At 68.8% G+C, this 57,070-nt stretch carries 51 protein-coding genes and 1 pseudogene (1 of these 52 only partly in view); 9 read left to right on the forward strand and 43 right to left on the reverse strand.

Annotated features, from left to right (window positions below; all coding sequences use genetic code 11):
- Nucleotides 1-1,027, forward strand: a 1,027-nt coding sequence (locus ACFFJG_RS01415; protein ID WP_378516829.1) for a cytochrome d ubiquinol oxidase subunit II, incomplete at its 5' end; no start/stop codon positions are given.
- 219 nt (nucleotides 1,028-1,246) lie between these two features.
- Entirely contained in the window at nucleotides 1,247-2,011 is a 765-nt protein-coding gene (locus ACFFJG_RS01420; RefSeq protein ID WP_378516830.1) for a phosphotransferase enzyme family protein, read from the forward strand.
- Between the two features lie 58 nt (nucleotides 2,012-2,069).
- On the opposite strand, the gene ACFFJG_RS01425 is transcribed toward ACFFJG_RS01420, so the two are convergent.
- Complete coding sequence (locus ACFFJG_RS01425) at nucleotides 2,070-2,672, reverse strand: HNH endonuclease signature motif containing protein (RefSeq protein ID WP_378516831.1); 603 nt, start codon at nucleotides 2,670-2,672, stop codon at nucleotides 2,070-2,072.
- Between the two features lie 17 nt (nucleotides 2,673-2,689).
- Between ACFFJG_RS01425 and ACFFJG_RS01430 the strand changes: the two genes are divergently transcribed.
- Entirely contained in the window at nucleotides 2,690-3,586 is an 897-nt protein-coding gene (locus tag ACFFJG_RS01430) for a hypothetical protein (RefSeq protein ID WP_378516832.1), read from the forward strand.
- 24 nt (nucleotides 3,587-3,610) lie between these two features.
- On the opposite strand, the gene ACFFJG_RS01435 is transcribed toward ACFFJG_RS01430, so the two are convergent.
- Nucleotides 3,611-4,477, reverse strand: coding sequence for an LLM class F420-dependent oxidoreductase (locus tag ACFFJG_RS01435; RefSeq protein ID WP_378516833.1), 867 nt, complete (start codon nucleotides 4,475-4,477; stop codon nucleotides 3,611-3,613).
- A gap of 109 nt (nucleotides 4,478-4,586) precedes the next feature.
- On the opposite strand from ACFFJG_RS01435, the gene ACFFJG_RS01440 reads away from it, so the two are divergent.
- Nucleotides 4,587-5,246: a hypothetical protein gene (locus tag ACFFJG_RS01440; protein WP_378516834.1), complete on the forward strand. Its 660-nt coding sequence runs from the start codon at nucleotides 4,587-4,589 to the stop codon at nucleotides 5,244-5,246.
- A gap of 16 nt (nucleotides 5,247-5,262) precedes the next feature.
- Here ACFFJG_RS01440 and ACFFJG_RS01445 read toward each other — a convergent pair whose 3' ends face one another.
- From ACFFJG_RS01445 to ACFFJG_RS01460, 4 genes are all read right to left on the reverse strand, one after another.
- Nucleotides 5,263-6,432, reverse strand: coding sequence for a MalY/PatB family protein (locus ACFFJG_RS01445; RefSeq protein ID WP_378516835.1), 1,170 nt, complete (start codon nucleotides 6,430-6,432; stop codon nucleotides 5,263-5,265).
- Nucleotides 6,433-6,448: 16 nt separating this feature from the next.
- Entirely contained in the window at nucleotides 6,449-8,434 is a 1,986-nt protein-coding gene (gene thrS, locus ACFFJG_RS01450; RefSeq protein WP_378516836.1) for a threonine--tRNA ligase, read from the reverse strand.
- Between the two features lie 112 nt (nucleotides 8,435-8,546).
- A complete protein-coding gene (locus ACFFJG_RS01455; protein ID WP_378516837.1) occupies nucleotides 8,547-10,808 on the reverse strand; it encodes a catalase in 2,262 nt (753 codons plus the stop codon).
- Nucleotides 10,809-10,889: 81 nt separating this feature from the next.
- Nucleotides 10,890-11,963: a YihY/virulence factor BrkB family protein gene (locus ACFFJG_RS01460; protein ID WP_378516838.1), complete on the reverse strand. Its 1,074-nt coding sequence runs from the start codon at nucleotides 11,961-11,963 to the stop codon at nucleotides 10,890-10,892.
- A gap of 322 nt (nucleotides 11,964-12,285) precedes the next feature.
- Between ACFFJG_RS01460 and ACFFJG_RS20675 the strand changes: the two are divergent.
- A pseudogene (locus tag ACFFJG_RS20675) lies at nucleotides 12,286-12,435 on the forward strand (hypothetical protein); the annotation flags it as partial.
- 75 nt (nucleotides 12,436-12,510) lie between these two features.
- On the forward strand, nucleotides 12,511-13,488 hold the full coding sequence (locus ACFFJG_RS01465) for a tyrosine-type recombinase/integrase (protein ID WP_378516839.1): 978 nt from the start codon (nucleotides 12,511-12,513) through the stop codon (nucleotides 13,486-13,488).
- Between the two features lie 4 nt (nucleotides 13,489-13,492).
- Here the strand turns inward: ACFFJG_RS01465 and ACFFJG_RS01470 are convergent, their stop codons facing one another.
- The 16 genes from ACFFJG_RS01470 to ACFFJG_RS01545 form a co-directional block, all read right to left on the reverse strand.
- Nucleotides 13,493-13,837: a hypothetical protein gene (locus tag ACFFJG_RS01470; RefSeq protein ID WP_378516840.1), complete on the reverse strand. Its 345-nt coding sequence runs from the start codon at nucleotides 13,835-13,837 to the stop codon at nucleotides 13,493-13,495.
- A gap of 421 nt (nucleotides 13,838-14,258) precedes the next feature.
- Nucleotides 14,259-15,023, reverse strand: coding sequence for an SDR family NAD(P)-dependent oxidoreductase (locus ACFFJG_RS01475; RefSeq protein ID WP_378516841.1), 765 nt, complete (start codon nucleotides 15,021-15,023; stop codon nucleotides 14,259-14,261).
- 27 nt (nucleotides 15,024-15,050) lie between these two features.
- Entirely contained in the window at nucleotides 15,051-15,869 is an 819-nt protein-coding gene (locus ACFFJG_RS01480; RefSeq protein WP_378516842.1) for an enoyl-CoA hydratase/isomerase family protein, read from the reverse strand.
- A 3-nt stretch (nucleotides 15,870-15,872) separates the two neighbouring features.
- Nucleotides 15,873-17,051: a thiolase family protein gene (locus ACFFJG_RS01485; protein WP_378516843.1), complete on the reverse strand. Its 1,179-nt coding sequence runs from the start codon at nucleotides 17,049-17,051 to the stop codon at nucleotides 15,873-15,875.
- Nucleotides 17,052-17,079: 28 nt separating this feature from the next.
- Complete coding sequence (locus ACFFJG_RS01490) at nucleotides 17,080-18,582, reverse strand: aldehyde dehydrogenase family protein (protein ID WP_378516844.1); 1,503 nt, start codon at nucleotides 18,580-18,582, stop codon at nucleotides 17,080-17,082.
- Between the two features lie 120 nt (nucleotides 18,583-18,702).
- A complete protein-coding gene (locus ACFFJG_RS01495) occupies nucleotides 18,703-19,512 on the reverse strand; it encodes an enoyl-CoA hydratase (protein ID WP_378516845.1) in 810 nt (269 codons plus the stop codon).
- Entirely contained in the window at nucleotides 19,509-20,480 is a 972-nt protein-coding gene (gene mmsB / locus ACFFJG_RS01500) for a 3-hydroxyisobutyrate dehydrogenase (RefSeq protein WP_378516846.1), read from the reverse strand. The genes ACFFJG_RS01495 and mmsB overlap by 4 nt, the downstream gene beginning before the upstream one ends.
- Complete coding sequence (locus ACFFJG_RS01505; protein WP_378516847.1) at nucleotides 20,477-21,619, reverse strand: enoyl-CoA hydratase/isomerase family protein; 1,143 nt, start codon at nucleotides 21,617-21,619, stop codon at nucleotides 20,477-20,479. The genes mmsB and ACFFJG_RS01505 overlap by 4 nt, the downstream gene beginning before the upstream one ends.
- Nucleotides 21,616-22,758 (reverse strand): acyl-CoA dehydrogenase family protein, encoded by a 1,143-nt coding sequence (locus tag ACFFJG_RS01510; protein WP_378516848.1) that lies wholly within the window; start codon nucleotides 22,756-22,758, stop codon nucleotides 21,616-21,618. Before ACFFJG_RS01510 ends, ACFFJG_RS01505 begins: the two co-directional genes overlap by 4 nt.
- Nucleotides 22,755-23,921, reverse strand: coding sequence for a CaiB/BaiF CoA transferase family protein (locus ACFFJG_RS01515; RefSeq protein WP_378516849.1), 1,167 nt, complete (start codon nucleotides 23,919-23,921; stop codon nucleotides 22,755-22,757). The genes ACFFJG_RS01510 and ACFFJG_RS01515 overlap by 4 nt, the downstream gene beginning before the upstream one ends.
- Nucleotides 23,922-24,203: 282 nt before the next feature.
- Nucleotides 24,204-25,073 carry a 3-methyl-2-oxobutanoate hydroxymethyltransferase gene (gene panB / locus ACFFJG_RS01520; RefSeq protein ID WP_378516850.1) on the reverse strand — a complete coding sequence of 290 codons (870 nt, stop codon included), beginning with the start codon at nucleotides 25,071-25,073 and terminating at the stop codon, nucleotides 24,204-24,206.
- Nucleotides 25,074-25,175: 102 nt separating this feature from the next.
- Nucleotides 25,176-25,988 carry an amidohydrolase family protein gene (locus ACFFJG_RS01525; RefSeq protein WP_378516851.1) on the reverse strand — a complete coding sequence of 271 codons (813 nt, stop codon included), beginning with the start codon at nucleotides 25,986-25,988 and terminating at the stop codon, nucleotides 25,176-25,178.
- A gap of 125 nt (nucleotides 25,989-26,113) precedes the next feature.
- Nucleotides 26,114-27,472 (reverse strand): MFS transporter, encoded by a 1,359-nt coding sequence (locus ACFFJG_RS01530; RefSeq protein ID WP_378516852.1) that lies wholly within the window; start codon nucleotides 27,470-27,472, stop codon nucleotides 26,114-26,116.
- 266 nt (nucleotides 27,473-27,738) lie between these two features.
- Nucleotides 27,739-29,379: an AMP-binding protein gene (locus ACFFJG_RS01535; protein ID WP_378516853.1), complete on the reverse strand. Its 1,641-nt coding sequence runs from the start codon at nucleotides 29,377-29,379 to the stop codon at nucleotides 27,739-27,741.
- 130 nt (nucleotides 29,380-29,509) lie between these two features.
- Nucleotides 29,510-30,451 carry an MBL fold metallo-hydrolase gene (locus ACFFJG_RS01540; RefSeq protein WP_378516854.1) on the reverse strand — a complete coding sequence of 314 codons (942 nt, stop codon included), beginning with the start codon at nucleotides 30,449-30,451 and terminating at the stop codon, nucleotides 29,510-29,512.
- 2 nt (nucleotides 30,452-30,453) lie between these two features.
- Nucleotides 30,454-31,236, reverse strand: a complete 783-nt coding sequence (locus ACFFJG_RS01545; RefSeq protein WP_378516855.1) for an enoyl-CoA hydratase/isomerase family protein — start codon at nucleotides 31,234-31,236, stop codon at nucleotides 30,454-30,456.
- Between the two features lie 198 nt (nucleotides 31,237-31,434).
- Here ACFFJG_RS01545 and ACFFJG_RS01550 point away from each other — a divergent pair, with 198 nt between their 5' ends.
- Complete coding sequence (locus tag ACFFJG_RS01550; protein ID WP_378516856.1) at nucleotides 31,435-32,298, forward strand: helix-turn-helix transcriptional regulator; 864 nt, start codon at nucleotides 31,435-31,437, stop codon at nucleotides 32,296-32,298.
- Nucleotides 32,299-32,448: 150 nt separating this feature from the next.
- Here the strand turns inward: ACFFJG_RS01550 and ACFFJG_RS01555 are convergent, their stop codons facing one another.
- Complete coding sequence (locus ACFFJG_RS01555; protein WP_378516857.1) at nucleotides 32,449-33,276, reverse strand: SDR family oxidoreductase; 828 nt, start codon at nucleotides 33,274-33,276, stop codon at nucleotides 32,449-32,451.
- Nucleotides 33,277-33,335: 59 nt separating this feature from the next.
- Nucleotides 33,336-33,800, reverse strand: a complete 465-nt coding sequence (locus ACFFJG_RS01560) for an Lrp/AsnC family transcriptional regulator (protein WP_378516858.1) — start codon at nucleotides 33,798-33,800, stop codon at nucleotides 33,336-33,338.
- Between the two features lie 207 nt (nucleotides 33,801-34,007).
- Here ACFFJG_RS01560 and ACFFJG_RS01565 point away from each other — a divergent pair, with 207 nt between their 5' ends.
- A complete protein-coding gene (locus ACFFJG_RS01565; protein WP_378516859.1) occupies nucleotides 34,008-34,754 on the forward strand; it encodes a LysE family translocator in 747 nt (248 codons plus the stop codon).
- A 231-nt stretch (nucleotides 34,755-34,985) separates the two neighbouring features.
- Here the strand turns inward: ACFFJG_RS01565 and ACFFJG_RS01570 are convergent, their stop codons facing one another.
- From ACFFJG_RS01570 to ACFFJG_RS01590, 5 genes are all read right to left on the reverse strand, one after another.
- Nucleotides 34,986-35,912: a carbohydrate ABC transporter permease gene (locus tag ACFFJG_RS01570; protein ID WP_378516860.1), complete on the reverse strand. Its 927-nt coding sequence runs from the start codon at nucleotides 35,910-35,912 to the stop codon at nucleotides 34,986-34,988.
- A 2-nt stretch (nucleotides 35,913-35,914) separates the two neighbouring features.
- The gene (locus ACFFJG_RS01575; protein ID WP_378516861.1) at nucleotides 35,915-36,913 is read right to left on the reverse strand and encodes a carbohydrate ABC transporter permease; all 999 of its coding nucleotides are present in this window, start codon (nucleotides 36,911-36,913) and stop codon (nucleotides 35,915-35,917) included.
- An 83-nt stretch (nucleotides 36,914-36,996) separates the two neighbouring features.
- Complete coding sequence (locus ACFFJG_RS01580) at nucleotides 36,997-38,289, reverse strand: ABC transporter substrate-binding protein (RefSeq protein ID WP_378516862.1); 1,293 nt, start codon at nucleotides 38,287-38,289, stop codon at nucleotides 36,997-36,999.
- Nucleotides 38,290-38,486: 197 nt separating this feature from the next.
- Nucleotides 38,487-38,801 (reverse strand): Dabb family protein, encoded by a 315-nt coding sequence (locus ACFFJG_RS01585; protein ID WP_378516863.1) that lies wholly within the window; start codon nucleotides 38,799-38,801, stop codon nucleotides 38,487-38,489.
- Nucleotides 38,802-38,817: 16 nt separating this feature from the next.
- Entirely contained in the window at nucleotides 38,818-39,981 is a 1,164-nt protein-coding gene (locus tag ACFFJG_RS01590; RefSeq protein ID WP_378516864.1) for an ROK family transcriptional regulator, read from the reverse strand.
- Nucleotides 39,982-40,100: 119 nt separating this feature from the next.
- Between ACFFJG_RS01590 and ACFFJG_RS01595 the strand changes: the two genes are divergently transcribed.
- A complete protein-coding gene (locus tag ACFFJG_RS01595) occupies nucleotides 40,101-41,357 on the forward strand; it encodes a DUF1479 domain-containing protein (RefSeq protein WP_378516865.1) in 1,257 nt (418 codons plus the stop codon).
- A gap of 49 nt (nucleotides 41,358-41,406) precedes the next feature.
- Here the strand turns inward: ACFFJG_RS01595 and ACFFJG_RS01600 are convergent, their stop codons facing one another.
- The 14 genes from ACFFJG_RS01600 to ACFFJG_RS01665 form a co-directional block, all read right to left on the reverse strand.
- On the reverse strand, nucleotides 41,407-42,021 hold the full coding sequence (locus tag ACFFJG_RS01600; RefSeq protein WP_378516866.1) for an FUSC family protein: 615 nt from the start codon (nucleotides 42,019-42,021) through the stop codon (nucleotides 41,407-41,409).
- 650 nt (nucleotides 42,022-42,671) lie between these two features.
- A complete protein-coding gene (locus ACFFJG_RS01605) occupies nucleotides 42,672-43,409 on the reverse strand; it encodes an SDR family NAD(P)-dependent oxidoreductase (RefSeq protein ID WP_378516867.1) in 738 nt (245 codons plus the stop codon).
- Nucleotides 43,406-45,010, reverse strand: a complete 1,605-nt coding sequence (locus tag ACFFJG_RS01610) for a GMC family oxidoreductase (RefSeq protein WP_378516868.1) — start codon at nucleotides 45,008-45,010, stop codon at nucleotides 43,406-43,408. The genes ACFFJG_RS01605 and ACFFJG_RS01610 overlap by 4 nt, the downstream gene beginning before the upstream one ends.
- Before the next feature lie 5 nt (nucleotides 45,011-45,015).
- A complete protein-coding gene (locus tag ACFFJG_RS01615) occupies nucleotides 45,016-46,023 on the reverse strand; it encodes a glycerate kinase (protein ID WP_378516869.1) in 1,008 nt (335 codons plus the stop codon).
- A gap of 35 nt (nucleotides 46,024-46,058) precedes the next feature.
- Nucleotides 46,059-46,895: a sugar phosphate isomerase/epimerase family protein gene (locus ACFFJG_RS01620; protein WP_378516870.1), complete on the reverse strand. Its 837-nt coding sequence runs from the start codon at nucleotides 46,893-46,895 to the stop codon at nucleotides 46,059-46,061.
- Entirely contained in the window at nucleotides 46,892-48,109 is a 1,218-nt protein-coding gene (locus ACFFJG_RS01625; RefSeq protein WP_378516871.1) for a dihydrodipicolinate synthase family protein, read from the reverse strand. Before ACFFJG_RS01625 ends, ACFFJG_RS01620 begins: the two co-directional genes overlap by 4 nt.
- On the reverse strand, nucleotides 48,106-49,725 hold the full coding sequence (locus ACFFJG_RS01630) for an acyl CoA:acetate/3-ketoacid CoA transferase (protein WP_378516872.1): 1,620 nt from the start codon (nucleotides 49,723-49,725) through the stop codon (nucleotides 48,106-48,108). Before ACFFJG_RS01630 ends, ACFFJG_RS01625 begins: the two co-directional genes overlap by 4 nt.
- 59 nt (nucleotides 49,726-49,784) lie before the next feature.
- Nucleotides 49,785-50,543 (reverse strand): SDR family NAD(P)-dependent oxidoreductase, encoded by a 759-nt coding sequence (locus ACFFJG_RS01635; RefSeq protein WP_378516873.1) that lies wholly within the window; start codon nucleotides 50,541-50,543, stop codon nucleotides 49,785-49,787.
- Nucleotides 50,540-52,066, reverse strand: a complete 1,527-nt coding sequence (locus ACFFJG_RS01640) for an aldehyde dehydrogenase family protein (protein WP_378516874.1) — start codon at nucleotides 52,064-52,066, stop codon at nucleotides 50,540-50,542. The genes ACFFJG_RS01635 and ACFFJG_RS01640 overlap by 4 nt, the downstream gene beginning before the upstream one ends.
- Complete coding sequence (locus tag ACFFJG_RS01645) at nucleotides 52,053-52,856, reverse strand: enoyl-CoA hydratase/isomerase family protein (protein WP_378516875.1); 804 nt, start codon at nucleotides 52,854-52,856, stop codon at nucleotides 52,053-52,055. The genes ACFFJG_RS01640 and ACFFJG_RS01645 overlap by 14 nt, the downstream gene beginning before the upstream one ends.
- 50 nt (nucleotides 52,857-52,906) lie before the next feature.
- Nucleotides 52,907-53,845: an ABC transporter permease gene (locus ACFFJG_RS01650; RefSeq protein WP_378516876.1), complete on the reverse strand. Its 939-nt coding sequence runs from the start codon at nucleotides 53,843-53,845 to the stop codon at nucleotides 52,907-52,909.
- A gap of 145 nt (nucleotides 53,846-53,990) precedes the next feature.
- The gene (locus tag ACFFJG_RS01655) at nucleotides 53,991-55,508 is read right to left on the reverse strand and encodes a sugar ABC transporter ATP-binding protein (protein ID WP_378516877.1); all 1,518 of its coding nucleotides are present in this window, start codon (nucleotides 55,506-55,508) and stop codon (nucleotides 53,991-53,993) included.
- A gap of 38 nt (nucleotides 55,509-55,546) precedes the next feature.
- Nucleotides 55,547-56,617: a sugar ABC transporter substrate-binding protein gene (locus ACFFJG_RS01660; RefSeq protein WP_378516878.1), complete on the reverse strand. Its 1,071-nt coding sequence runs from the start codon at nucleotides 56,615-56,617 to the stop codon at nucleotides 55,547-55,549.
- Between the two features lie 103 nt (nucleotides 56,618-56,720).
- On the reverse strand, nucleotides 56,721-57,070 hold the end of the coding sequence (locus ACFFJG_RS01665; RefSeq protein ID WP_378516879.1) for a LacI family DNA-binding transcriptional regulator. The gene runs 706 nt beyond the window's last position; the window shows 350 of its 1,056 coding nt (coding positions 707-1,056); the start codon falls outside the window, past its right edge; the stop codon is at nucleotides 56,721-56,723.

The raw sequence follows: 57,070 nt of genomic DNA on the forward strand, positions 1-57,070 counted from the left end.
TGCCGTGAGCCTCGCGGTCGCGGTGGCTGCCGCCCTCTTCGTCGGCGTCGTCGCCTACGCCGTGCTCGGCGGCGCCGACTTCGGCTCGGGGTTCTACGACCTGACTGCCGGCGGGGCACGCTCGGGCGCAGCCCTCCGCACGCTGGTCGACCACAGCATCGGTCCGGTGTGGGAGGCCAACCACGTCTGGCTGATCTACGTCCTGGTCACCTGGTGGACCGGCTTCCCCGAGACGTTCGCGGCCGCGATGCGCACCCTGGTCCTCCCGCTCCTCCTCGCACTGCTCGGGATCGTGCTGCGCGGCGCCGCCTTCGCCTTCCGCAAGTACGCCGGCACCCTGGGCCAGGCCCGCCTGTTCGGCGTCGTGTTCGCCGGCTCCTCGCTCATCACCCCCTTCTTCCTGGGCACGGTCGCCGGCGCGGTCGCCTCGGGACGCGTCCCGCTCGAGGAGCGCGGGGACCTCTGGGGCTCCTGGCTCAACCCCACGTCCCTCGTCGGCGGTGTGCTGGCGGTCGGGACCTGCGCGTTCCTCGCCGGCGTCTTCCTCACCGCCGACGCGCGACGGACCGGTCACGACGAGCTGGCCGCGGCCCTGCGGCGCCGCACGCTCGCGGTGGGGGTGCTGACCGGTGTGGTCGTGTTCGCCGGGCTCCTCCCGCTCGAGCGCGACGCCCCGGTGCTGTGGGACGGCCTGACCGGTCGCGCCCTGCCGCTGGTCGTGGTGGCAGCCGTCACGGGGGTGGCGACGCTCGCGCTCGTCCACGCGGGACGCTTCGGCATCGCGCGCGTCACCGCCGTCCTGGCCGTGGCGACCGTGATCAGCGGCTGGGGCCTGGCGCAGTACCCCTGGATGCTGGTCGGCGAGGTCACGATCGCCGAGGCTGCGGGCGCGGAGGCCACGCTCCAGGGACTGCTGGTGGTGGTCGTGCTGGCGGGCGTGATCGTGCTGCCCGCCCTCGCCTACCTGTTCGTCCTGACCCAGTCCGAGCCCTGGTCGAGCGACCACAGGGCGTCAGGCTCCGGGTAGATCCCGATCGCGCAGGACTGCGCAGCAGGCTGCCGTCACCGTGCGTCGCCAGATGTCGGGGTGGGTGGACCAGAAGTCGTGCGGCACGCCCGGCACCACCTCGAACGACCCGTGCGGGACCAGCGCGGCGAGCTGCCGCGGCGGCCACGGCGGGCGGACGACGTGCTGGGCTGCGAAACCCGCTGTCGCGGCTGTCGCCGGGTGGCTAGCGTCGCGTCCGTGGACGAGGACCCGGTGGACGACCCCCGACCCGTCACCATCGAGGACGGCGTGGTCACCCGGCCCGCAGGGCCGTGGTCGCCCACGGTCCACGACTTCCTGCGGCACCTCCGAGCGCGAGGACTCACCTGCGTGCCGGAGCCGCTGGGCGTCGCCGACGGCATGGAGCGGCTCGTCCACATCGAGGGCGACTCCGGCGGCGACGGGTGGCGGCACCAGCACTCCGAGGCCGGCCTGCGCTCGGCGGCGGCCCTGCTGCGACGCATCCACGACGCCTCGCTCGACTGGAGTCCACCTCCGGACGGGGTCCTGCAGGAACCGGTCGCGGTGGTCGGGGAGGGCGAGGCCGTCTGGTGCCACGGCGACGTCGGCCCGTGGAACATGGTGTGGCACGACGGCGAGGCCGTGGCCCTGATCGACTGGGACTTCCTCCACCGGGCACCTCGGGTGGACGACGTGGCCTACGCCCTCCAGTGGTTCGCCCCGGCCCGCGACGACGAGCTCGCGCTCACCTGGCACCACTTCCCCGAAGTGCCCGACCGAGCGGCGCGGGTGCACAGCTTCCTGGACGCGTACGGCGACCTGCCGCCCTTCGATGTGCCCGAGGTGGTCGCGCGACGGATGGAGGCCACGATGGCGCTCGAGCTGCGGATCGCACGCGCCGGCGTCGAGCCGCAGCGGACCTGGGTCGCCGAGGGCAGCCAGGAACGCGCTGCCGCAGGGGTGCGGTGGGTACGCGACCACGCCGAGCTGCTCAGGCCGTAGGCGTCCTGGACGTGCCGGTGGCCCCGTCACCGGGTGGGTGGCGGGGTGCGGGGCGGGGTCATGGTCGGCAGGGCTGCGGGATCCACGGCGGCGCTGTGGTCCGGGGTGGTGCGGGTGGGTCTAGGGCGGTGGTGCCGTCACGGTCGCGGAGGTAGTGGTGCCCATGGGGGCTGGTCCACTCGAAGACGCCCGGTCGCAGGTGCTCGTAGTGCCAGGCCGTGTGGGTCTTCAACCGGTGGTGCGACCGGCACAGCGGGGCGAGGTTGGAAGTCGCGGTGGGGCCGGGTTGTGGTTGGCCGGCGGCTGCTGCGTCGTGGTCGAAGGCCACGATGTGGTCGAGGTCGCAGGCTCGCGCGGGTCGGGTGCACCACGGGAACACGCAGGTCCGGTCGCGCAGGACGACCTGCTCGCGGATCCGGTCGGGGATGGCGTAGGTGTCGGTGGTGAGCTCGGTGTTGAGGTCGAGAACGGGTCGGATGGCGACCTTGGTCCGCGACGCCGTGCACCAGTTCTTGACCTGGTCGAGGAGCGCGAGGCGCTGGCCCTTCTCGAGGCGCGCCGTCGGTCCGAAGACCGTGTCATCACCGACGGTGTTGGCGTCGAGGTGGACGTGGAGCACGACCTCCCGTGCGGCCGGGAGCCCGTCATCGTTGCGAGCCACGGCAACGCCTTGGGTGTGTGGAGGTCGAGGGCGGTCTGGGTGCGGGCGAGGTCCCCGAGCGCGGCGGCACGTCGGGCGCCGAGCGGTGCGGTGGAGCCGAGTGCCTTGAGGAGGCTCGCGCCGTGGGCGATGGCGGCGTCGAGGTCGTAGGCGTCGGCGAGGTCGAGCTCGGCCTCCATCCGCATCAGGCCGTCGTAGTGGACGTGCCGGGTGTCAAACGTGACGTGACGGCGCTCGGTGGTGAGGTACTGGTCGGCCTCGAAGTCCTCGTGGTCCTCGCCCGCCTCGAAGTCGGGTCGCGGGTCGGTGGCGAGGTCATAGCGCTTGATCGCTTCCGCGACGAGCCGGTCGAGCTGCGCGGTCCCGACCTTCCCTGCCACAGCAGCGACCTGGGTGTCGATCCACCCCGCCGCCTCGACCGTCAGCGTCGGGACGGCGTGGATGGTCGTCTCGGCCACCATCCGGGCTCGCCACGCCGGCACGCGGCCGGTGTGGACCTGGTCCCACAGACGGGGGAGGCGGTGCCGCAGCTCGAGAGCGTGGCCGATGAGCTTCTTCGCCGCGGTGGTGGAGATCCCCAGGACGGTGCCGAGCTTGGGGATGCAGTACTCCGTCACCAGCGGGCACCCATCGCCGGCAATGGGTTCCTCGTGGTCGACGCCCGGCACGGTGAACGCGGCAGCGTCGTGGATCGAGCCGGGCGGGTGCAGGTCGGCCCACCGGGCGGCGAGATCGAGCTGACGGGCCGCAGCAGCGTCCTCTGTCCGGCGCTCACGGCGGATGGCAGCGAGCAGGCCGGCGGCCTCGAGGTCGTCGGTGACCTCGCCTGCTCCGCATCCCGTCCGCATGTCGATCATGTGTTCGATTCTAGGCGAAGCATCCGACAGTCGTCGACCAGCGAGGGGTCGCGCTGAGGACAGCCGGAGGAGCGCTGCGAGCTACACCGACGTCAGCCGGGGCAGCACCCGCTCCGCCACCTCGGTGGTCCACGCGACCGGGTCGTCACCGGCCGGGCCGGCGACCACCATGTCGACGCCGAGCGCGGCGTAGGCCTCGGCCGTGGCCAGGAACTCGTCGGTCTGGCCCACCGGGTCGGCGCTGACGATGACGGTCTTCTCGATCGCGTCGTAGTCGGTGCCGACAGCGTCGCAGTGGCCGCGCAGCACCTCGAGCTTGTGCTGGACCACCTCGGGCGGGCCGCCGAACAGGTTGCACGCGTCGGCGTACTGCGCGACCAGGCGCAGCGTCTTCTTCTCGCCGCTCCCGCCGATGAGGATCGGGATCCGCCCGCGCACCGGCGGGGGCACGTTGACCGGCTCCTCGAGCCGCACGTGCGTCCCGGCGTAGGGCGTACGGTCGCCGGCGAACATCTGGCGGGCGACCTGGAGCGTCTCCTCGAGCCACTCGTAGCGCTCCTTGAGCGGCGGGAACGGCACGCCGAGCCCTGCGTGCTCGCGGTCGTACCAGGCCGCGCCGATCCCCAGCATCGCCCGGCCCCCGGAGAGCACGTCCAGCGTCGTGACGGTCTTGGCCAGGAGCCCCGGGTGGCGGTAGGTGACACCGGTGACGAGCAGGCCGAGGCGGAGCCGCTCGGTCACCGCGGCGAGGTAGCCCAGGGTGGTGTAGCCCTCGAGCATGGGCTCCTCGGGTCCGCCGAGCTGCTCCATCTGGAACCAGTGGTCCATGACCGTGAGCTGGGTGATCCCGCCCTGGTCGGCCACCTGCGCGGTCTCGGTGAGCCGTTCGGTGAGCCGCTGCTGCCAGTCGGGGTGGGAGAAGTTCGCGTAGTGGACGCCGAGCTGCATGCCTCGACGCTAGCGCTCGGGTCCAGCCGGGTCGAGGCACTCGTCCGTGCGCGCCGCATCCCACAGATCGGCGATGCGGCCGGGCGCAGGGGACGCCTACCGTCACGTCATGACCTCACCGTCCCGCCGGATCGCCCACCTCGGCGCCGCGACCGCCCTGTCCGCCCTCGTGCTCGTCGGCGGTGCCGGCGCCTCCCAGGCGGACCCGCCGGACGGCTGGACGGGCGGCAGCCAGGCCGACTGGGGGCGGGTGACCTGGGTCCACGACGGCTGGTACGCCGGAGCCAAGGGCAACTGGCACGTCGGCGACCTCACGCTCGGCGAGGACGACGACGGCGTCTACGGCTCGATCGTCGACTGGCGCTGCCCGGACGGCGTCGAGCCGCCCGGTCCGCTCTCGTCGCCTGCGCCGGTGACGACCTGCAAGGTCAAGGGGAGGACCACGATCTACGACCTCTCGGTGCAGGACTTCGCCCGCTACGACCACCAGCGCGACCTGCTCACGATGAAGGGCGACTTCGCCGTCATCGACGACGACCCCAACCAGCCGATCGGACGGGTCCCGATCGACATCACGATCAAGGCGCTCGGCGACCCGTCGGTCTCCTTCTTCCCCAGCGACGACGGCACGAGCCTCTACTACGACGAGTTCTTCCCGGAGGCGAAGGCCTGGGGCCGGGTCGCCGGGCGTCGCGTGAGCGGTCCCGACGTCACCCAGGTGGACTCCTGGGTCGGCTTCGCGATCTACGGCATGACGCCGGCCCCCTGACCCCGCAGGGGCCGGGTCAGGTCCAGGCGAGGGCGAGGCGCTCGACGATGCGCGTGAGCCGCTCGGGAGAGGTGGCGATGTTCAGCCGCACGTGACCGGTGGAGCCAGGGGCGTAGGAGGCGCCGTCGCTGACCATCACCCGGCCGCGCTCCAGGGCGACCGCGGCGGCGTCGTCGTGGCCGAGGGCCGACGCGTCGAGCCAGGCGAGGTACGTCGCCTCGAGCGGCCGCATCCGGACCTCGGGCAGGTGGGTGGAGAGCAGCTCCTGGAGCAGGGTGCGCTGCTCGTCGAGGCGCTCGACGAGCGAGGCGAGCCACGGGTCGCCGTGGTCGTACGCCGCTCGCGCCGCCACGACCCCCAGCGGAGACCAGGAGTCGTTGCGCGCCATCGGCTCGGCGTCGAGCGCCTTGCGCGCCTGCGGGTCCGGGACGACGAGCTGGGCGCACCGCAACCCCGCAATGTTGAACGCCTTCGACGCCGCGACGACCGCGACGGCGTGGTCGTGGGTGCCCTCGATCGCGAGGTAGGAGACGTGCTCGGCGCCCGGCAGCACGAGGGGCGCGTGGATCTCGTCGCTGACCACGCGGGCGCCGTGGCGCACCACCACGTCGCGTATCCCCTCCAGCTCGGTGCGGGTGAACGCCCGGCCCCACGGGTTGTGGGGCTGGGTGAGCAGGAGGGTCTGCGCCCCGCCGGCGAGCAGCGCGTCGAGGCGGTCGAGGTCGATCTCGGCCGTGGTTGCGGACGCGGGGAGCTCGAGGAGGTGCTCGGCGCGCCCGGTGATGCCGGCGAGGCCGTGCTGGGCGTTGTAGCCCGGCGTCGGGAAGACCACTCCCCCGGGCCCGCTCAGCACCTCGATGGCCACCCGCACCCCGGCGGTCACGTCGACCACCGCGCGCACGGCCTCGGGGTCGGGCGCCCAGCCGAAGTGCCGCCCCGCCCACCCGGCGTACGCCTCACCGAGCGCGGGGTCGTGCTCGAGGGGGTACCCGGTGACGCCGTCGGCGAGCGCGCGCTGCACCGCCTCCATCACCACCGGGTCGACGGCGTAGTCCATCTCCGCGACCCACGCCGGGATCACGTCCTTGGGCACCGTGCCCCACTTCAGCGGCAGGGCGCGGCGCGCCTGCTCGTCGGTGAGGTCGACGACAGGTCGACGGGGCCTCGAGGCTCGCTCCGCTCGCACCTCGACCATCGAAGCCTCAGACCTGCTCGCGCGCCGCCACCGCCGAGGCCACCCGCTGGATCGCCTCGTCGAGCGGTACGCCGTTGTCCTGGCGGCCGTCGCGGTAGCGGAAGGAGACCGCGCCCGCCTCGATGTCGTCGTTGCCGGCGATCATCATGAACGGCACCTTCTGCAGCTGCGCGTTGCGGATCTTCTTCTGCATCCGGTCGTCGGAGTCGTCGACCTCCACGCGCAGGCCCTGGGCCTTCATCCGGCGCGCGACGTCGTGGAGGTAGTCGGCGGCGAAGTCGGCGACCGGGATCGCCTGCACCTGCACCGGCGCGAGCCAGGGCGGGAAGGCGCCGGCGTAGTGCTCGACCAGCACGCCGAGGAAGCGCTCGATCGACCCAAACTTCGCCGAGTGGATCATCACCGGCTGCTTCCGGGTGCCGTCGGCGGCCTGGTAGGTCAGGTCGAAGCCCTGCGGCTGGTTGAAGTCGTACTGGATCGTCGACATCTGCCAGGTGCGGCCGATGGCGTCCTTGGCCTGCACCGAGACCTTGGGACCGTAGAACGCAGCCCCGCCCGGGTCGGGCACGAGCTCGAGCCCGGACTCCTCGCAGGCCGTGCGCAGCACGTCGGTGGCGTTGGTCCACTGCTCCTCCGAGCCGACGAACTTGTCGGGCTTGGAGTCGTCGCGGGTCGACAGCTCGAGGTAGAAGTCGTCGAGGCCGAAGTCGCGCAGCAGGCCGAGCACGAAGTCGAGCAGGTGCTTGATCTCGCCGGGCGCCTGCTCCTCGGTGACGTAGGAGTGCGAGTCGTCCTGCGCGAAGCCGCGCACGCGCGTCAGGCCGTGGATCACGCCGGACTTCTCGTAGCGGTAGACGTGCCCGAACTCGAAGAGCCGCAGCGGCAGCTCGCGGTAGGACCGACCGCGCGAGCGGTAGATCAGGTTGTGCATCGGGCAGTTCATGGCCTTGAGGTAGTAGTCCGCGCCCTCGAACTCCATCGGCGGGAACATCGTGTCCTTGTAGTAGGGCAGGTGTCCCGAGAGGTGGAAGGTCCCCTCCTTGGAGATGTGGGGGGTGCCGACGTAGTCGAAGCCCTCCTCGATGTGCCGGCGGCGGACGTAGTCCTCCATCTCGCGCTTGATCACGCCACCCCGGGGGTGGAACACCGGCAGGCCGGAGCCGATCTCGTCGGGGAAGGAGAACAGGTCGAGGTCGCGCCCGAGCTTGCGGTGGTCGCGCTTCTCGGCCTCGGCGATCCGCTCCAGGTGGGCGTCCAGGGCCTCCTTGGACTCCCACGCGGTGCCGTAGATGCGCTGAAGCTGCTTGTTCTTCTCGTCGCCGCGCCAGTACGCCGCCGCGCTGCGCATCAGCTTGAACGCGGGGATGCGCTTGGTGGTGGGCAGGTGCGGACCGCGGCACAGGTCGGACCACTTGACCTCGCCGCTGCGGCCGATGTTGTCGTAGATGGTGAGCTCGCCGGCACCCACCTCGACACTGGCACCCTCGGTGCCGTCGGTGCCGGCGCCGCCCTTGAGGCCGATCAGCTCGATCTTGTAGGGCTCGTCCTTGAGCTCGTCGAGCGCGGCGGCGTCGGTGGTGACCCGGCGCTCGAAGCGCTGGTTCTCCTTGATGATCTTGCGCATCGCGGACTCGATCTTGACCAGGTCCTCGGGCACGAACGGGGTCTCGACGTCGAAGTCGTAGTAGAACCCGTTCTCGATCGGCGGCCCGATGCCGAGCTTGGCCTCCGGCCAGATCTGCTGCACGGCCTGCGCCATCACGTGGGCGGTGGAGTGGCGCAGGATGTCGCGGCCGTCGGCGCTGTCGATGGCCACGGCCTCGACCTCGTCGCCGTCGGCGAGCTCGTAGGACAGGTCCTTGAGCTGGCCGGCCACGCGCGCGGCGACCACGTCGGCGTCGTCGCGGAACAGCTCCCACGCCTTGGTGCCCGTCGTGACCGTGGTCTCCGCACGCTGATCGGCGTGGATGCGGACGACCTGGATGTCGGACACGGGAGCTCCTGAGGGGCTGGTGGGGTGGGACGGATGTCCCGGCGATCGTATCGGCCACGCGACGAGGGGCTCACCCCGGTTTCCCGGCGCGAGCCCCTCGACGGTGCAGGTCTCAGCCGAGGGCGGCCGAGCGCTCCCACACGCGGTGCGAGCCCAGCAGCGTGACGAGGTCGTCGACGACGTCGCCAGCGGCGTCACCGGACGTCACGCCGGCACCGTCGATGCCGAGCTCGACGAGCACCTGGCGACCCTCGCCGAAGGCGAGGATGGCCTTGTCGTGGCGGTAGGCCTCGGTGAGCAGCAGGCCGACCCGGGGGTCGCTCGCGACGGCCGAGTCGTCGCCCGCCTTGGCGTCGCGCGCCGGCAGGGCGTCCGCCGCGGGTGGCGCGGCACCGGCCACGACGAGCGCGTCGAACTCGACCGACCGGGCGGTGGCGAAGGTGCGCTGCGCGACCAGGCCCTCGCCCAGCTCGCCGCCGCGCGGTGCCACGAGAAGCGGCAGCAGCCCCTGCGCCATCAGCGACTCGCGCGCCTCGGCCACGCCGGCCAGGTCGCCGTCGGGGTCGACCACGATCCCGACGATGCGACCGTCGGTGGGCCAGGTGCCGCCCACCTGCGACAGCGCGGGGCTCGGCTCCGGCTCGTCGTACTGCACCGAGCGCTCGGGTGCGGGCAGGCCGAGCCCGCGCGCGACCTGGGAGCACAGCCCGGCGTCGATGTTGGCCAGCGCCAGCAGCTGGCGCTCCTTCACCGCCTGCTCGTAGCACTTGCCGAGCTCGAAGGTGTAGGCGTGCACGATGTGCTGCTGCTCGACCGGCGACATGCTCTTCCAGAACAGGCGCGCCTGGCTGAAGTGGTCGTCGTACGACGCGGGGTTCTCGCGGACCTTCGAGCCCTGGACCTCCACCGGGACGTCGACGAACGCGCCCTCCTCGGCGCCCGCGAAGAATGGGCAGCCCGCGTCGAGCGTGTTCGGCTTGTAGGGCGCGACCCCGCCGTGCACGGCGTGCTGGTGGTACCCGTCACGGTGGTTGTCGTTGACGGGCGCGTGCGGCCGGTTGATCGGGATCTGGTTGAAGTTCGGCCCGGCCAGCCGGGTCAGCTGGGTGTCGAGGTAGGAGAAGTTGCGAGCCGCCAGCAGCGGGTCGTCGGTGCCGTCGATCCCGGGCACGAGGTGGCCGGTGTGGAAGGCGACCTGCTCGGTCTCGGCGAAGAAGTTCGTCGGGTTGCCGTTGAGGGTCAGGGTGCCGATGACCTGCACCGGAGCCAGCTCCTCGGGCACGAGCTTCGTCGCGTCGAGCAGGTCGATGCCCTCGAACATCTGGTCGGGGGTGTCGGGGAAGGCCTGGATGCCGAGGTCCCACTCGGGGAAGGCGCCGGACTCGATCGCGTCGTAGAGGTCGCGACGGTGGAAGTCCGGGTCGACCCCGCCGGCCAGCTGCGCCTCCTCCCACGTCAGCGAGTGCACGCCCAGGCGCGGCTTCCAGTGGAACTTCACCAGCGTGGTGCCGCCCTCGGCGTCGACGAGGCGGAAGGTGTGGACGCCGAAGCCCTCCATCATCCGGTAGCTGCGCGGGATGCCGCGGTCGGACATGTTCCAGATGGCGTGGTGCTGAGCCTCGGTGTGCAGCGAGACGAAGTCCCAGAAGGTGTCGTGGGCGCTCTGGGCCTGCGGGATCTCGCGGTCGGGGTGCGGCTTGCCCGCGTGGATGACGTCGGGGAACTTGATCCCGTCCTGGATGAAGAAGACCGGGATGTTGTTGCCGACGAGGTCCCAGTTGCCCTCGCGGGTGTAGAACTTCGTCGCGAACCCGCGGGTGTCGCGCACCGTGTCGGCCGAGCCGCGCGAGCCCAGCACGGTGGAGAACCGCACGAACACCCGCGTCTCCTCGCCGTCGGCGAAGACCGCCGCGCGGCTCACCTTCGACGCCGCTCCGTTGGACCGGAAGACCCCGTGGGCGCCGGCGCCGCGGGCGTGGACCACGCGCTCCGGGATCCGCTCGTGGTCGAAGTGCATGATCTTCTCGCGCAGGTGGTGGTCCGAGAGCAGCGTCGGGCCGCGCGGGCCGGCCTTGAGCGAGTGGTCGCTGTCGCCGATGCGCACACCCGTCGCAGTCGTGAGGTACGCGCCCTGCTGGGCGCTCGCGGTCGGCGGGTCGGCGCTGGGGGCGCCGGTGGGCGAGAGCGGCGTCGGCTGCTGCTGGTCCGGCTTGGGGGGCGGGACCTCGCGCGGCTCGGTCGGCTCCTCGAGCGTCGGGGGCTCGCTGCCGGGGGCGCCCGGGACGGGGCCGGTCATGGAGACGGCGTCGTGGACCGCGTCGGCGACCTCGCCGGCCACCTTCTTCGCGGCCTCGACGGGCTTGCTGGGATTCATGGGTGCTCCTCAGGAAAGGGGTGCGAGCGGTCCGGTACCCCGTCCCCGGTGAGTCCCATGCGCTTCACCGGGGCCCGATCGTCACGACTTCCCGGCGTCCGCGTCCTCGTCCCGGCTCGCGTCCTCGCCGCGGCTCTCCCGGAGCTGGCGGCCGCGCTCGATGTCGGCCCGCTCCTTCTCCGCCGCCTTGTCGATCTTGCGGGTGTCGCGCGGCGGCAGCTGGATCTCCTCCTCGGCAGGCAGACCGGCCTGCAGCTCACGGCCGCGCTCGAGCTCGGCGTCGAGCTCGGCTCCGAAGAGGAGCGCCAGGTTGGTGATCCAGAGCCAGAGCAGGAAGGCGATGACCCCGGCCAGCGAGCCGTACGTCTTGTCGTAGGAGCTGAAGTGGGCGAGGTAGAAGCCGAACGCCGCCGACGCGACGATCCACACCACGATCGCGACGGCCGCGCCGATGCTGATCCAGCGGAACTTCGGCTGCTTCACGTTGGGCGTCGCGTAGTAGAGCAGCGCCACGATGAGCATCACCACCAGCAGCATCACGGGCCACTTGGCGATGTTCCACACCGTCACGGCGGTCGAGCCGAGGCCGATCGCGTCGCCCACCGCCTGCGCGGCGGGGCCGGTGACGACGAGCCCGACCGCGACCGCAGCCGCGAGCACGACCGTGACGAGGGTGACCAGGAGCATCATCGGCCGGAGCTTCCAGATCGGGCGGCCCTCCTGGATCTCGTAGATGCGGTTCATCCCGCGGCCGAAGGCGCCGGTGTAGCCCGACGCCGACCACAGCGCCGCGGCCAGGCCCAGCACCAGGCCGAGCCCGGCGCCGGAGCTCTCGCTGAGCTGGAGCAAGGTGGGCTTGAGGGTGTCGGCCGCGCTGCCGGCACCCACCTGGCGCATCACGCCGAGCAGCGTCTCGACCGTCTGCCGGCCGTCGCTGACGAGCCCGACCACCGAGAGCATCGCGAGCGCCGCCGGGAACAGCGCCAGGACGGCGTAGTAGGTGAGCGCCGCGGCGAGGTCGGTGCACTGGTCGTCGGAGAACTCGCGCACCGTCTTGCGCGCGACGTAGGTCCACGACGGCTTGGTGAGGTCGGTCGGCGAGTCGGGGGTGTCCGTCGCCTCGGGGTCCGAGGTCCGGGTCTCTGCGGGGGTCATGCGTCCCCCGTACCCAGCGCCCCGCACCTCACCGGGCCCATCCCTCCCGGTGGATCACCTGCTGCACCTCCCGGAACGAGGAGGACCGGGAACGCGGACGGCCCCGGTCGTGGACCGGGGCCGTGCTGCTCGGGGTGGGCGATACTGGGTTCGAACCTCTGCGTAGGGCTCTGGTCGAAATGCCCCCTGACCAGCACTAATATGCCCCTGACCTGCGAAAACACTGTTCTTGACGTAGGTCAGTTGCAGACACGGAGCGCCAGATTCTGACGCTGATCCGACACGTATCCGACACGTATCCGACACGAAACGGGCGAGGCGCATGGGCGGCAAGAGGGGTTTCGGGCAGGTCGCCAAGCTGCCGAGCGGACGTCACCGAGCGCGCTACACGGGGCCCGACCTGGCGCTACACAACGCACCCAACACCTTCGACAACAGGATGGACGCGGAGGCCTGGTTGACTGACGAGCGGCGCCTGATCTCGGCTGGGGTCTGGACATCTCCGGCTGCCCGGCGAGCAGCCGTCGTAGCAGTCGAAACTTCGCGCGTGCCGCTGTTCGAGTCCTATGCATCGCGATGGATTGAAGAGCGCCGGGTCAAGGGCAGGCCGCTCGCTCCCCGTACCCGGGACCACTACCGTCAACTGCTCGAGGATTACCTGTCACCCGCCTTCGGGCAGACGTCTCTTGACGCCATCACACCCGGCGCGGTCAACATCTGGTTCGACGACTTCACTCCCTCGCGCTCGCGATCGCACGGCAAGAAGACGGGCGGCGAGACGGCTCGAGCCCACGCGTACTCACTCGCTCGCGCGGTGATGAACACAGCCACCGGTGCACACGGTCCGATCGTAGGAATGGTGAATCCGTTTGCCGTACGCGGTGGCGGTTCCGCACCCAAACGCCGGCGGGATGACCACGTCGCCTCAGGCGCTCAACTGGCGCTGATGCTCGACACGATCCGACCAGAGTGGCGTGCTCTGGTGCTCCTGGCGACCTGGACCGGGCTGCGCTACTCCGAAGTCGTAGCGCTGCGTCGCTCAGACATCGACGTCAACGAGCACGTAGTGCGAGTGCGCAAGTCTGTGAGCCGATCACGATCTGACGGCATCGGGCTCAAGGGGCCCAAGAGCGACGCCGGAGTCCGAGACGTCCACATTCCTGATCACGTGATGCCGGACATCAGGACCCACCTCCGCAGCAACGTCACAGAACGCGACGGACTGCTCTTCCCAGGCCCCAGCGGAGGCTTTCTGGCACCCGCGACCTTCTACGGCAAGCCAAACCGCGCGGGAACCTGGTATGCGGCCAGAACCGCGGCTGGCGTGCCTTCCCTCCACTTCCACGACCTCCGAGCAACCGGAGCCACCCTGATGGCCCAGCTCGGCGCCACCGAAGCCGAGATTCAAGCTTTTTTGGGTGACTCCACTCCCGCGGCGGCGCAGCGCTACGTACGGGCAGCGAGGTCAAGGATGAAGAACCTGGCCGCGCGGATGTCTGAGCTCGCCGCCTCCGGCGACTGGTAGAAGGTCAGTTCGGTCGGGCTGAGTCGCCGACTCCGCTGACGCCCGGCTGCTCGTCGCTCTCGGAGTGCGCGGCGAGCCGCCTCAACCGCCTCACCGCGTGCGCATCAATCCCGCACCATTCCACGGCTTCCGCGACGGCCAGGCCTTCAACCGAGATCATCCGCTCGAGAGCCTCACCCGCTCGCAGCTCCGTCGCCTCGATGACGGCATCGCGTTCGCCAATCGCCGTCACGACCTCGACAGCCAGGTCCTCAACGCGCTTGGCCCTCTTGAGGAGTTCCGCTCGTCGCTTGGCCGCGACGCTGCGTGCGTCGCGTCTGGCGAGCTGACGCAGGGTTTGAGTCGCCACGTGTACCTCCGAAGGCCTGAATCGGTCTCCTACCTATGGAGCTTTCCCTGGTGTGTGGGATCGCAGCCCTCGCCCCCAGGCAGAATGAGCATCGGTCGACCGTCTCACCCCGAACGACCGCAACCGCTCGTCGACGAGGAATCTCGCCGTGGAATGCACCGGTAGCAATGGCAACACTCGCTTGAGTTGCACCGCGAGGGTACGCCGCAGGCACGCGCCTACCCAAGCATCCTTGCACTCGTCACAAGTTTAGAAGGAGCGAGGTCGCGCTCGATCGAGCGACGTCAGTCGTCTCACGCTGTTTGGGATCGTTTTCGGCACGCTGATAAGGGGAGGTACACGCCGAGCACGTGATCTCCGCTGACGATTCGACGCAGGTTGGTGCCGCTAATCAGACCTGATGCCGGCGACGCCAACAGAGTCACCGGGGGGCCATCCGAAGCGCTCCGTCGAGGCGGATCGTCTCCCCGTTGATGTATTCGTGCTCGGCGAGAAACACGACGAGGTCTCCGAACTCCTCGGGACGGCCCAGACGCTGCGGGAAGGGGATACCGGCTGCGAGGCCGGCGCGGAACTCCTCGGAGACGGTGGCGAGCATGGGTGTCTCGAGGATGCCGGGCGCGATGGTGTTGACCCGGATGCCGTGTTGGGCGAGGTCGCGGGCTGCGGGGACGGTAAGTCCGACGATTCCACCCTTGGAGGAGGAGTAGGCGGCCTGTCCGATCTGCCCCTCGAAGGCGGCGACGCTGGCGGTGTTGACGATGAGCCCACGTGCGCCGTCGGCGAGGGGTTCGGTGGCGGCGATCTTCTCAGCGGCGAGTGCAAGGACGTTGAAGGAACCGATGAGGTTGATGGTGACGACCTTGGCGTACAGGTCGAGATCGTGGACGCCCTTGCGAGACAGGATGCGCGCGGATGGTCCGATGCCGGCGCAGTTCACGACCATGCGCAGGGGCGCGACGCCTGCGGAGGCCCGGTCGACGGCAGTTTGGACCTGGGTGGGGTCGGTGACGTCGGTAGCGAGGTAGGTGACGTTGTCGCTCGCGCCGGTGGTGGCGTCCTCGACTGCTTGGGGTAGGTCGACGGCGTAAACGTGGGCGCCTCGGGCGCTGAGGGCGGTGGCGGTCGCTGCGCCGAGGCCGGACGCCCCGCCGGTGACGATCGCGGTGGTGTTGTTGAGGTCCATCGGTGTGTCTCTCCGTACGTGGTGGTGTCAGCGGGCAAAGCGCTGCAGCAACTGGGCGGCGGCGGGTTGCGTGACGGCGCGGGCGATCGTGGTGGCCTCGTCTCGCCCGGCCGTGGTCCGGTCGACTGCCCATGCGTTGCGGACCAGGCGGCGTGCCTGGCCGTGAGCGTGGGCAGGGCCGTCGGCGAGGGCGCGGGCGAGGGCGCGGGCCCGTCCGGCGGCCGTGACGGTGGGGCTGTCGGTCTCGTCGGCGGTGATGACTTCGGTGACCAGGCCCCAGGCGAGCGCCTCGTCGGCGGCGAGGGTGCGCGGGGTGAGTAGCAGCTCGAGGGCGCGCTGTTGCCCGACGGCGCGGGGCAGCAGCCAGGAGAGTCCGCAGTCAGGGGTCAGTCCGACACCGGCGTACGCCGCGAGGAACTTCGTGTCCGCCTCAGCGACCACCAGGTCGCAGGAAAGCATGACGGCCAGCCCCGCACCGGCGACGGCTCCCTGGACGCCCGCCACGACCGGCTTGTCGATGGCCGCCAACGCAACGAGCGCGGCGTCAGCTGCGGTCGCGAGCTCGTCGAGGTGGGTGGCACGGTCGTCGCCTCGGACCATCGAGGCGACGTCGCCGCCGGCACAGAACCGCCGCCCCTCCCCCAGCACCAGCACCGCGGCGACCGACCCGTTGGCGTCAGCTTCCCGGACGGCGTCGTGAAGGGCGTGGGCAGTCGCGAGGTCGAGGGCGTTGGAGGCCTCAGGGCGGTTGAGGGTGATGGTGGCGACGCCGTCGCGGATGTCGAGCAGCACCGGCGCCGTGCTGCGAGTCTCGCCGGTGTTGCTGGTGGAGTCGTGGCCGGTCACGGTTCAGACCCGCCGGAACAGGGCGGCGAGTGCCTGGCCGCCGCCGATGCACATGGTGACGATGCCGAGCTCGAGGTCGCGACGGACCATGTCCTTGGCCACGCGGAGCGTGAGGTTGGCACCGGTGGCGCCGACGGGGTGGCCGAGGGCGATGGCGCCGCCGTAGGGGTTGACGCGCTCGGGGTCGAGGCCGGCGTCGCGGATGCAGACGACGGCCTGGGCGGCGAAGGCTTCGTTGAGCTCGATGATGCCGATGTCGTCCGGGCCGGTACCGGTCTTCTCGAACAGCGCGTTGAGAGCCAGGACGGGTGCGTAGCCCATGAGCTCGGGTTCCATCGCGGCCGTCGTGACGGCCTCGAGTGACACGAGGCCGGTGAGGCCGCGGTCGTCGGCGACGGTTTCGCTGGCCAGGACGAGGGCGGCGGCGCCGTCGTTGATGCCGGAGGAGTTGCCGGCGGTGACGGTGCCACCTTCGGCAAAGGCGGGGCGTAGACCGGCCAGGGCGTCGAGGGTGGTGTTCGGCTTGGGGTGCTCGTCGGTGTCGGCGGTGAACGGCTTGCGGCCGCCCACCTCGACGGCGGCGATCTCCTCGGCGAACGCAGCCGCGGCTTCTGTTGTGGCGGCTCGGCGCTGGGACTCGACGGCGAACTCGTCCTGCTCGGTTCGGCTGGCGCCGTACTTGGTAGCGACGTTCTCGGCGGTGACGCCCATGTGCATGCCGCCGAAGGGGTCGGTGAGCATCATGACGGTGCCGTCGGCGAGCTGACGGTTGCCTAGCTTGTAGCCGGTGCGGGCGCCGAAGTCGTAGAACGGCATCCTGGTCATGGACTCGTCGCCGCCGGCGACGGCGATGTCGACGCCGCCCCATCGCATCTGCATCGCGGCGGACCACACGGCCTGCAGCCCGGACCCGCAGAGCCGGTTCACGGTGTAGGCGGGGACGTTGTTCGGCAGTCCGGCGGTGATTGCGACGCGGCGGGCGTTGTAGGCATCTGGGCCGACCTGGCCAATGCAGCCCATGATCACCTCGTCGACGTCGTGCGCCTGGACGCCGGCGCGATTCAGCGCCGCCCGGGTGGCGGTCGCGCCGAGCTCGAAGCCGGGGACGTCCTTGAACATGCCGCCGAAGCTGCCGATCGGGGTGCGTGCGCCGTCGAGGACGACGACCTTCTCCTGCTTCATGTGGTTCTCCTCCTGACCCGGTGATGGTTCAGCTGTTGAGCTTGATGTTGATCTGCTTGGTCTGGGTGAACCCGGCGATGGCGCCTTCGAGGGAGAACTCGCGGCCGATGCCGGACTCCTTGTAGCCGCCGTACGACTGCCCGACGACCTGGCCGCCGCCCTGGTTGACCTGGACCCAGCCGGACTGGATGCGGTTCGCGGTGGTGACGGCTTCGTCGAGGTCGGCGGACCAGATGTAGGCGGCGAGCCCGTAGTGGGAGTCGTTGGCCATGGCGACGACGTCGTCGACGTCGCGCCACGGGATGACGACGAGCACCGGGCCGAAGACCTCTTCGCGGGCGATGCGCCAGTCGTTGCTGGCTCCGGCGAGGATGGTCGGGCCCTGGTAGAACCCATCGAGACCTTCGATGCTGTTGTCGCTGCCGTCGAGCACGACCCGAACGCCGGGCTGCTGCTTGCCTTCCTCGACGTAGGCGCGGACGGCCTCGTGCTGCTTGGCGCTGATGATGGTGCCCATGTCGGTGTCCTCCTCGAGGGGGTCGCCGACCTTGAGGGCGCTCACGTGCTGGGCCAGCTCGTCGAGGAAGGCGTCGTAGACGTCCTCGTGGACGAACAGCCGTGACCCGGCTGTGCAGGACTGGCCCTGTCGGGTGAACCGCATCGCGAGCAACGAACCAGCGGCGGTCGCGGTGATGCGGTCGGGGGTGGCTGCGGACGGGAACACGATGTTGGGGCTCTTGCCGCCGAGCTCGAGGCTGACGTGAGCGAGCCGATCACCCGCCACCGCGGCGACGTGGCGGCCGACCTCGGTGGAGCCGGTGAAGGACACCTTGTCGATGCCATGGTGCTGGACGATGGCCTCGCCGACGACGCTGCCGCGGCCGGTGACGACGTTGAGGACACCTGCGGGCAGGTGCTCACCGGCGATCTCGGCGAGTCGGAGGATGGTCAGCGGCGCATCCTCGGCCGGCTTGACGACGACGGTGTTGCCGGCGACGAGCGCGGCGGGGATCTTCATCGCCGCGATCATGAGCGGGCTGTTCCACGGCAGCACGCAACCGACGACGCCGAGGCTCTCGATGCGGGTGTACTGCAGCTGGTCCTCCCCGGCCGGCAGCACGGTGCCCTTGAACTCGCCCGCGACACCGGCGAAGTACCGGAACAGCGCGACCAGGGTGGCGGACTCGGGTCGGGCCTGGGTGCGCAGCGCGTTGCCGGTGTCCTGCGCGGTGAGGACGGCGAGCGCCTCGGCGTCGGCCTCGAGCGCGTCGGCGATCTTGTTCAGGGCGCGCTGGCGGGCGGTGAAGTGCAGCGCGGCCCAGGCGGGGTGAGCGGCACGGGCCGCGGCGACAGCACGGTCGACGTCCTCGACGGTGCCGGCCGGGACCCGGGCGAGGACGGTGCCCGCGCGGGACGGGCAGACTGCGTCGGACCAGTCGCCGGCGACCGAGGGGACCCAGTCACCGTCGATGTACATGGGCCAGTCGGGGACGTCGGTGCCGTCGAGCTCGAGAACGGTCTGGTACTTCATGGTGCTTCCTCCAGTACGAGGTCGATGCGGGCTAGGTGAGAGGTCAGGGGCGGTTCGGGTCGCGGTTCGGGTCGCGATGGCTGCGAGCACGGACCTCTGGCGGTCCGGGTTGCCTACCGGTCAGGCGTGAGTGAAGGTCGGCGGGCGCTTCTCGACGAACGCGGCCATGCCCTCGGCACGGTCGGCGAGCGCGAAGGTGGCGTGGAAGGTGCGCCGCTCGAACTGGACGCCGGCAGCGAGAGTGGACTCGTGGGCGTGGGCGACGGCTTCCTTGGCCGCGTAGGCGGCAGGCAGCGACATCGAGGCGATCTTCTCGGCGATGGCGAGCGTCTCGTCGAGGAGCGTGTCGGTGGTGACGATGCGGGAGACGAGGCCCGCGCGTTCGGCTTCCTCGGCGTCCATCATGCGGCCGGTGAGGACGAGGTCCATGGCCTTGGCCTTGCCGACGGCACGTGCCAGCCGTTGGGTGCCGCCTATGCCGGGCATGGTGCCGAGGGTGATCTCGGGTTGCCCGAACCTGGCGTTCTCGGCGGCGATGAGGAGGTCGCACATCATCGCGACCTCGCAGCCACCACCGAGGGCGTACCCGGAGACGGCGGCGATGGTGGGTGTGCGGACGGCGGCGAAGCGGTCCCAGACGGAGAAGAAGTCCTCGCGGATGACGTCGGCGTAGCTGCGTCCGGCCATCTCCTTGATGTCCGCGCCGGCTGCGAACGCCTTCTCCGAGCCGGTGAGCACGATGGCGCCGATGCTCGGGTCGGTGTCCATGGCGGCGGCCGCCGCGACGACCTCGGCACCGAGTGCGAGGTTGAGGGCGTTGAGCGCGTGCGGGCGGTTGAGGGTGATGATCCCGACCCGGCCGCGCCACTCGACGGTGATGTGCTCGGTCGTCTGCTGCGTGGCGTCGGTGGCGTACTCGGTGGCGCTCATGCGGTGCGCTCCACGTGCAGGCCCTCGACGGGCTCCTTGCGGATCTCGTTGATGATGGCGGAGAAGTCGCTCTCGCGGCCCTCGCCCATCCCGAACTGGCGGTAGATGTTGGTGGCCATCTGCCCGAGCCTGGCGTCGGTGTCGGTGAGGTCGGCGGCCTTCATCGCCAGGGTGAGGTCCTTGGCCATGAGGGGGGATGCGAACCCGGGTGCGTAGTCGCGGTTGGCGGGACTGGTGGGGACCGGCCCGGGGACCGGACAGTTGGTGGTGAGCGCCCAGCACTGGCCTGAGGCGGTAGAGGCGACGTCGAACAGGGCCTGGTGGGTGAGCCCGAGTCGCTCGCCGAGGACGAAGGCCTCGGACACGGCGATCATCGAGATGCCGAGGATCATGTTGTTGCAGATCTTCGCGGCCTGCCCGGCGCCCGGCTCGCCGCAGTGGACGACGCGGCCGGCCATCGGGTCGAGGATCGAGCTGACTTCCTCGATGAAGTCGGCAGGAGCCCCGACCATGAAGGTGAGCGACCCGGCGGCTGCGCCGACGGCACCGCCGGACACAGGTGCGTCCGCAGCTCGATGACCCGCCTCGTTGGCGTGCTGGGCGGCGGCTGTCGCGTCCTGAACTGCGATGGTGGAGCAGTCGATGAACAGAGCACCCGCGGGTGCTGCCTGGAGCACCGCGTCGTTGCCGCGGCGGCCGAGGTAGACGTCGAGGACGTGGTCGCCGGTGGGCAGCATCGTGATCACCACGTCCGCGTTCGCCGCGGCGTCGGCGGGTGAGGCGGCCATGGTGATGCCGTTGCCGATGGCCTGCTCGGCGGCTGCGGGGACGGGGTCGTAGCCGGTGACGGTGTGGCCGGCCTTGACGAGGTTGGCGGCCATGGGGCCACCCATGTTGCCGAGTCCGATGAACGCGACGTTCTGGCCGGTGTTCTGGCCGGTGTTGTGGCTGGTGTCCGGGGTGCTCATGCTGTTCCTCCTTGCTGGGCGAAGCTGCTGGTCGGTTCGTGGCGGTGGGCGTGTGCGGCGAGCTCGTCGTCCAGCGGCGCGAAGTAGGCGTCGACGTCAGCGGGGTCGACGTCAGCGACGGTTGCTGGGTGCCACTTCGGGTCGCGGTCCTTGTCGACGACCTGGGCGCGGATGCCTTCGGGGAAGTCGTGGCTGCGAAGCAGGCGGACCGCGATGCGGTACTCCTGGTCGAGCGCGTCCTCCAAGGAGGCGACGTCACGGGCTGAGCGCAGGGCTCGGAGCGTCACGACGAGTGAGGTCGGGGAGTTCCTGCTCAGGGCGCGGCGCGCGGCTACGGCGCCGTCCTCGGGACGTGCGGTGAGGGCCTTGAGGATGTCGTCGACGGTGTCGTGGGCGAAGGCGGCGTCGATCCATTCCTGTTGATGGAGCAGGTTTGAGCCGGGGGCGCGGCGGGTCACTTCGTCGAGGGCGGCGTCGACGGGCAGCTGGGCGAGGAGGTCGAGCAGCGTGCCAAGTTCCGCGGCGGGCACGTAGTGGTCGGCCAGCCCGACGGCGATGGCGTCGCCGGCGTCGACGTGTCCGGCGGTGAGTGCGAGCTTGGTGCCGAGCTCGCCGGGAGCGTTTGAGAGCAGCCAAGTGCCGCCGACGTCTGGTAAGAACCCGATGCCGACCTCGGGCATCCCGATGCGGGTGCGGTCGGTGACGACCCGGTGGGAGGCGTGGGCGGAGAGTCCGACTCCGCCGCCGAGGACGAGGCCGTCCATGAGGGCGACGTACGGCTTGGGGTAGGAGGCGATGAACGCGTTGAGGTGGTACTCGTCGCGCCAGAAGTTCTCGGTGGCGGTGCCGCCGGTGCGGGCGTCGTCGTAGATGGCGACGATGTCTCCGCCGGCGCACAGGCCACGGTCTCCGGTGCCGGTGAGGGCGACCGCCTCGACGTCGTCGTCGCGGGCCCACTCCTCGAGCACGGCGCGGATCTGGATGGCCATGTCGTGGGTGAGGGCGTTGATGGCGCGCGGCCGGTTGAGCGTGATGATGCCGAGGCGTCCGTTGGGTCCGCGGCGTTCGGTCAGGACCGTCGCGTCAGTCGCCTCGTTCACATCGGTAGCAGTGTCGGGGGTGGTGTTGTGGTCGCTCATGCTGCGCCTTCGAGGACGGAGCGGCTGACGATGAGGCGCATGATCTCGTTGGTGCCTTCGAGGATCTGGTGGACGCGGAGGTCGCGTACGACGCGCTCGACGCCGTACTCGGACAGGTAGCCGTAGCCGCCGTGGAGCTGGAGGGCGGCGTTGGCGGCGTCGAAGCAGTGGTCGGTGACGAACTGCTTGGCCATCGCGCAGAGCTTCACGGCGTCGGGGGCTCCGTTGTCGAGCGCGGTGGCCGCGCGGTCGAGCAGACAACGGGACGCCTCGAGGCTGGTTTCCATGTCGGCGAGGCGGAACTGGAGGGCCTGCTGGGCGCTGAGCGGTTTGCCGAAGGCGATGCGTTCGCGCAGGTGGGTGCTGGCGCGTTCGACGGCCCACGACGCTCCGCCAAGGGAGCAGGCGGCGATGTTGAGGCGGCCGCCGTTGAGGCCGCGCATGGCGATGCCGAACCCGTCGCCCTCTTCGCCGAGGCGCAGGCGGGCGGGGATGCGGACTCCGTCGAGGATGACTTGCCGGGTGGGCTGGGCGTTCCAGCCCATCTTGCGTTCGTTGGCGCCGAACGACAGGCCCGGGCTGTCGCCGGGGACGAGGAACGCGGTGATGCCGCGAGGGCCGTCGTCACCGGTCCGAGCCATGACGAGGTAGACGTGGGTGCTGCCGGCACCGGAGATGAACTGCTTGACGCCGTTGAGGACGTACTCGTCGCCGTCGAGCACGGCGGTGGTGCGCAGCGCGGCGGCGTCGGAGCCGGCGTCGGGTTCGGTGAGGCAGTAGCTGGCGAGCTTCTCCATACCAGCCAGTTCCGGAAGCCACTCCTCGCGGACCTCGTCGGTCGCGAACGAGTCGACCATCCAGGCGACCATGTTGTGGATGCTGATGTAGGCGGCGAGGGCGACGTCGCCGCGGGCGAGCTCCTCGAAGAGCCGGACGGAGACCGTGCGCGGCAGCTCTGCTCCCCCGTGCTCCTCGCTGATGTAGATGCCGCCGAGGCCGAGCTCGCCGGCGCGGGCGAGGACGTCGACAGGGAAGTGCTTGTTCTCGTCGCGTTCCTGCGCGTGGGGTGCGAGCTCGCTCTCGGCGAACTTCCGCACCGCCTGCATCATCGCTCTCAGGTCGTCATCGTCGAGGCTCATGCCTCCTCCTTCATGTCGGTCGTGTCCGCGGCGGCGGGCGTGAGGCCTAGCCAGGTCCGGACGGTGTCGTTGTGCTCGCCAAGCAGCGGCGGGTGGACATGGGCGGCTCTGGCGCCTGCGTAGGCGTTGTCGTCGAACCGCAAGGCGGGGCCCGGCAACTGGAGGTGGCCGAGGGTGGGGTGCTCGACGTCGACGAGCAGGCCCTGGGAGCGGGTCTGTTCCCAGGCGTAGACCTCGTCGAGGGTGCGGACCCGGCCGGCCGGGACGCCGGCGTCGTCGAGGAGCCTGAGCCAGTGCTCGGCGGGGCCGTAGCGCAACCGCTCGTTCAACACGGCGGTGAGCTGGCGGCGGTTGGCGACACGGTCGGCGTTGGTGGCTACGACCGGGTCGTCCGCGACGAGGTCAAGGACTCCGCACAGCCTGCGCCAGATGGCGTCGTTGCCACACGCGATCTGGATGGGCGCGTCCTCGGTCTCGAACAGGCCGTACGGCGCGATCGAGGGGTGGTGGTTCCCTTCGCCGCCGGGCACGAGTCCGGCAACGGTGTGCCGAGTGCCTTGGAACGCGTGGATGCCGACAATGCTGGCTAGCAGGCTGGTGCGCACGACCCGGCCGCGGCCGGTGTGCTCTCGCTCGAACAGGGCGGCGGCGATGCCGTACGCAGCGTTCATGCCGGCGAGCAGGTCCCCGATGGCGACGCCCACCTTGGTGGGTGCGTCGGGTTCGCCGGTGAGGCTCATGAGCCCGGCCTCGCCCTGGGCGATCTGGTCGTATCCGGGGCGCTGACCCTCGGGTCCGTCGTGTCCGAACCCGGTCAGGGAGCAGACGACCAGGCGAGGGTTGAGCTGGTGGAGGGTGTCGAGGGAGAAGCCGAGCCGGTCCAGGACGCCCGGACGGAAGTTCTCGACCAGGACATCGGCTCGCTGCACCAGGGCTTCGAGCAGTGTGCGGCCCTCGGTCGACTTCAGGTCGGCGGTAACCGACTCCTTGTTGCGGTTGCAGGACAGGAAGTAGGTGGAGACCTCGTCGTCGCCAACGAAGGGAGGGCCCCAGTGGCGGCTGTCGTCGCCGGCCGCGGCCTCGACCTTGATGACCCGGGCGCCGAGGTCGGCCAGCATCATCGTCGCCTGCGGGCCGGCCAGAGCACGGGTGAGGTCGACCACGAGCACCCCCTCGAAGGGGCTGGTCCGTTCGGCTGCACGCATGGGTTCTCCTCGTCACGGGGTGGTTCAGCGAGAACGTTCGCTGAGCTGTGACGAGGCGAGAACCCTAGATAGTAGGTAGTCCTAGCAATCGGCTCGGTGGGTGCCGCCACGGAGCGTGGGTCCGCCGTGTGAGGTGCGTCGCAGCCGGGCTCTGCGGATACGAAACCGGGTGGATCCCGCCCGAGCATCTGCGCTCTTGATGGACCGCTGATCAGGGGGTCCCTGGTTGAGAGCGGTGCCTCAGAAGGTGTGCTCGGGGCCAGGGAAAGTGCCGTCCTTGACCTCGCGTGCGTAGGTACTCGCTGCGTCGAGAAGTACTCGGTGCAGGTCGGCGTACTGCTTGACGAAGCGAGGCAGTCGGCCGGTGTTGAGGCCGAACGCGTCCTGCCAGACGAGGACTTGTGCGTCGGTCTGGTTTCCGGCGCCGATGCCGATGGTCGGGACGTCGAGCGCTGCGGTGAGCTCGGCGCCGAGGTCGGCCGGCACCATCTCGACGAGGACTGCGAAGGCTCCGGCATTCTGAACGGCTTGTGCGTCGGCGAGAACCTGCGCGGCTGCGTCGCTGCGTCCTTGGACGCGGTAGCCGCCGAGCGCGTGCTCGTACTGGGGTGTGAAGCCGATGTGGGCGCACACCGGTATGCCACCTCGCACCAGGCGCTCGATCTGGGGTGCCATGTCGCGGCCACCCTCGAGCTTGACCGCGGCGACCCCTGCTTCCTTCATGAACCGCGTCGCGGTGGCGTACGCCTGCTCGGGCGAGGCTTGGTAGGACCCGAACGGGAGGTCGCCCATGACCAGGGCCCGGCTGGTGCTCTTGGCGACGGCACGGGCCAGCGGGATCAGCTCGTCGACGGTGATGGGCAGCGAGTTCGGGTGGCCGTAGACGACGCCGGATGCGGAGTCGCCGATGAGGAGGACGTCGATGCCGGCCTCGTCGAACACCTGGGCGGTGTAGGTGTCGTAGGAGGTGAGCATCGTGAACTTCTCGCCTCGGTCCTTCATGTCCTGCAGGTGGTGCGTGCGAACGCGCTTGATCGGCGCGCGCCTTGTCGGGGTGGAAGCGGCGTCGGCGCCGTAGGCGGCGTGCGTCTCGGGTGCGTTGGCTGTCATGTCGATGTCCTTGCTGGGGTTCGAGTGAGCCAAAGGTCCCTGCTCGAGAACGGAGGGGTACGGCGAGAGTCCCGTGGGGACTGGTGGCCTCTTGCAGTGGACCTACAACGCGAAGACGCGGCGGGCATTACCGTCGAGGAAGTCGGCGGCGATCTGCTCGTCGAGGTTCAGGTCGGCGAGACCATACAGTGCCTTCGCTGGGGTGATCATCGGGTAGTTGGTGCCGAACAGGACGCGCTTGCGTCCACGGCCGCGCATGTAGTCGACGAGCTCAACCGGGTAGCGGCGGGCGGTGTAGGCGCTGGTGTCGATGTAGACGTTGGGGTGCTTGTCGGCGACGGCGATCATCTCGGTCGTCCACGGGTAGCCGATGTGGCCGCAGACGATCTTGAGGTCGGGGAAATCGATGGCGATCTGGTCGATGTACGGAATGGGGCGGCCGACTTCGCTGGGCCGTAGCGGCCCGGTGTGGCCGACCTGGGTACAGATGGGGATGTCGAGGTCGACGCACTCGGCGTAGAGGGGGTAGAAGAGCGGGTGCGTGGGCGGAACCTCCCAGAGCCACGGGAGCACCCGTAGGGCGACGAATCCGTGGTCGCGCACCATGCGGCGCAACTCGCGGACGGCCGGGACGGGACGGGCCAGGTCGACTGACGCGACGCCGCGGTAGCGCTCGGGATGCTGCTGCACCCAGGCGGCGACCTCGTCGTTGGAGATCATGGCGCCGTCGCGCGGGGAGTGCCACGCCGAGAGCAGCCCGATGTCGACTCCGGCCTCGTCAAGGGCGGCGTCGGTGGCCTTCAAGTCGAGCTCGTCGTCCAGCGTCGGCCAAGACGACCACCGTCGCAGCGAGTCGAACATCTCGTGCCGCGAGAATCGAGCGGTCGGGTGCTGAAGCCAGGCATCGACGGTCATTGGGGAGGGAGCCTTCTTGTTCGGAGTGGGCGTTGGGCGTTGAGCTTGGGGTCGGGCGTTCGGTAGTTCATCGTGCTCCTGCCCCGGACCGGGGTGTCCGGTCCGGGGCAGGCGAGCGGGGTGCGTCAGGCGGTCTCGGGGATCGGGTGCCGCTTCTCGGTCGGGGTCGGCTGGCCCTCGAGGGCACGGTGCTGGGTCTCGGGCATGGCCAGCGCGCACAGGAGGCTGAGGAGACCGAACCCGGCGAGCATCCAGCCGACGGCTCCACTGCCGTGGTCGGCGGTGAGGTCGGTGGCGAGGATGGGGGCCGTACCGCCGCCGATGACGGCGGCGATGGCGTAGGCCATGCCGGCGCCGGTGTAGCGGTAGCGGGTCTGGAACATCTCCGGCAGGAGCGCTCCGGCCGGGCCGTAGGAGATGCCCATGATGCACAGCGTCAGCGACAGCCCAATGAAGAAGGCGAGCGGGGTGCCGTTGTCGAGGATGGGGAACAACGCGAAGCCCCACGGGATTGACAGCACGCAGGAGCCGATGACGACCTTGCGGCGCCCGACGCGGTCGGAGTACAGGTTGGACACGATCACCGAGGCCGCGAAGATCACCGAGGCGCCGATGCCCAGCGAGAGCACGGTGCCGCGCTCGAGGCCGAGGGCCGTGGTGCCGTAGGCGGTGAGGTAGGCGGTGCCTGTGTAGAAGAACGCGAACATCATGGCCAGCGCGCCACCGGCGAGGAGGAGCTCGCGGGGCTGCTTCCAGAACACCTCGAGCACGGAGCCCTTGGGGGCGGGGTTGTTGGCGGCCTCGGCGGCCTGGCGCTTGAACACAGGCGTCTCCTCGACCTTGAGGCGGACGTAGAGCCCGACGAGGACGAGCAGCGCGCTGGCGATGAACGGGATGCGCCAGCCCCACGTGACGAAGGCGTCCGAGGTCTCGCCGACGAACTGGTTGACGATGAGGAACGTGCCACTGGAGAGCGCGAACGCGATCGCCGGACCGAGCTGCGGGAAGATGGCGTACAGGCCGCGCTTGGTCGGGGGCGCGTACTCGGCCGCGAGGAGCGTGGCACCGGCCCACTCGCCGCCGACGGCCAGGCCCTGGCAGATGCGCAGTGCGATGAGGATGATCGGGGCGGCGACGCCGATGCTGTCTGAGCTGGGGATCAGGCCGATGAGAACGGTCGCGACACCCATGAGCAGGAGCGTCGTGATGAGGGTCGTCTTGCGGCCCAGTCGGTCCCCGAAGTGGCCGAAGAGCAGGGCGCCGAGGGGGCGGGCGCCGAACGCGACTGCGTAGGTGGCGAACGAGGCGACGGTGCCGGCGGTGGACCCGAGCGCGGGGAAGAACACGGTCGGGAAGACCAGCGCGGCGGCGGTGCCGTAGATGAAGAAGTCGTAGAACTCGATGGTGGTGCCGGTGCCGCTGGCGAATGCGACGCGTCGCATTGTCTTGGCGTCGCCGTGCGCCTCGGTGGTGGTCCGGGACATGTGAACTCCTGCATGGACGTGTCCCGCTCGTCAGCGGCGGGACTGGATTGCGAGAGTGTGAGCGCGGTCACCTGTAGGTGTGCACCCTCCATGGTGGGTAGGGCTGGTGGCCCCTTCTTTCGGGGCTAGCCCGCGGTTCTTCGTGGGCTTCGGACAGGTCGTGCCTCGGGCATGACGACGGGCACCCGCTACCTGGAGGGTTGCGGGTGCCCGTGCCTGGGCGCCTGGGTGCCTGGGTGCTTTTCGCAGGGTTGTTCGGACGCGCGTCAGCTGGCGGTGGTGAGGCCGAGCATCTCCACGGAGTGTTCGCGCATCTCAACCTTGCGGATCTTTCCGGTCACGGTCATCGGGAATTCGTCGACCACGTAGACGTAGCGGGGGATCTTGTAGCGGGCGAGCTTGCCGGAGGCGAAGTCCTTCAGTGAGCCGGCGTCCATCGTGGGGGCGCCGTTGCGCAGTCGGACCCAGACCATGAGCTCCTCGCCGTAGGTGGCGTCGGGGACGCCGATGACCTGGGCGTCGAGGATGTCGGGGTGGGTGTAGAGAAACTCTTCGATCTCACGTGGGTAGATGCACTCCCCGCCGCGCAGGACCATGTCCTTGATGCGACCGGTGATGGCGATGAACCCGTCGTCGTCCATGACCGCGAGGTCGCCGGTGTGGATCCAGCCGTCGGTGTCGATGGCCTCGGCGGTCTTCTCGGGGTCGTCCCAGTAGCCGAGCATCACCGAGTAGCCGCGGTTGCACAGCTCTCCTGCCGTTCCGCGCGCGACAACCTCGCCGGTGTCGGGGTCGATGACCTTGGCTTCGACGTGCGGGTGGACGCGGCCGACGGTCGAGACTCGAGCCTCGAGCGAGTCGTGCGGGAGGGTCTGGGTGGAGGCCGGTGAGGTCTCGGTCATGCCGTAGCAGATCGCCACCTCGGGGGCCCACGCGGTGATCTGCTTCATCACCTCGACGGGGCACGGCGAGCCGGCCATGATGCCGGTGCGCATGGCGGAGAGGTCGTAGGAGTCGAAGTCGGGCTGGCTGAGCATGGCAATGAACATGGTGGGCACGCCGTACTGGGAGGTGCACCTCTCGTTCGCGGCGGCTTCCAGGGCGGCACGTGGGTCGAATGCCGGGGAGGGGATGACCACGCAGGCGCCGTGTGCGACGGCTGCGAGGTTGCTCATCACCATCCCGAAGCAGTGGTAGAACGGCACGGGAGCGCAGATCCGGTCGATCTCGGAGTAGCCGACCAGTGAGCCGACGAAGTAGCCGTTGTTGAGGATGTTGCGGTGGCTGAGCGTCGCGCCCTTGGGGAACCCCGTGGTGCCCGAGGTGTACTGGATGTTGATCGGGTCGTCAGGTCGCAGACCGGCCTGGCGCGTCTGGCGCGGTTCGGGCGGCAGGCTGCGCCCGCGTTCGAGCAACGCGTCCCATTCCGGGGTGCCGAAGTACACGCTGCGTCGCAGGGCCGGGCACCGCTCGGCAACTTCGGCGACCATGTCGGAGTAGTTCGAGGTCTTGAAGGACTCGACCGCGAACAGGGTGCGGATCCCGGCCTTGTTGAGCGCGTACTCGAGCTCGCTGGTGCGGTAGGCCGGGTTGATGGTGACCAGGATGGCGCCGATCTTGGCGGTGGCGTGCTGGACGAGGACCCATTCGGGGTAGTTGGGTGCCCAGATCCCGACTCGGTCGCCCTGCTCGATGCCGTCGTCGATGAGCGCGGACGCGAGTGCGTCGACGTCGTCCTTCAGCTGGCGGTAGGTCCATCGTCGCCCCGACGGGACGTCGACCAGTGCCTCGCGGTCGGGAAACCGCGACACCGTCAGGTCGAGGTGGTCGCCGATGGTGACGTCCAGCAGCGGCTGGTCGGTCGGTCCGGCTGCGTAGCTCAGGGCGGGGTTCGGCGTGGCGTTCATCGTGTTCTCCTGGGCGGCGACGCTTCCGTCGCGGGATCGGTGTCCTCGGGTGAACCGATGCTCGTCGCAACGAGGTGAACTGACTGCCCACTTTCGTGGGGCATCCGCATCCCAGCTTTCGCGTGAACGGTCAGAGGCTGTAGTCGGCTGTCGCGCGGAGCTGACCGTCGCTGACGGCGACGGCGCCGCTGGCGGTCATCGAGGCGACGAGCTCGCGGGCCAGTTCCACGGGTTCGAGCTCGAGAAGCCGAGCTGCGTCGAGAACCCAGTCTCGAGCCACGAGGTAGTCCTCCACCTGGCTGGTGGCGATGCCGTGGCGGATCATCAGCGCAAACGCGAAGATGCGGCGGGCGCCGTACCAGACCGCACCAGTGGGGTCGTCCACGAGTCGTTGCGCACGACGCAGGGCGGCATCCAGGGCGGCGGCGCTGTCCCTTGGGAGTGCTCCGTGGGCGGGTAGCAGTGTCCGGGGCTGGAGGTCGGTGACCCGTTGTAGAGACTCGAGTGCGGTCGCTGCGACAGCTGGTCCGTCGAGAGCGAGGTTGACCCACCCGACGTCGTAGGTGGAAAGCAGATCTCCGACAGCAAGGACGCGTTCCTCGGGCTGCCAGAACGCCAGGTGTCCCGGGGTGTGGCCCGGTGTTGCCACGACCTGCCAGTCGGCGTTGCCTAGGCGGATGATGTCGCCGTCAGCCAGAGGCTGGTCGACGACGTAGGGGTCGACCGGCTGGTCGAGGTACTTCGAGAGACAGCAGTCGGGCGCGTCACCGTTGAGCGCCTCAGCATCCACAACGCTGGCGGCGATGCCGGCTCCTCTGTGCTGGAGCAGGGCGTTGCCGCCGACGTGGTCGCTGTGCCAGTGCGTGTTCACCACCAGCTCCAGGTCGCGGGTGCGGCGGGCCACCCAGTCGACGGTGGCGGTGGCGTGCGAGCGGTAGCCGCTGTCGATCAACGCCGGGGTGGCGCCGTTGAGGAGGAGCAGGTTGGCGTCGGGGAACGGGCGTTGCTGCCACACGATCCAGTCGGGCAGATCCCCCTCCGGCTCGCTTGCGTGGCTGCTAGGAGGCGTCATGGTCACCAGTCTGCGGCGCGGCCCTTGAGCTGCTCCCAGTAGCGGCGGTGGGCGTGGCGGGACTCTGTGCTGGTCATGCCGTCCGGGAGCTGCTGGTCGAGGACGTCGGAGAGAACGGCGATGTCGCGCAGAGCGGGGGCCTGCAGGGCCTTCTTGCTGTACGCGTAGGCCTCGATGCAGTCGGCCGGGGTGAGCTCAGCGACCGCGATGGCCCTCTCGAGGAGCTCGTCGGCCGGGGCCAGGGAGTGCACAACGCCCAGCCCGTTGACCTGGGCCGCGGTGAACACGTCGCCGTGGAGGCTGAGCCGAGCGGCGACCGGCTCGCCCCAAGCGTACTGGAGCATGCGCAGGTAGACCGCAGGCATGGGGATGCCGATGGGGACCTCGTTGATGCCGAAGCGGGCGTCGGGGTCGTCGGCCGCAATTCGGTGGTCGCACACGGCGGCAGTGATGAGACCGCCGGCGAAGGCGTGCCCGTTGACTGCAGCCACGGTCGGGCGGGGATAGGTGAAGAGCCGCATGTTGGTGGCGCGGTAGTCGGCGAACCAGGACTCGACGTGGTCGCGGTGGCCGGCAAAGAGCCGGAAGTGCTCGTCGAGGTCGAGGCCGGCGGAGAACCGCTTGCCCGTGCTGGTCAGCACAACTGGGGCATCGGGATAGTCGCTCTCGAGGCTGTCGAATGCGTCGTGAAGGTCGGCGAAGAACTGACGGTTCTGCGCGTTGACCGGGTTGGTGTTCATCGTGACGACGGCAACGCGGCCGTGTCGGTCGATGGTCCAGCTCATGACGCTCCTTCGTGGGTGTTCTCGACGTGCGGTGGTCGTTCCGAGCAACTTGTGGTTCGACGGTGACGAACCGGCTGCCGTGCGCTGGAGACGCTAGGCAGGTGGTGAAATTGCTGACACCCACTTTCGTGGGTACCGGTGGCTCTTGTGACGGCCCTCACTTACTCTCGAAAGAGATTGCTGCACATGGAGGAACCGATGATCACCACTCTCGAGCCCGAGCTGCCCTTCGCGAAGCGCGTCATGCCGCGCACGCTCGAGACATTCCGCGTCCGTGGCGGCATGGACATGGCCTTCGGCGCCCAGGTGCTTCGAGGCGCATCGGCGCTCGAGATCACCGAGTTCTGCGGAACGCGGACACGCTCGGTCGCGAACCTGGCTGTCCGCAGCGGAGCCGGGGTCGGTGGCAAGGCCCTGTCCCTGGGGCGTCCCGTGTCAGTGACGAGCTACCTTGCCGCGCAAGGCATCACCCACGCCTACGACCACGCGGTGCGCCCCGAGGCGATCGAAACGGTCGCGGTGCTGCCGGTGATCGTCGAGGGCCAGCCGCGGTGGGGCATCTACCTGTGCAACCGCACCCAGGTCGGGTTGGGTGACCGGTGGTTCGACAGCCTTGCCCCTCTGATTCGCAAGCTCGAGCGGGAGATCGCCGTTGACGACGAGGTCCGCCGCCGGCTGGCGATGTTCCGTGCGTCGGTCCCGGCGCCGGCCGACAACGGCCTGACCCGCGATGAGCTGCGTGACATCGCCGCGGAGCTCGGGGACCTCGCCAGCCAGATCCAGGACGCGACTCTGCGCGCGAAGATGGAGGCCATGCGCGACCGGTTTGCTCCCAAGCCCCCCTCCGCTGCGGCGACCGGCTCCGTCTCGCCGCTGGCACCGCGTGAGGTCGACGTTCTGGAGGCTGTGGCCCGCGGCCTGAGCAACGCCGAGATCGGTGAAGCGCTTGGCCTCCTCCCGAACACCGTGAAGTCGTACCTGAAGACCGCGATGCGCAAGCTGCACGCCGCCAACCGCGTCCAGGCCACCCTCGTGGCCCGCGAAGCGGGACTCATCCGCTGAGTCGACCCACACCTGCTTCAGGCACACGTAGTGGTGGGTTGGCCATTGAGTGAGGGCTTACGCCGGTCGAACATCGTCGACGTCGCCCTCAGCTGGACCCCTCAGCTGGACGCGGTCGGCACCTCGTTGAGCTCCTTCGGCAGCAGGCCCTCAGGCAGGCGGGTCGACGAAGATGTCGTACTCGAGGTCACTGCCGGTGCCATAGGCGCTGAGGTCCGTAACGCCGGCCGCAGCGAGGACGTCGACGTCGAGGAACGTGTTGCCCGTGCACTCACGTGCCGGGCGGGTGATGATCTCGATGGCGGCGTCGGCCACGATCTGAGGGCTGCGCGCTGAGGCCATGGCCTCGTCGCCGCCGAGCATGTTCTGTACCGCCGCGGTCGCGATGAGCGTCTGGGGCCACAGGCAGTTCGCGGCGACGCCGTGCTCGGCGTACTCCGCGCCGATGCTCAGCGTGGTCAGCGACATCCCGTACTTCGCGAGCGTGTACGCGGGGTGGGCTGCGAGCCACTTCTGCGACATGTTCAGCGGCGGTGACAGCGACAGGACGTGTGCGTTCTCGCTCTTGCGCAGGTACGGCAATGCCTTGCTGGTGAGCAGGTAGGTGCCGCGCAGCTGGATGGCCTGCATGAGGTCGAACCTCTTCATCGGCAGCTGCTCGGTCGGGTCGAGCGCCAACGCCGAGGCGTTGTTGACGACGATGTCGATGCCGCCGAACCGATCCACGGCCTGGGCGACGGCGTTCTCGACCGACGCTTCGTCGCGGACGTCGCCCACGACGGGGAGGGCCTGGCCGCCTGCAGCCTCGATCTCCGCGGCCGCGGTGTGGATGGTTCCGGCCAGGCGCGGGTCGGGTACGTCGGTCTTGGCCAAGAGCACCACGTTGGCGCCTTCACGTGCCGCTGCTACGCCGATGGCCAGGCCGATGCCGCGGCTGCCGCCGGACATGAGAAGGGTTCGTCCGTTGAGTCTCGTCATGCCGCGGAATGTAGGTCGGCCCTCGAGCGCAGGGGAATCCCCCCGGGGGGAGCGTCATCTCACAGACCCACGAAAGGAGGTAGGGGCCGGTCGGCGACCACCGTCCTCATCACCGGAGTCGACCGCAGCCGGTCCACACCGGGCAACGCCGCCAGTTGCTCGTCGTAGAGCTGGGTGAAGGCTGCCAAGTCGCGGGCCACCACGTTCAGCACGTAGTCGGGGTCGCCGAACAGGCGGTGGGCGTCGCGCACCTCGGGCACCTCGCCCAGAGCAGCCTCGAACGCCGCGACGGTGTCGGTGTCGCCGTGCCGCATGCTCACGAAGACGACGGCCTCGAAGGTGAACCCCAGCGCAGTCGGGTCCAGCAACGCCCGGTATCCGATGATGACGCCGTCGCGTTCGAGCGCACGGAGCCTGCGGTGGCACGGGGAGGCGCTGACGCCGACACTTTCGGCCAGGTCGGTCAGAGTCCGACGACCATCGCGCTGCAGTTCCGCAAGAATTCTCCGGTCAACATCATCCACAGAGATGATCTTGCCCCGAACAAGCGCTCACGGGCTAGAAGTTGGAAGCACTTTCCGCTGAATCCGGTCTAACCTCGCTGACAAGCCACCGGCCACTTAGGCCGCCGATCCGTCTCGCCGGTACTCCCGCCGACGACCGGCTCGGGTAGATCGCGAGCCTTGCCGGACGGTTGCCGTTCCCTTCCCACCCTCCACACGGATGTAGCCATGGACATCAGTACGTTCGCCGCCTTCTGGGCCGTCTCGATCCTGTTCGTCATCACCCCGGGCGCCGACTGGGCCTACGCAATTACCGCTGGATTGCGCCACCGCTCGATCGGGCCGGCCATCGCCGGCCTCCTCGCCGGCCACGTCATCGCCACGCTGGCCGTCGCGGCCGGCGTTGCTGCCCTCCTCGCAGGCTCGCCGACGGTACTCATGGCGATGACCATCTCTGGGGCGGCGTACCTGGTGTGGTTAGGGGTGGGGATGCTGCGGAGCCCCGACGTGGGGACCACTCAGGAGCCCGAGCCTGTTGGCGTCGCCTCATCCGCCGCTCAGTCCGCTACCAATCGCAGTGCCGCCCAGAGTCTGACCAACGGCGCCGCCACGAGTTTCGGTCACCTGCCGGCCGACGGCATGCACGACGGGAGCAGCTGTGGCGCTGAAGGATGGATGCCGCAAGCAGCACGCGGTCTTGGTGTCAGCGGTCTCAATCCCAAGGTGTTCCTTCTCTTCCTGGCGCTTCTCCCGCAGTTCATAGACCCTGACGAGGCATGGCCGGTCGCCTGTCAGATCGTGGCCCTCGGGCTCGTCCACGTCGCGAGCTGCGCGCTCGTGTACTCGCTGGTCGCGACTAGCGCGAGGAAGATGCTCCGGGCACGCCCAGGAGCCGCGCGAGCGGTCACCAGGGTTTCAGGTGCAGCGATGGTCGTCATCGGAGCAGTACTTGTCGTCGAACAGTTGTTCCGCTGACGGGTCGCAGTGGTATCGGCCGTCGACACCGTCGTCTGCCGGATGGCGCCGGGTGCGTGACCGAACAGCAGACCGTCTCTCCCCGAACCGGCTGGGCTCGGCTCGTCGGCGTCGCCGGGCGCGTGGGTTAACCCTGTCAGGCGTCGGCTTCTTGCCGTCGCGGCTGGTGATGCAACAGCCGAAGTGCGGCAGCTGGCCGCAGATGTCGTAGACGCTCGCGACCACGCTGATCTACTTGACCGAGCCTGCCGTCAGCCCGGAGATGAAGAACTTTCCGAGGACGACGTAGACGAGGAGCGTCGGCGCGGCCACGAGCATGGCGCCGGCCATGAGGCTGCCGTAGTCCACCGTGGTCGTGCCGATGAGGTTGTTCAGCTTCACGGTGACCGGCCAGGTCTGCTGGTTAGTGACGACCAGGCCGAACAGAAAGTCATTCCAGATGTTGGTGAACTGGAAGATGCCAGCCACGACGAACCCGGGCCAGGACAGCGGCAGGATGATTCGGAAGAACGTGCCGAAGAGTCCGCAGCCGTCGAGTTCGGCTGCTTCGACTACGGCCGTTGGGATCGACTCGTAGTAGTTGCGGAAGATCAGGGTCGTGATCGGGATGCCGTAGATGATGTGGACCAGTGTCACCCCGGGCAGCGTGCCGGTGAGGTTGAGGGCGATGAGGAACTGGAACAGCGGGATGATGATCGACTGGAACGGAATGAACATCCCTAGGAGCATCAGGGTGAAAAGGAGGTTGGACCCCCGGAACGGCGACTTGGCCAGGACGAACCCGTTGAGAGCACCGATGAGGCACGAGATGATCGTGCCCGGGACGGCGATCTGCAGGGAGTTCCACAGGTTGCCGTGCAAGCTGTCCCAGGCCACCCGGAAACCTTCGAGGTCGATCGAGGTGGGAGGGCTGAGGAACGAGGTCGTGCCAGCGGCGCTCCCTTTGAGGGCTGTTGCGACGACCACGTAGAGAGGCAGCGCGAACCAGGCGAGCAGGAGCACGCACGCGCCCAGGATCGCCCATTCGGCCCAACTCCTTGGCCTGCGACGCCTCGATGGCTTGCTCGGCCTGCTCGCAGCGCGAGGCGCGTCCTCGGGTGGGCCACCGCCGTCCTGGATGGAGGTGTCGGCGGGATCGTCGACGGCGATGGTGCTCATGGTCAGCGGCCTTTCTCGGTGCGGTAGCTGCGAGCGAGGTAGGGCACGATGACCAGACAGGTCAGCGCGAACACGACGAGCGCTGCTGCGGTGCCCTTGTCGTAGCGCTGGCTCTTGGTCATCGCGTCGAAGACGTAGATGCCGGGTACGTCCGTCACGAAGCCCGGCCCGGAGCCCGACATGGCGACGACGAGGTCGAAGATCTTGAGTGCGATGTGAAGCAAGAGGACGAAGCACGTCACGGTCGAGGGCCAGAGCTGCGGGAGGATGACGTGCCGCAGGGTCTGCCACGAGGTGGCGCCGTCGACCGAGGCTGCCTCCATCTCGTCGTGCGGGATCGAGGACAGTCCGGCCAAGTACATGGCCATCGAGAACCCCATGAGTTGCCAAGCGGCCGCGAGCACGATGGGGATCAGCGCGACCGGGATGCCGATCTCAATCCTGATCGCCTCTGCCGGGCCGTAGAGAACCGCGAAGACATTCGTGTCGGTGGTCCAGCCCGGAGGATTGTCGACGCCGAGCTTTGTCAGGACGACGTTGATTCCGGAGGTCGGGTTGAAGATCCATCGGAAGGCGACGCCCGTGACGATGAAACTCAGCGCGTAGGGCAGGAGGAACACCGAGCGGAAGAGTCCCTTACCAATCACGACGCGGTCTACGAGGACAGCCGTGACCAGCCCGCCGATGATCGCCAGCAGGAGGAACCCCACGGTGAAGACGACCATGTTGCGCAGGTCGGCCTGGAAGCGCTGCTCTTGGAACAGTTCCTTGTAGGTGGCTCCCAGCGGGGAACGCAGCGACAAGTCGCGAGCCGTCGGTCGTTTCCAGTTGGAGAACGAGATCCACAGGCTGAAGGCAATGAAGCCGTAGACGAAGATCGCTGACACGCCCAGGCTGGGCAGGAGCGCCCAGGGTGCTGCTCTGAAGCGAGCACCTCGTTGCTTCCTCGGTTTCGGCGGCCCCGTCTCGGCCTGGATGGTTTCGGAGGTGATCACTGCCATCGCCGTGTCCTTCGTGTCGCTGGAAGCGGGGGACCTGGGGCCTGAACCCATGAGCCCCAAGTCCCCCGCTGGTTCGGAAGACCTCAGCCGAGAAGGCTGCTCTGAGCAGCAGTCATCGACTCAAGGAAGGAGTCGACGTTGCCGTCACCGTTGAGCGCTGTGACTGCGTCGGCGTACGCCTGTGCGAACTCGGCCGGAGCGACCTGGAAGTGAGCAAGGGAGCTGACGATCTGCTTGGACCTGAAGTCGTTTGCGGCGCCCTTCTGGTACGGCGGGAAGTCGTCCAACGGCACGTCGGTGCGGATCGGCGTCGAGCCCTTCTTGAGGTTGAAGTCAGCCTGAACGGTGGGGTCGAGGAGCAGGGACAGCCATGCGTCCTCGCCTTCGGCGTTGGGAGCGTTCTCGGCCGGCTTGACGAAGGCGTCTCCTACGTAGTCGAAGACCTCCGACGTACCGGGCATGGTCACGTAGCCGAAGTCCTCGTTCTCGACGAAGCCCTTGTTGAGGAGCTCGCCGTAGGCCCAGTCGCCCATCAGGTTGGCTGCGCAGTCGCCCTCGCCCACCATGACGGCCGCCTGGTCCCAGGTCAGCGCGGAGTGGTCCTCGTTGGCCATGTCCACCAGGTCCACGTAGTCCTCAACGGCACTCTTCACGTCTGCGTCGTCGAACGACAGATCACCGGAGAACAGGGAGTTCCAGCCGTCGCCTCCCACCCGGCCCATGATCAGCGTCTCGAGCAGCTGCGAGGCTGCGAACACGTCCTTGTCCCCCAGGCACACCGGCGTGACACCGGCATCGGAGAGCGTCTTGGCATCTGCCATGAACTGGTCGGGTGTGGTCGAGTCGTCCCAAGTGATGCCGTTCTCCTCGAGAACGCTCGGGCTGGTCCACAGCACATTCCCGCGGTGCGCGTTCACCGGCACCGCGTAGTACTTCCCGTCGACAGCAAGCATGTCCAGCACGTCCTGCGGGATGACGTCAACCCAGCCGTTGTCCTCGAAGGTGCTCGTGATGTCGGCAACCGAGCCGTCGGCGACCGCGGCGAACAGATCCTGGTCGGGGTGCAGCTGCCAGCTGTCCGGGGGGTCCCCGCCCTGGAGGCGCGTGGCCAGGGCCTGGCGTGCGTTGGCGCCGCCTCCCCCGGACACGGCGGCGTTGCTGACCTCACCGCCGGTCTCGGTGTCGTACTTGTCGATGAGCACCTGCAGCGCCTCTGACTCCGAGCCGGACGTCCACCACGAGAACACCTCGACTCCGTTGGAGTCGCTTCCGCCCCCTCCGCCTCCGCCGGTGTCACCCGAGCCGCCGCAAGCGGCCGCCGCGAGACTGAGGGCGAGGCAAGCGCCCGCCACCTTGGCTGTCCTTTTTGTGATCACTGCATCTCCTTGGGTGTGCGCTGCTGACCGCCTTATGTGCGATCTGCATCACATCCCGGCGGTTGGAGGGACCATACACGCAAATGTAAGTAGTCCTTACCGGTCCACGAGTTGAGACACTCTCGTGACAAAGTCGAGGCGCGCGAATGTGCACGAGCGCAGCAGGCGCAAACCGCTGCTCCTGGCTCAGTGAGAACTCAGGAGATCTGCAGGTCGTAGACGAAGATCCCGTCGGCGCCGGAATCGGCCGCGGCTACGAGGCGGGCCCCGATCCGCTGGTGCTCGGGGTCGATCAGGTAGGCGTCTCGGGCGCCTGCATCGAGGAAGTCGAGGATGAATCCCTCTGAGAATCCCTTATCCATCCCGTGCTCCGGGCTCACGTTAGCGCCGACGTGCGCTGCCACGAGTCCAGGCATGCGCTCGGCTACAGAGGCGATGTCGCCGAAGATGGTCGCACGTACAGCAGATGGGATGTCGGGACGGAATCGGACGAAGACGCAGTGCCGGATCATGAGGATGGGCTCGGGCTCACAGCACCGCCACGTCATCAGTCGTGTCGAGGTCGCCGCGCCTGAGCTCCCCTACGATCAGGTCCCGCAACTGGTCCAGTCCTGCGTCGCGTGCCCCGCAGAAGTCAGGATCGGCGCCGAGCGTCGTACCGACGACTGCCACCTGCCGCGGCAGCCGGGCGAACTCGGCGCCGAGCGCCTCGATCACCAAGGTGCTTCGTCCCCAGCTCCCGCCCACGACGATGCACTCGGGGTCAGCCAGGGCGATGGCTGCCATCATCGCGCCGACGATCGCGCGCGCTATCACTGCGAGAAGGTCCGGGCCTGGGCCATCCGCCCCGATGCGAGCCTGCAGCGCCTCGACGTCGATGGCCGTCGAGGACTCTCGGCGAAGACCCAGCTCGGCAAATACCTCGGTCAAGTGCATGGCTCGTCCGTCCGGGCCCCATGTGACGAGGTGGGCCACCTCGCCGGCGAGCCCCGAGTGCCCGCGCCACACGTCCCCATCACTGACCACTGCGCAGCCGAGACCCTCACCAAGGTGGAGGTAGAGGAAGTTGTCCGACTTCACCGCGGAGTCGGCCGCGTGCTGAGCCCGTGCCGCCCAGTTCACGTCGTTGTCCACCATGACGGGCCCCTCGACCAGACCGGCCAGCGCGGTAACGGGGTCGAGGTCGCCCACCAGAAAGGGAGCGTCGGGCAGGTGGACCAGCCTGCCGGTCACGCGATCAACCGGGTCTGCGGCACTCAGTACGGCCGTCCGCAATGGAAGCACCGTGGCGCTGCTGATCTGGGCGGCCGTGGCCCGGACCGCCTTGGCGACCTGGTCGACCGGCACGTCACGTCCCAACAGCAGGGTCGACCTTGCGCTGACTTCCCCAAACGCGTCGATCGCCTCAGCGACGACCCCGTTGGGGCTGATGCTCATGACCAGCACCGCTCCACAGGTCGGCGAAAGCGTGTAGTAGGAGCCCGCCTGGCCCCGGCCCGTTGTCCGCTCTCCGGTGTCCAACACCAGGCCGGCCTCGGTCAATCGTCGGACTCCACCCGAGATGGTGGGCTTAGAGATCCCAGTCAGCGCGGCAATGTCGGACCTCGTCAACTTCCCTGCACTCATCAAGGCCCGCAGGATGTGTTCCTCGGTCAGCGAGCGCAGCAGATCGAGCGAGGGCTTGGCCGACATGTCCCGATCGTAGTCACCACCTGTGCGCCCTTGCCGGACGCCGTTCGGATCTGTATTGTAAAGAGTCCTAACCGAAGGACGTGAACATGACATCGACTGCATCGCAACCGACTCACAGCGTGCCTCACTGGGAGACCCCTCCGGAGGACCTGCCCGCGGCGATCCGCGAGGTGAAGACCGCGCTCCGTCGCAACATCGAGGCTTCGGGACGCTCCGTTGACGAGGTGTTCGCGGTCGCTGAGCAGGCCGTGGCCGACCGCGTGGCAGAGATCAAGGCCGACAGGGAGCGCGGTGAGGCCATCTGGCCCATCATCGACTACGCCGACATCGCCAACGGCACCGTGAGCCAGGCTCAGCTGGACAAGCTGCGACGTCGCGGCTGCCTGGTGGTTCGCGGCCACTTCGAGCACGAGCAGGCACGCCGTTGGGACGCCGAGATCGTGGACTACGTCGACGGCAACAACTTCTTCGAGGACTACCGCGGCCCTGGCGACGACTTCTTCGGCAGCGTCGGATCGAAGCCCGAGATCTACCCGATCTACTGGTCCGCCGCGCAGATGGAGGCCCGGCAGAGCGAGCGCATGGCCAACGTGCAGTCGTTCCTGAACTCCCAGTGGAAGAGCGAGAGCGAAGGGGTGCAGTGGTTCGACCCCGACCGCGACTCCCTGTATCCCGACCGCATTCGACGCCGCCCCCCGGGCGCGGACTCGGGCGGCCTCGGCACGCACTCCGACCCGGGGACGCTCGACCTCTGGATGACGCAGGCCTACCAGAAGGCGTTCCGGCATCTCTTCGACGGCACCATCGAGGAGTACGACCCGTGGGACGCGGCGTACCGCACTTCCGGTCCTCAGTACCCGGGGTCGACCATGTGTTCCGCCTTCCGCACCTTCCAGGGTTGGACCGCGCTCTCCGACATGGCGCACGACCAAGGAGTGCTTCACACCGTCCCGATCCCGGAGGCGATGGCCTACCTCATGCTCCGACCGCTTCTGGACGACGTCCCCGAGGACGACATGTGTGGAGTCACCACTAACCAGGTCTTCCCGGCCAGCGAGAAGTGGCACCCGCTCCTCATGGAGGCGCTCAGCGGCATCCCGGACGTGCGCGCTGGCGACTCGGTCTGGTGGCACTGCGACATGATCCACAGCGTCGCGCCGATCAAGGACCAGCAAGGATGGGGCAACGTCATGTACATCCCGGCCGCTCCGTGGTGCGAGCGCAACGAGAAGTACGCGGCCACGGTGCGCGAGGCGTTCATCACCGGCTCCAGCCCCGGCGACTTCCCCGAAGAGCACTACGAGCGGAACTGGACCAACCGTTTCCAGGTCGAGCAGCTCAACGAGACCGGACGACGGGGCATGGACCTCGGCTGACCTCTCTACGCGAAAGCCCCCGCACCCGGTGCGGGGGCTTTCGCGTGCTTCAGCGACGGTTCACGCGCCCGACCGTGATGCCTATGGTGACTCCAAGCACCGTCTCAATCAGTCTCGATGCCAGCAGGGAGCTGACTGGCTCCGGCGCAGCAGACTGCGTGAGCAGCAAAGCCAGAGGAGTGATGAACACGAGCGCCAGTCCGTAGTGGCGTGCCACTACGAGCTCGGTTGCACCCTGCAGAACAGCGATGACGAGCACGAACAGGAACCAGGGCGGATCCTCCACCGCCAGCAGTGGTACGGCCAACACCAGGCCCACAGCCGTGCCCAGGACCCGCTGCACTCCTCGAACCAGCTGGCCCCGTCGGACCACTGCCGCGAACGGGACCACGCCGGCTACCACCGCCCACGCAGGATGGGAGAGGCCGAGCATGGTGGCCGATAGGCCCGCTAGGAAGGCGGCTGCGGCGCAGACGAGCATGGATGTCCAGTCCCAGTCGTGTGGCCTTTCGAGCTTGCCTTCGGGGCTGTGAAGCGACCAAGCGCGCTCCTCTATTGCACCGAAGAGGACTGCCACAGCGGCAGTTGTCGCAACGGCTAGGACGACGACGGGCAAGTCGCCGGGCTGGGTGGGAATCGATGACGAGGTGGCCACGGCAAACACGACGAACAGTGGGCCGGGCGGACGCCATGCGTGACGCAATGACAAGCCCTGGCCCAGTGCGGCCCACCCGGCCGCTGCCGGGACCAGCCACCAACGCGTCTGGTCCAACGTCGCGACGAACGCCCCAGTCGTCACTGCCAATGTGAGCAGGACCCCCATGCGCGCCTGCACACTCCACCTCGATCCGACCGTGCTGGCGCCGCTGTAGACCGAGGCGAAGGCACCGAAGGAGACGTAAGCGGCGAGGTCGAGACGTCCGATGAGGGCAATCGAGGTCAAGCCGGCCGCAAGAGTCAGCGAAGCCCTCAGCGCTACTCGCCAGCTGCCTGGGGCTGCGCGCACCTCGACCAGGTCCCGCAGGACCTGACTTGATGAGGTGGCCCGTTCACGCCCGATAGCTCATCACCCGATTCCATTTCGCGCAGCGCCGCGAGGCCACCATTTTATGGTGGCGTGCGGATGCCCGACCGCGACTCCAGCCGCGACACCAACCGCGACACAAATCCAGGTACCGCGTAGAAGCCGTTGGAGAGTGCGCCGCACCCCCGCTCGCTGTAGCAGCGTCTGGGCGCGGTGCCACCGTCTCCAGAGCCGCAGCCCATCGAACCCAGGAAGCCCGTAGCATGCTTCGCACCTACCTGCCAGAGCTCTCAGTCGGCTAGCTCGAACCCGCCGTCGACGAGCAGGACCTGCCCGGTCACGAAGCTGGCCGCGTCACTGACGAGGAACACCAGAGCCTGTGCGATCTCCTCCGGCCGTGCGGCGCGACCCAGCAAAGCCGTTCCGACTTGACTGTGCACTTCGGGTGTCCAGGTGGCTGACATGTCCGTTAGCGAGAACCCTGGAGCCACTGCGTTGACCCGCACGGCGGGTGCCAGTTCCTTCGCGAAGCCTGCCGTGACGTTCTCCACCGCCGCCTTCGCGGCACCGTAGGCCAGGGTGTCCGGACTGGAGAGGTTGTCATGTCCGCGGATGGAGGACACCAGCGCGACGGACCCTCCACCCCGCGCCAGCAGGTGCGGCGCTAGAGCCTGAACGAAGTTGACCGGTGCTAGGACGTTCGCGCGGAACATGTCGATCCAGCCGAGCTCGTCGGGCTCCAGAGGAGGGGTAGATGCGACCGCCCCGAGCGTGCAGATAAGGGCGTCTGGAACCACATCGTCGGCCACGAGACCGTTCACAGCCGCGTGCACGGCTGCTGAGTCTGTCCCATCGCAGGCGATCATCTCCGCGTCCAGCTCGCGGGCAAGCTCGATGAGGGCATTGGACTGAGTGCGCCCGTGGACGACGACCCTCGCACCCAGTCGTGCCGCAAGTTGCGCCGCGGCGGCGCCGATGCCTCGTGAGGAGCCTGCAACCAAAACTGTGCGACCTGTCAGGTCAATCACGCCGGCCCCGAGCCCAGGATGATGGCCGCACCCTTCTCACCGATCATCATGGAAGGGGCTTGGGTGTTGCCGCTGATGATGGTGGGCATGATGGAGGAGTCGATGACGCGCAGGCCCTCGAGCCCGTGCACCTTCAGCTTCGGGTCGACCACGGACAGCTCGTCGACACCCATCTTGCATGTACCCACCGGGTGGTAGTCGGTCTTGCCCCAGGCTCGGATGAACTCGCGGATCTCTTCGTCGGTCTGCACCGACGGCCCAGGCAGCTGCTCGTCCTTGAGCAACTCCTTGAACGCCGGCTGCTCGAAGACGCGGCGCATGATCTTGAAACCCTCGACTGCGACGTCCATGTCGCGCTCGTCGGACATGTAGTTCGGGTCGACGATGGCCGGCATGCTGGGGTCGGGTGAGGTGATGGTGACGGCGCCGCTACTGATGGGCCGGATGTTGCACGCCAGCAGGGTGACTCCGTGTCCGGCGATCTTCTCGGCGTTGCGGGCCCCGTCCTTCCACACCACGTAGGCCGGCAGGAAGTGCAGCTGAATGTCGGGAGAGCGCACGTCGTCGCTGCTGCTGACGAACGCACCGGCCTCGGTGATCGTGGCTGTGGCCGGTCCGGTGCGGTAGAGGCCGTACTCGATGGCGTGGCGCAGCGCGCGATCCCACCTGTCCTCGCCGCTGTAAGTGATGGGTTGGCGCGCCTCGCGGGTGATGTAGACCTCGAGCTGGTCGCGCAGGTTCTTGCCGACGCCCGGCAGGTCGTGGACCACGCTCACGCCCGCTGCGGCGAGCTCGTCGGCGGGGCCGATACCCGAGAGCAGCAGCAGGCGCGGCGAGTTGAGTGCGCCAGCGGCGAGCAGGACCTCGCTGTTGGCGTGGGCGACTTCTTCCTTTCCCTTACGGACGAAGCGCACGCCGGTGGCGCGGCCGTCCTTGACCTCGATCTTCAACACCTCGGCCCCGGTAAGCACAGTGAGGTTGGACCGGTCCATGACGGGGTGCAGGAACGCAGTCGAGGCGCTCTCGCGGCGTGCGTTCCGCTGGGTGACCTGGTGGAAGAACACGCCCTCCTGGCTGGCGCCGTTGGGGTCATCAGTGCGCTTGATCCCGGCCTCTTGCGCGGCACGGACGAACGCGCGGGATGTGGGGTTGTGCTGCACCTGGTCGGCGACGTTGAGCTCGCCGCTGATGCCGTGATACTCGTCGGCCAGACGCTCGTTGCGCTCGTGGACCTTGAAGTAGGGCAGGACATCGTCGTAGGACCAGCCCTCACAGCCCATCTCGGCCCACTCGTCGTAGTCGAGCCTGTTGCCGCGGACGTAGAGCATCGCGTTCACCGACGTGCTCCCTCCCAGGGCCTTGCCCTGCGGCAGGAACATCGAGCGCTCGTTGAGGTGCTTCTGCGGCGCGGTGTCGAAGATCCAGTTCGCCTTGGTGCCCATGAGCTTGGCGAAGCCGGCCGGGATTTTCAGCAGCGGGTGGTTGTCCTTGGCACCGGCCTCGAGGAGGAGCACCGTGTTCGAGGGGTCAGCGCTCAACCGGTTGGCGAGCACGCAGCCGGCCGCGCCGGCGCCGATGACGATGTAGGTGTAGGAGCTCATGGGTGTCACTTCCTTGATGTCGTGCGCGGATCGGGAGAGGTACGAGTTGCGTGCCTGGTGAGCGTGGCGGCGCTGTCGCGGAGGGTGTCGGGTTCGCCGGCCTCGGTGGCGCTGGCGAGTCCGAGGGTGGTCAGCAGGTCGGCGGGAGCGTCATTGCGGCCGACGACGGCGTGGACGGGTACGTGGGCCCGGGTGGCCCAGCGGACCACACCAGCGACCACCTTCCCTTCGCTGGTCTGGGCGTCCAGGCGTCCCTCGCCGGTCAGGACGAGGTCGGCGTCCGCGAGCAGCCGAGCGAAGTCGACCTCCTCGAGCACACGGTCGATGCCGGAGACCAGGTCCGCGCCATGGCGTGCCCACAGAGCACCCGAGAGGCCACCGGCGGCCCCGGTTTTCGCGAAGCCGCGCGGGTCGCGCGGGAGCGACGCGGCCGTGTTGTTGAGGCGGTCGGTCAGTCGAGCCACGGTAGTGGGGTCGGCGCCCTTTTGTGGGCCGTAGATGCGGGCCGCCTCCTCATAGGAGGTGGTGACGTCGCACAGCACGGTCACGCGCGCGTCACCCAGGCCTCCTGCGTCATCTATCGCGGCGAGGGCACCGAGTCCCCCGTCGCTGCAGCCGCTTCCGCCTACACCCAGGAGGATCGTGATCGCTCCTGCCGCTGCCGCAGCGGCGAGAAGCTCCCCGGTACCTGCGCTGGTCGCGGCAAACGCGTCCACTGTCTCGGGGTCGACGAGGTGCAGGCCGCTGGCGGTGGCGGTCTCGACGACGGCGGTGCTTCCGTCGGCAGAGAGCAGGAACCATGCTGGTACACGGCGTGAGTCGGGCGCGGTGGCGGTGATGTGGACGCGGGTGCCGCCGATGACGGGTTCGAGGACGGCGAGGGTTCCTTCGCCGCCGTCTGCGACCGGGCACACGACGGGAAGCCCGCCTGCCTGCCGCACGCCGTCGGCGAGCGCCTCGGCGACGACGATGGCGCTCATCGTGCCCTTGAAGGAGTCGGGGGCGACGAGCACGCGCAGCGCCTCATCGCAGCTCGCAAGTGGCGTGGTCATCCGGGCGCCTGCACGGGGAGCAGGGTGCGCATGCGGGTACGCACGTCGGCCACGACCTCGTCCACTGGCGTGGACCACACAATTGGGTTCATAACCTCTACCTCGACGTCACCGTCGTACCCGGTCTCCTCCAGCGTGCGCAGGAGCTGGCTCAGGTCGACGATGCCGTCGCCGGGCAGGCCACGTCCAGCAAGGAGGTCGGTGGTGGGGACCAGCCAGTCCGCGACGTGCACCGCGACCGTGCGGTGGCGGGAGCGGTCGATGGCGTTGAGGATGTCCGGGTCCCACCACACGTGGTAGGTATCGACGGCCACGCCGAGTCGGGGGTGGTCGAAGGCATCGACGAGGGAGATGGCCTGATCGAGGGTCACGATCGCCGACCGCTCGGCGGCCAGCATGGGGTGGAACGGCTCGACGGCCAAGGTGACGTCGTGTTCGACCGCGTGTGGCAGGAGTTCTTCGATGCCGCGTCGGATGGCGTCGACGGCTACTGCCGGGCCGGCAGGGGTGACCGGCCCGCAGACGAGGACGAGGATCGGGGCACCGAGCTCGGCCGCCTCCTCGACGGCCGCCCGGTTGTCCCGCGCAGCTTCGTCGGCCGGGCGGGTACCTGTGAAGAAGCCACCGCGGCACAGGCTGGACGCGCGGAGTCCGTGCTGGTCCAGGGCGCGTCGCATGGTGCGGGCCTGGCCGCCGACGTACTGGTGCCGCCACGGCGCTACGGCGCGGACGCCGCCTGCCGCACACGCCTCGAGGAAGGTTTCCGCCGCGGTGGTCTGGGCGGTGGCCTGGTTGATGCTCAACCGGGCGTCGGCCGCAGGAGTCGGGCTCACGACTCGATCCCCACTGTGGCTAGGAAGCTCCGCATACGAGCGTGAGCCAGGTCCGGGTCGGCCAGGGCGCCGGCCTCGTCAGCCAGAGTCAGGACTCGTGTCAGATGCAGCACCGAGCGTTGGAGCTCGGCGCCCGCGACCATCCGGAAGTGGTCTTGGTGGCCGTTGAGCCACGCCAGGAACACGACGCCGGTCTTGTACGCCGAGGTGGGGGCAGTGAACAGGTGGCGTGCGAGCGGCACGGTGGGCTCGAGGATCGCAGCGAAGCCGCCGATGTCACCGTCGTCGAGCCTGGCGAGTGCAGCGCGGGCCGGTACGGCGAGGGCGTCGAAAACGCCGAGAAGCGCGTGGCTGTGGTCGTGGCCGTCGGGGCCGTCGCCGGCGATGAGGGGGACGTAGTTGAAGTCGTCACCGGTGTGCATGAGCACGCCTTCAGGGAGGCGGCGTCGGATGTCGACCTCGCGCTGCTCGTCGAGCAGGGAGATCTTCACGCCGGCGACCTTCGCGCTGTGCCGCCCGATGATGGCGAGGAACGTGTCGGCCGCCGCATCAAGGTCAGTGGTGCCCCAGTAGCCGCGCAGTGAGGGGTCGAAGGCCTCGCCGAGCCAGTGCATGAACACTGGCCCGTCGACCTGGCGGAGCACGTCGTCGTACACGCGCTCGTAGTCGGCGACAGATGCGGCGGCGGCGGCGAGGTGACGGCTGGCCATCAGCACGGGCACGCCTCCGCACTCGCGGATCCAGGTCGCCTGTTCGAGGTAGGCGTCAACGAGCTGCTCGAGCGGCCAGATCTGGCCGGGCGCGAGCTGGTCGGTCAGGGCGCCGCAGACCAGATTGCCGCCCATGGCGCGTGCCTCTGCTCCCGAGCGTTGGATGAGCGTCTTGGCCAGGGTCCAGTCAAGGCCGCCGCCGCGCTGTGCGGTGTCCATCGCGTCGGCGACCCCGAGCCCCAAACTCATGAGGTGGCGGCGGAACGCCATGGTGGCGTTCCAGTCGATCTCGTTCGCGGTGCCGCGGTCAGTTGGGTCGACGAACGGGTTGGCGACCACGTGGGCCGCGGCGTAGACCGACCGCGTTGCGGGCTTGCCCGTCAGCTCGGCGTTGAAGGCCTCGCTGCGCGGTCGCAGACGGTAGGGCGTCAGGGTGCCGTCTGAGGCGGGAAGCAGTAGGGGCTCCATCGTGCCGGTCCTACTGCTGGCGTTGGCGCTGGTCATGCGTGCTCTCCTTCGATGACGACGCGGCGCCACTCCTCGCCCAGGGGCTGGTCGGTGAAGAGCGAGGCGTCCATGGTGCGCAGGTTGGGCGACACCTCGACCGGGCCAGGCAGCTGGTCGAGCACGTCGCGCTGGAGGTCGATGCCCGGGGCGATCTCGATGAGCAGGAGACCGGAGTCACCCAGGGTGAACACGGCACGTTCGGTGACGTAGAGGATCCGCTGTCCGCGTAGTTGTGCCTGCTCGGCGCTGAAGGTGATCTGCTCGACCTCGTCGACAAACTTGCCGTGGCGGCCTTCGGAGCGCAGGTCGAGGGTGCCTTCTCCTGGGACCGCATTGAGGCCTCCGGCGTTGAAGGTGCCGCAGAACACGACCGTGCTCGCGTTCTGGGAGATGTTGACGAACCCGCCGGTGCCCACGACGCGCTTACTGAACTTCGACACGTTGACGTTGCCGCGGCGGTCGATCTGCGCGAAGCCGAGGAAGGTGATGTCGAGGCCGCCGCCGTCGTAGAAGTCGAACTGGTAGGGCTGGTCCATCACCGCGATGGGGTTCGTGGCAACCCCGAAGATGACGCCGCGAGCTGGGACGCCGCCGACTAGGCCCTGCTCGACGGTGAGGGTGAACAGGTCCGACCACCCTTCCTCTGCGGCCACCGAGGCGACGCCGTCGGCGATGCCGACACCGAGGTTGACCACGTCTCCGTCGCGGATTTCGGCGAGGGCGCGGCGGGCCACGACCTTGCGCTGGTCGAGTGGGAACGGGTCGAGGTGGCTGAGTGCTTGCTTGATCTGCCCGGAGAAGGCGGGGTTGTAATCGTGGGTGATTGTCTGGCGCTGGTCCTTGTTGACCACGACGACGTCTACGCAGATGCCCGGGATCTCGACCGAGCGAGGCGGAAGGGACCCGGCTCGGGCGACGTACTTGACCTGGGCGATGACCAAGCCGCCGCTGTTCCGGGTGGCTTGAGCGATCGAGAGCATCTCGAGGTTGGCGGCCTCTTGCTCGAGGGAGATGTTGCCGTTCTCGTCGGCGATGGTGCCGCGAATGAAGCACACGTCGAGGTCGATGCGGGGGTAGAACAGCCACTCGCGACCGGCGAGCTCGACGACCTGAACGAGTTCCTCGGTGGTGACGTCGTTGAGTCGGCCGCCTTCGATGCGTGGGTCGCAGAAGGTGCCGAGGCCTACATGGGTGAGCAGACCGGGGCGTCCGCCGGCAATCTCGCGGAACAGCTGGCTCATCGCGCCCTGCGGGAAGTTGTAGGCCTCGAACTGGTTCTCGATCACCATCTCGCTCATCCGGGGCGCCATCCCCCAGTTGCCTGCGATGACTCGCCGGGCGAGGCCGGGGTGGGCGAGGTGGTCCATGCCGCCGCCGGCACGGTCACCGATGCCGGTGGTGTGTACGAGGGTGAGGCCACTGGGATCGCCGGTCTCGGCGAATCGTCGCCCCAGGGTGGAGATGAGCAGGTCGGGCTCAACGAGTCCGCCGCCTGAGCCGCCGATGGCGAGGGTGTCGCCGGGCTGGACCATCGCGATGGCCTCGTCGGCACTCAGGAACAGCGGTCCGCCGCGCACTCGGCGGGAGGGGCGGGCCGTGCCAGGAGTGGTCATCAGGGTTCCTCGTGGGTTTCGGGAGGTGGGGGGTTCGGGTGCGGGTGGGCTCGCAACGCTCAGGCCATGACGCCGCCGCCGTTGACGTGAAGCGTCTGTCCGTGGATGAACGAGGCGCCGTCGGAGGCGAGGAACGCGACTGCGGGAGCAACCTCGTTGGCTTGGCCCATCCGTCCTGCGACCAGCCCGGCAGTGCGCTGGCGGGTAAGTTCGTCGTCGAAGGACGCGGCAGTCATCGGGGTGGTGATGGGGCCGGGGGCGACGGCGTTGACGCGCACGGTGGGCCCGAGCTCGCGCGCCATGGCGCGGGTCAGGCCGAGCACTCCGGCCTTCGCTGCGCAGTAGCTGCTGAAGTCCTCGGCACCCTTGGCTGCGAGCTGGCTGGACATGTTGATCACGCTGCCGTTGCCCCGCTCGATCATCCCGCCGACGACGTGACGGGAGACGATGAAGACGCCGTCGAGGTCAATGCTGAGCGTGCGCCGCCATTCCTCGAGCGTCATGTCGAGAATGCGACCGGCGGCCATGTAGCCGGCGTTGTTCACCAGCACGTCGATCGGGCCGAGCGCGTCCTCGGTGGCGGCGACGAACGCCGCCGCGGCGTCCCAGTCGGTGACGTCGCCTTCGACAACGACGGTCTTGGCGCCTTGGGCTTCGAGCTCGACTGCGAGGGCCGCGGCCTGCTCGGCCTGACCGAGGTGGTGGATCGCCACGTGGGCGCCCTGGCGAGCGAACTCGCGGCAGATCTCCTGCCCGAGTCCGCCGGGTGCTCCTGTCACCAGGACAGTGCGTCCGGCCAGGCTGGTGGCGTCACTCATCGGTCGTACCACGTCTGACGTGCGCCGCGACGTAGCTGAACGGTCTTGTTCTCGGTGAAGAACTCCATGCCTTCGCGACCGAATTCGGCGCCGTACCCGGAGTCGCGTCGGCCGCCCAACGGGATCTCAGGGAATGCGTCGGTGGAGCCGTTGATCCACACGGTGCCGGTGTTGAGGGCGAGGGTGAGGTCGAAGGCTTCATCGACGTCTTGGGTCCACACCGACGCGGCCAGGCCGAAGACCTGGTCGTTGGCGCGGTCGAGGACCTCGCCGAGGCCGTCGAAGGTCTGCACGGTGGTGACCGGGCCGAAGAACTCCTCACGCACGGCGTAGTTGGTGTCGGAGTCCGCGGCTAGGACGGTGGGCCGTAGGTACGGGGTCGCGTCCGTGCCGTCGATGGTCGCAGCCTCGCCGCCAACGACGAGGGTCGCGCCTTCACCGGTCGCCTTGCCGATCGAGGCCAAGACGCCGTCGAAGTGCTGCTGGGAGATGAGCGGGCCCATCTCCGTCGCCTCGTCCGAGGGGTCACCGAGGCGGATCTGCGCCGCCCGGGCAGCGAGGCGCTGGGTGAGCTCGTCGGCGATGCTCCGGTCGGCCATGATGCGTGATCCGGCCACGCACACCTGGCCCTGGTTGAAGAAGGATGCGAACAGCAGGCCCTCGACGGTGCTGTCGAGGTCGGCGTTGGCGGTCACGATCACTGGCGTCTTGCCGCCAGCCTCGAGCGCTACGCGCTTGAGGCGGTTGGTGCCGGCGCGTGCCGCGATGTGCCTGCCGGTCGTGGTGGAGCCGGTGAAGCTGATGACGTCGGTGTGCGGGTGACTGACCATCGTCGCGCCAGCGACACCTTCGGCGATGACTACCGACAGGGCACCCGGCTCGAGGCCGGCTTCGTAGAGCATCCCGGCCACTGCGAGGGCGGTCAGTGGCGTCAGCGGGCTGGGCTTGATGACGACCGTGCAGCCAGCGGCGAGTGCGGGGGGCAGCTTCTGACCGAGGATGCCGAGCGGGAAGTTGAAGGGGACGATGAGGCCGGCGACGCCGGCCGGCTCACGCAGCGTGAACGCGAAGACGTTCTCCCCCACATCGCGCAGGGTACGGCCGTTGATGTCGCGGGCCAGGCCGGAGAAGTACTCGAACGCGTTGACAGCCGCGCCGACTTCACCGCGGGCCTCGCGGATGGGCTTGCCGGTCTCGGCGACGAGCAGGCGTGCCATCTCCTCGGAGCGCTCGTCGAGCAGCTGGGCGGTGCGGGCGAGCACTCGGGCGCGGTCGCGGCCGGTGGCCTTGCCCCACGCACCGGTCAGGAACGACGTGCGAGCTGCGGCGACGGCTGCTTCGACAGGTGCGTCGGTCGCGTCGCCGCCCACGAAGAGCGGCGCGCCGGTGGCGGGGCTGATCCGGGCGGACATCTCCTCGGCGGCGGGGATGGCTTCGCCGGCGATGACGGAGCCGATGACAGCGACACCGTCACGGTTCTCGAGGAGGGCGTTGCCGATGAGGGACAGGTCAGGACTGGACACGGGTGGTTGCCTCCGGGGCATTGGTGGGGTTGGTGCGTGCGGCCTTGGCTGCGGCCTTGCGGTCGAGGAAGTCCTGCTTGCGCTGACGCGACGAGTCCAGGCCTGCGGTGTAGGCGGCCATCGCGTCCTCGGCGGGCAGGCGCTGGTCGAAGGTGGCGAGGTTGGCCTTCGCCAACGCGACTGCCTGGGGCTCTGCGGCGAGCAGGCGGTTCACGACCGCTGCGATGGCGTCATCGAGCATTCCGGTGGTGGACGAGGTGGTGACGAGGTGCAGCTCGGCTGCTCGGGTCCCGGTGATCAGTTCTCCGGACAGCAGGAGGTGGCGGGCGACACCGAGTCCGGCGACGGCCACGATCCGTGCGGTTCCGCCCCAGGAGGGCAGGTTGCCCAAGCCGAGCTCGGGCAGCCCGATGACCGCGTTGTCGGCGGCCACCCGCAGGTCGCAGGCCATGGCGAGCTCGAGGCCACCGCCCACGGTGGTGCCCTCGAGCACCGCGATGCTGGGCTGCGGCAGTGCGGCGAGGGCGTCGAAGGCCCGGTTGCCGCTGATGGACTGCTTCGCCGCAGTGGCGTTGGACGGGGTGGCCCAGTCGGCGATGTCGGCTCCGGCGCAGAACGTGCCGCCGGTTCCGCGCACTACCACGAGCCGGACGTCGTCGCGGTGTGCCAGGAAGTCGATCTGCGCTTGCAGGGACGCCACCATGGCGTTGTCGAGAGCGTTGCGCTTCTCGGGTCGGTCGAGCGTCAGATGGGCGACGCCGTCTGGGTCGATGGTCAGCGACACCGGCATGGGGGTGCTCCTTCGTGTGGAGTGATCTGCTGCTTGGTCTCGGGCGCCGGTCAGGCGCGGCGGGACTTGGCGAGCTTGTCCACGAGCAGGGCGAGGATGATTGCGGCGCCGACGGCGACCTGCTGGTAGAAGGCCTGCACGTTGAGTGAGGTCAGCCCGGCGGTCAGGGTGGCGATGAGGATGGCGCCGAACGCAGCGCCGGCCATGGAGCCTTGACCACCCTCGAGCTTGGTGCCGCCCATGACGGTGGCAGCGATCGCGACGAGCAGCAGGTCGGCGCCCAGGGTGGGGTCGGCCGCGCCGAGGCGCGCGGTGAGGATCGCGCCGCACAGTCCGGCGCCAGCGCCGGCCACGACGTAGGCGGTGGCGGTGTGCTTGCCCACCCGGATGCCGGCGAGCCGGGCGACCTCAGAGTTGCCGCCGATGGCGATGAGGTACTCCCCGAACAGCGTGTAGCGCAGTACCAGCGCCGAGATGATGGTGAGGATGAGGAACAAGAAGACCGGGATCGGGAGTCCCGCGATGCCTCCGGCCAGCGTGTTCTCGAACGCGACCGGGATGCCGTAGACGGCCTGGCCGCCAGCGATGATCAGCGCGAGTCCCGCGTAGATGCTCATGGTGCCGAGCGTGATGATGAACGGGGTGATCCCGGTTGTCGTGATGAGCACGCCGTTGATGAGGCCGAACAGTGCACCGACGAGGATCGCGCCGACGACGGCGAGGACTGCCGGCACATCGTGGGACAGCAGGCCAGCGACGACAGCGGTGACGGCGACCGTGGACCCGATCGACAGGTCGATGCCGCCGGTGAGGAGGACGTAGGTCTGACCGAGGGCCAGGATACCCACCACGGCGGCCTGGAGCAGCACGTTCATCAGGTTGCTGCCGTCGAGGAAGAACGGCTTGGCGATGCCGAAGCCGATGACCAAGACGATGATGACGGCGATCAGGCCGCCCTGACGAGCGGCACGACCCGCGAGGTCACGCATGTCGACTCCTCGACCCGTCTGCGGCGCGGTCTCGGTGCCGGGACTGGCTCCCGAACCGGTTCCGGGGGTGGCTCCGGAGGTGGTTATCGTGGGCTGGGACATGGTGCTTTCTCCTTGGGGGACGCTGGAACTGGGCTCGCGGGACTCACTCGGCGGCGGCATGACGCACCACCGCCTCTTCGGTGGCCTCCGAGCGGTCCAGCTCTGCGACGACGCGGCCGCGCCGCATGACGAGGATTCGGTCGCTCATGGCGAGGACCTCGGGCAGATCGGACGAGATCATCAGCACCGCCTTGCCGGCCTCGGCGAGGCCACGCATGATCGCGTGGATCTCGCCCTTGGCGCCGACGTCAATGCCGCGGGTGGGCTCGTCGAAGATGAAGACCTCGCTCTTGGTGCGCAGCCAGCGCGCGAGCACCACCTTCTGCTGGTTGCCTCCCGACAGAGTGCGCACCGGCCGGTCGACCTGCATCTTGGTGTTGAGGGGCTTGAGCGCCTCCACAGCGTTGGTGCGCTGCTCACGGCGGTTGAGGAATCCGCCCTTCGCGGGCGGGTCCATCAGCGTGACGTTGGATGCAGTGCTCATGTCCAGGGCCAGGCCTTGGTGCTTGCGGTCCTCGGTCAGCAGCGCGATACCCGCGGCGATGGCATCCCCGGGGCGGCGGATACGGACCTTGCGGCCAGCGACGTAGATATCACCGGAAGTGCGCTTGTCGGCCCCGATCACCGCCCGGGCGAACTCGGTCCGACCGGCACCGACCATCCCGGCCATCCCGACGATCTCTCCTCGGCGCAGGGTGACCGAGACGTCCTCGACGACACCGGGCACCGTGACTCCTTCGACACGAAAGAGCTCCTCCCCCGGCTCCACGTCGCCCGGAGGGACACCGATCGCGGCGAGGTTGCGCCCGACCATCAGGTGCACGAGGTCCTCCTCGGACTTCAGCTCGGCTCGAGTACGGACTCCGACCAGCTGACCGTCGCGCAGCGCGGTCACCCGGTCGCTGAGCTCGAGAACCTCCTTGAGCCGGTGCGAGACGTAGATGACGGCAGTACCGGACGACTTCAGGTCCGCGATGATCGAGAACAGGCGCGCGCTCTCGGCCGTGGTCAGTGAGGCCGTCGGCTCGTCCATGATGATGGTGCGCGCGTCGGTGCTGATCGCGCGAGCCAGCTCGACGAGTTGCTGGTGCGCCACGCTGAGCCGGGACACGGGCACGTCCATCGGTGCGTCGAAGCGCAACCTCTGGAGCGCTGCCCGTGCCCGTGCCCGTGCCTCTCGCCAGTCGATGATTCCGGCCCGGCTGCGTTCGCGTCCAAGGACCAGGTTCTGCATCGCGGTGAGCTGCGGAACCAGGCTGAGCTCTTGGTGCACCATCGCGATGCCGGCCTCCATGGCGTCCGAGGGGCGCTGGAAGTCGACCTGGCGTCCGTCGACCCAGATCTCCCCCGAGTCGGGAAGCTGGACTCCGAACACCGTCTTGAGGAGGGTCGACTTCCCGGCACCGTTCTCGCCGAGGAGGGTGTGAACCTCGCCCGGGTAGGCGGCGAAACTGACCTCAGTCAGGGCCTTGACGCCTGGGAAGGACTTGGTCAGCCCCTTCACCTCCAGAGCCGGAGTTCCGGCCGCTGTGTCGGGCGTAGGGTTCGCGGTGGCAGTCATCGAAGTCTCCGTTTGGGGATCGGCTGGCGGGAGTTCGGTCAGTTGAACAGGTCGGTGAGGACCTGCCCGTCCTTGTCGTAGAACTCGTCGACGTTGTCCTTCGTGATCAGCTGCGCCGGGGCAACGATCCACGCGGGGACGTCCTGGCCCTCGAGAAGGCGCACGGCGGACTCGACGGCCCAGTAGCCCTCCCAGTAGGCGAGGGGCGAGACGGTCGCCGTCATGGTGCCGCTGCGTACCCCCGAGATCGCCTCCGGGACGCCGTCGGTGCCGACGACTGCGATGTCCTTGCCCGAAGCCTTGACGGCCTTGGCGACGCCGACGGCCATGGTGTCGTTGTTGGCGTAGATGCCCTTCACGTCAGGGTGCTGCTGGATGATCTGCTGCGCGGCAGCGAACGCCTTGTCGGGGTCCCAGTCGCCGGGCACGCTGGCAACGAGGTCCAGGTTTCCCGCCTGCTCGACGCCGTCCTTGAAGCCCTGGATGCGCAGGGTCGCCGCGCTAGAGCCGGCCTGACCCTCGACCTGCGCGACCTTGGCGCCGTCCGGGAACAGCTTTGCGAACTCCTCCGCTGCCTGAGTGCCGTCGAGCTCGTGGGACGGACCCACGTACGTCGTGGCGGCGATGCGGGCGTCGTCGACGTTCACGATGGGTGCTCCCTGCGACTGCATCTGGCGCAGCGCCGGGGTGAGGTTGGAGGTGCTCTCCGGGGCCACGACGTAGGCGTCGAAGTTCTGCCCCAGGAGGGTTTGGGCGATGGTGAGCTGCTCGGTCTGTGCGCTCTCGCTAGACGCGGCCTGGACCGTCACCTCGACCCCGAAGTCCTCAGCAGCGGCGTTGGCGCCCTTCTCGATGCCCTGCCAGTACTGGTTGGTGAGCGCCTTGAGGATGACACCGACCCGGTAGTCCTTGCTCGGCTCGACATCGCCGAGCGTGGCCGCCATCTTCGCCCCCTCCAGTTCCTGGGCGTCGGCGGCGTCACTGTTGTAGGTGTACTTGGAGTCCTCGCTGGCTCCGCCGCCAGCGACTTCGTCGGCCGAACTGCAGGCGGCCAGCGCCAAGAGCGGAAGGACAGCGATGAAGATCGCGAAACGCTTCTGTCGGGTCATTCTGGTCGTGCCTTTCTGGAGTGGCGCTCTGTCGAGAGAACCGTTGGTCCCGAGTTCGGAAATCGTTTTCCTATGGGTTGGTAATAGTCGGTGGCCGTGCGGGTTAGTCCCCGGGGCAGCCGCAGGTTCGGCGTGCCACAAGGGTGGCTGGAAGGACTTCGACCTCGGGCTCGTGAAGCCACGCCCCTTCACGGAAGGTCTCGTCGATGCGCTCGATCAGTCGTTCAGCAGCGCGTCGCCCGATGCGTCGAGCGTCGGTCTCGACCGTCGAGAGACCGATACCAGGCATGCGTCCGACCCAGATGTTGTCGAAACCGACGATGGCGAGGTCCTCGGGGACCCGGACGCCCGACTTGGCACAGGCGTCGAGCACGCCGAGCGCCAGACCGTCGGAGCCGACGAACACGGCGGTGGGCGGGTTGTGAGAGTCGAGCAGGCGGATTGCTGCATCGG

Origin of the sequence: Nocardioides zeicaulis, from assembly GCF_042432345.1 — a bacterium.
In the GTDB taxonomy this organism is placed as follows: domain Bacteria; phylum Actinomycetota; class Actinomycetes; order Propionibacteriales; family Nocardioidaceae; genus Nocardioides; species Nocardioides zeicaulis.

Bases quoted from the DNA above. Each gene is read 5' to 3' on its own strand.
- ACFFJG_RS01435 (WP_378516833.1), bottom strand. From the start codon at position 4,477: ATGCAGCTCGGCGTCCACTACGCGAACTTCTCCCACCCCGACTGGCAG.
- ACFFJG_RS01440 (WP_378516834.1), top strand. From the start codon at position 4,587: ATGACCTCACCGTCCCGCCGGATCGCCCACCTCGGCGCCGCGACCGCC.
- ACFFJG_RS01455 (WP_378516837.1), bottom strand. From the start codon at position 10,808: ATGAATCCCAGCAAGCCCGTCGAGGCCGCGAAGAAGGTGGCCGGCGAG.
- ACFFJG_RS01460 (WP_378516838.1), bottom strand. From the start codon at position 11,963: ATGACCCCCGCAGAGACCCGGACCTCGGACCCCGAGGCGACGGACACC.
- ACFFJG_RS01475 (WP_378516841.1), bottom strand. From the start codon at position 15,023: ATGGACCTCAACAACACCACCGCGATCGTCACCGGCGGGGCGTCCGGC.
- ACFFJG_RS01485 (WP_378516843.1), bottom strand. From the start codon at position 17,051: ATGAAGCAGGAGAAGGTCGTCGTCCTCGACGGCGCACGCACCCCGATC.
- ACFFJG_RS01490 (WP_378516844.1), bottom strand. From the start codon at position 18,582: ATGAAGTACCAGACCGTTCTCGAGCTCGACGGCACCGACGTCCCCGAC.
- ACFFJG_RS01495 (WP_378516845.1), bottom strand. From the start codon at position 19,512: ATGAGCGCCACCGAGTACGCCACCGACGCCACGCAGCAGACGACCGAG.
- mmsB (WP_378516846.1), bottom strand. From the start codon at position 20,480: ATGAGCACCCCGGACACCAGCCACAACACCGGCCAGAACACCGGCCAG.
- ACFFJG_RS01505 (WP_378516847.1), bottom strand. From the start codon at position 21,619: ATGAGCGACCACAACACCACCCCCGACACTGCTACCGATGTGAACGAG.
- ACFFJG_RS01510 (WP_378516848.1), bottom strand. From the start codon at position 22,758: ATGAGCCTCGACGATGACGACCTGAGAGCGATGATGCAGGCGGTGCGG.
- panB (WP_378516850.1), bottom strand. From the start codon at position 25,073: ATGACAGCCAACGCACCCGAGACGCACGCCGCCTACGGCGCCGACGCC.
- ACFFJG_RS01525 (WP_378516851.1), bottom strand. From the start codon at position 25,988: ATGACCGTCGATGCCTGGCTTCAGCACCCGACCGCTCGATTCTCGCGG.
- ACFFJG_RS01530 (WP_378516852.1), bottom strand. From the start codon at position 27,472: ATGTCCCGGACCACCACCGAGGCGCACGGCGACGCCAAGACAATGCGA.
- ACFFJG_RS01535 (WP_378516853.1), bottom strand. From the start codon at position 29,379: ATGAACGCCACGCCGAACCCCGCCCTGAGCTACGCAGCCGGACCGACC.
- ACFFJG_RS01540 (WP_378516854.1), bottom strand. From the start codon at position 30,451: ATGACGCCTCCTAGCAGCCACGCAAGCGAGCCGGAGGGGGATCTGCCC.
- ACFFJG_RS01545 (WP_378516855.1), bottom strand. From the start codon at position 31,236: ATGAGCTGGACCATCGACCGACACGGCCGCGTTGCCGTCGTCACGATG.
- ACFFJG_RS01550 (WP_378516856.1), top strand. From the start codon at position 31,435: ATGATCACCACTCTCGAGCCCGAGCTGCCCTTCGCGAAGCGCGTCATG.
- ACFFJG_RS01555 (WP_378516857.1), bottom strand. From the start codon at position 33,276: ATGACGAGACTCAACGGACGAACCCTTCTCATGTCCGGCGGCAGCCGC.
- ACFFJG_RS01565 (WP_378516859.1), top strand. From the start codon at position 34,008: ATGGACATCAGTACGTTCGCCGCCTTCTGGGCCGTCTCGATCCTGTTC.
- ACFFJG_RS01570 (WP_378516860.1), bottom strand. From the start codon at position 35,912: ATGAGCACCATCGCCGTCGACGATCCCGCCGACACCTCCATCCAGGAC.
- ACFFJG_RS01575 (WP_378516861.1), bottom strand. From the start codon at position 36,913: ATGGCAGTGATCACCTCCGAAACCATCCAGGCCGAGACGGGGCCGCCG.
- ACFFJG_RS01585 (WP_378516863.1), bottom strand. From the start codon at position 38,801: ATGATCCGGCACTGCGTCTTCGTCCGATTCCGTCCCGACATCCCATCT.
- ACFFJG_RS01590 (WP_378516864.1), bottom strand. From the start codon at position 39,981: ATGTCGGCCAAGCCCTCGCTCGATCTGCTGCGCTCGCTGACCGAGGAA.
- ACFFJG_RS01610 (WP_378516868.1), bottom strand. From the start codon at position 45,010: ATGAGCTCCTACACCTACATCGTCATCGGCGCCGGCGCGGCCGGCTGC.
- ACFFJG_RS01625 (WP_378516871.1), bottom strand. From the start codon at position 48,109: ATGACCAGCGCCAACGCCAGCAGTAGGACCGGCACGATGGAGCCCCTA.
- ACFFJG_RS01630 (WP_378516872.1), bottom strand. From the start codon at position 49,725: ATGACCACTCCTGGCACGGCCCGCCCCTCCCGCCGAGTGCGCGGCGGA.
- ACFFJG_RS01635 (WP_378516873.1), bottom strand. From the start codon at position 50,543: ATGAGTGACGCCACCAGCCTGGCCGGACGCACTGTCCTGGTGACAGGA.
- ACFFJG_RS01645 (WP_378516875.1), bottom strand. From the start codon at position 52,856: ATGCCGGTGTCGCTGACCATCGACCCAGACGGCGTCGCCCATCTGACG.
- ACFFJG_RS01650 (WP_378516876.1), bottom strand. From the start codon at position 53,845: ATGCGTGACCTCGCGGGTCGTGCCGCTCGTCAGGGCGGCCTGATCGCC.
- ACFFJG_RS01655 (WP_378516877.1), bottom strand. From the start codon at position 55,508: ATGACTGCCACCGCGAACCCTACGCCCGACACAGCGGCCGGAACTCCG.
- ACFFJG_RS01660 (WP_378516878.1), bottom strand. From the start codon at position 56,617: ATGACCCGACAGAAGCGTTTCGCGATCTTCATCGCTGTCCTTCCGCTC.